This is a genomic window from Shewanella oncorhynchi (genome assembly GCF_012584455.1).
GTDB classification, from domain to species: domain Bacteria; phylum Pseudomonadota; class Gammaproteobacteria; order Enterobacterales; family Shewanellaceae; genus Shewanella; species Shewanella oncorhynchi.
On the sequence record NZ_JABAEB010000013.1, the window covers coordinates 1 to 57,671 of the forward strand.

The window sequence follows — 57,671 nt, forward strand, 5'->3', positions numbered from 1 at the left end:
CATGTTTTCACCTAAAGTCATCTACGAGGTAATAATATCACCTCTATTTAGGTGGCCAAAATTAGTGTGCCACTACAAAGCTCAATAGCGCAACTGCATGAGATTGAATTGTTTTATCTGAGGATATATCAGGGTCTGCCAACAAAGAGTGAAGATATAGATTAACCGGCACCACATTGATGCCATCGAGGTCTATTAAAATTGGAAGTTCATGAGCAAACGGTTTTGAGTTATCCCTAACGTCATGGATGATTTCGCCACTGTCAGGGTGTGGCTTACTGATAAATGAGGGATATTTATCACTATTAATCCATATAAGACAGTAGTCAAAACCGAAGTCATCTGGAAACGACTTATTCTGCTCAATCATATTAACACCTAAATCATCCGTTATTCACACTGATAAGCCTTGCCCCAAGGGGTACGCGTTCATCCATCTACTTTTTCAAGATATCCAGACAAACAGTAAAACTGTAACGACCTCTCTTCTCTTCGTCTAATTTATTTATCATGAAAAATTCCAACATGTGGCATCTAAAAAAATTCCCAACTGTAGTGCATAGTTGGAGGAGAATACCGCAACCTGATGCTGGCGGAGTTGGTTTGCTATTTGATATACAGGCACCGCCATCTTGATGCCAAGTTGTTTGGCTTCTACGGAGCGGGCGACGACGCAGCCATCATTGTTGGATAACACCACAATCGGCTTGCCAACCAAATCCGGCCTAAACATCCGCTCACAGGAGGCATAAAAATTATTGCAATCGACGAGGGTGAATAGTGAGGGCGTCATTTGAGCTTTTTCACCACGTTGGTCACTACCCCAAAGATGTTTAACTCAGACTCATCATTGATGGCGATCGGGGAGAATAAGGCATTACGTGGTAGCAATTGCACCACAGGGCGTAGCTGTAATTGCTTTACGGTAAACTCACCGTTCACCGCTGCGACAACGGTATCACCGTGGGCTGGCTGTAGTGAGCGATCTACCACCAAAATATCACCGGAGAAAATCCCCGCTTCGATCATCGAATCCCCTTGGACTTTGACAAAAAACGTGGCGGCAGGGTGTTTGATGCATAACTCATTGAGATCTAATGTTTGTTCTACATAGTCTTGGGCAGGTGACGGAAATCCTGCGGCAATCAAGGAGCTAAATAGCGAGAGCCGATATTGGGTATGTTTGGCGAAGCGGCCTAGGATCATCATAATAAATCACAATATACTGTACATATAAACAGTATAATCTAACTATGAAACTTATCGAAAGAATTTATGTGGGGAGAGTTGTGTTATCGACCCAAGCGCTGTCGAGTGCTGAGCAATTGATGATGGCTGCTTTAAAGCACCCTTGACGGCTTGAATATCGCCAAGGGTGAGCGTTTCGTCCATTTAATTCAGTTAACGCACTTTAGTTAACCCGCTTTAGTTAACGCAATTTAGTTAATCCAACCGAGCCATAGCCACCACAGATAATCCAGTGGAATAAGTGCAACTAGAGTTATTGCCGCTAGAGGTAAGGTGATGCGAAGTAGTTTAGTTAATGGCTCTTGGGATAATTGCATCGCCAAAATCAAAGGGGCCACCTGATAAGGAAAAATCACGGTTGAAAAACCGATCACCTGCGTCATTAATACCGCAGGGGTGGAGAAGCCAGTTGCATTGGCAAAGTCTGCTGCCATGGGGGATAACACAGTCGGCACGCCTGGAACCGTTGCCACTAATCCTGTTAGCGTCGCGATTAACGATAACGACATAAAATTCAGGAACGATGCCCCTTGCTGCAATGGTAACCATTCACTGAACAGTTGACCTAGCGCAGTGCCGAGCCCGGAATAATTGACCAATGCTCCCAGACCTAAGGCCGCCGCGACAAAAATGACGGTCGACAAATCCACTGAACTATTAAAACTCTTAGGCTCAAGCACTCCCCATTTTGGGAGCAATAACAAGATAGCCGTTGTTAATCCTACCCAAGCGGGGTTGATGCCGTGCAGCGAGTCAGTCACCCAAAAGAGCAAAGTAATCGCCAGTAACAGTGCAACTTTCTTTTGCATACCAATATGATAGGTTTCTTTTTCAATGACGTGTTTAGGCTGGTTGTTATCAATATGGGCAGGAAATAGAAAGATAACTAGCGCCACAATCAATATCGATTTGAGCAAACCAAGGATTGGAAAATGCAATAAGAGATACTCGGTATAACCAAAATGGATATTGAATAGATTCTCACTGGAACCCGCTAATATCATGTTGGGAATATTCGCGGGCAATACGGCAAAACTGGGCATGTTACACGCCAGTGCCAAGGCGGTCGCAATGCCTATCCGTCCATGGCTACCACGAGCAAAACCGACTTGCTCAGCTAACGCCATACCAATTGGCACCATGACCACAGCACGGCCAACGGATGAGGGCATCACAAAGCCAAGCAGCACGGCACTAAAGACTAAACCCGCAATCAAGCGTGGATAACTTGTGCTCAGTATGGGGGCAATCAAACTGGCCATTCTGCGACTTAAGCCAGACTGAGTGATGGCACTGCCGATCACAAACCCTGAAATGATTAACCACACCGCAGTTGAGCCGAATCCGGAGAAAAGTATACTCGGCTCAATGAGTTTAAAAATGGTGGCAAGGGCAAAAAAGATTAATCCCGCCATAAAGGGCGGGAAGAAACCTGTGCTCCAAAACATCAAGGTCACTAACACTACGCCTGCGCTGTAGGAAAACACCGCGGGATGCTGACTTAGCGGAAAAAGCGCAAGTAAAGTAGCGATCAACAGTGCACTGAAAAACGCTAGTTGTTTAACGCCAATAAAACGTTTCATGCTCACCGACCTATTGGGTTGAATACGTAAAAGATGCCTACTAAGATAGCTGACTTACTTTGGCGTTTTAAGAGGGTAATATGTCAAAATATGTTCCTAAAGCGACATTGTTAACACCCAGTGATGCGGCGTTTATCATAGATGGCAATCGGCCCGTGCTGACCCATACTCGCAATATGGCGGCGGAAGCGGGCATCGAACCTCACTCGCACCCGCGGGGTCAGCTACTTTGGGCCGCCAAAGGTTTGTTACGTGTTCGCAGTGAAAATGCCGTCTGGGTGGTACCCTCAACCCATGCCGTTTGGATCCCTTGCAATCTGCCCCATCAAGTGAACAGTGAAACCCACGCCCATACTCGCAATATTTATATTGACCCTAGTTATGGCGTTAGGCCACAGGATACGCAAGTGGTGATGGTGACTATGACAGCGCTGATGCGTGAATTAGTGCTTAAACTTTGTGAAAGTTCACATCTTATGGACAGTGGACAACTGCATCGGCTGGGTTTGGTTGCCATCGATGAGCTCCAAACTCTGGACAGTCTGGATGCCCATTTACCTGCTGGCTCAGATCCAAGACTCAGCCGCTTGATCCAAACGCTGATCCGACGTCCAAAAGTGAGTTACTCACTGACCGAGTTAGCCGAAATGGGCGGCGCGAGTGTGAGAACGATTGAGCGACTATTCAAAGCTGAAACTGGGCTTACTTATCGACAATGGCGACAAAGATTTCGTTTGTTAAATTCGCTTGAGAGCTTAAGCCAAGGGGAGAGCACGACTATGGTGGCCCATAGTTTAGGTTATTTGAGTGTCAGCAGTTTCAGTGCCGCCTTTAAAATGCAATTTGGTTGCACGCCGCAAGATTACCCGCAGCATAAGCCTATGAAAAGCGGGCGCTAAATCAGGCATCATAAAACCGTCTATAAAAAGCTAGAACAACATCTAGGATGCTGTTCTAGCCTGCAATTTATCAAAGTATCGTTAAGCTAATGCGCTATTTTAATTGGCTATTTCAACTTGTCATTTCAATGCCGCTGGGACGATAGGGTAATAATCCCAGACTTGGCCATCGGTCATTGAGCGCACCAGTTTGATGTATTCGGCATGGGTCCAGGCAAGCGGTGTGGCAGAGTTGGTGCCTTGTCCGAGTTGGTAATGATAACGGGTGGCGTCGCCGACACCGTCCCACGCTTGCTCGGGTAACATCATGCCCGCATTCGCAAACGTTTCCATGCCCTGCACATAGGTGTTGATCAACTGCAGCTTGGTTTGCTGGGCGTTATTGCCTGTTAGCTCGCCTTTCGCTTGGGCGAGTGCTAATTCAAAATGACCGCGCTCGCCGGTGAAGAAGGGCCAGACTCGGCCACGTTGATTGGCGCTGTTGCTGCCCGACTCCGCATAGTTATGGCCAGTCACCGTATCCTCACCGTAGCCGTCGTTGCCATAACGTCTAAAGCCTGGGATAGTGCTGCCATCTTTGGCGGTAAACTCGTATTTAAGGCGTAGGTTGTGCTCAAGCTCTGTATTATCAATCAGTTGAAGGCTTTGATTGATGAGCTTGTCAGTTGCACCGCGCACGCCATAACGCACTAGTTCTAAAAATCCGCCATCGAGGATCTGACGTTGATCTAAACCTTGCTTACCGTTATTTGCCGCCAGTGTATCGCTAGTATTTGGCTTTCCATTCGGGCTTAAACGTAAATAGTAAGGCGCGCTGACATCTGCGCTGTTTTTCAATAGCCCTTGGGTGGTGACTAAGTGTTTTTCTAAACTATGACTTAAGTCTTTGGCGGCGGTAAGATAACGGGCGCTTGAAGTAATATCTTTAGCTTCTTTGGCAATTTCACTCGCGGCAACAAGACCGGCGATCACGGCAGCCGTTGTCGAGGGTGAGTAACCCGCTTGTTCTTCCCAACGTTCTTGCTGGGTTTTGGGCGGGGTGATTTGGGTGTGATTCCAATCCAGATTGACGTCACCGCCGCTGATCAAAAAGTCCGCTGCACCTTTGAGCATCTCTTGATACCAGTGACTGATCTCATCAGGGGTGAGTACGCCCGCTTGCCAGAGTTTCCAGCCGAGCATGATAGGCATGGCAGTTTGATCGAGTTGCACGCCGACCCATTCAATTTGGCCATCCACATGGGTCTTTTGCAGGAACCAACCGGGCGTACCCGTAAAGCCTGGCGTCTTTTCGGTCACTTGCACTTTTTTCAGGTATTCGAAGGCCACTTTGGGCGTTTGTGTGTCACCCATGGCGAGGAATGCCATGGCGCATTGGTAAAAGTCGCGCGGCCATACTGCTTTATAGCCAGTGCTCGGCACGGCTGCCGAAACCGTATCGCCCCAAGGGTTAGAAAGCGAAGCTATCAGTGCGCCCGCATAGGTTTTATCTTCCTGCGCTTTCAAGACCATAGCGCTGGTATACAGCAGCTTGCCGTTATCTGTGGTGTTGTTAGCCATGTTAGCGATGGCGGGAAGTGAGTTTAAGTAATCGTGCCAGCTGGTGTTGTAATTGCTGAGCACAGCATCATAACCTGCGGCTAAGCTGGCATCGGCATTGGCTAAACTCTGTGTTTCATCTTTACCAAAACCGATGGCGAGATTAAAAGTGACGGGTTTGGCTTTGATAAGCGTAGGGTAACTCGCGGTAAAGGCGATATTGCCAACGGTCGATTTATCTTGCGCACTGGTCGTTTGATAGGGCGTATCGAGTTTGCCGTTATCGGCCAAATCGGCTAGGCCATCGGAAACACCGACAAACCCAGTGGTTGCTTGCACAAAATTGAGATCCGATTTTACCGTCATCACGCTGCTGTCTTTGGCGGCGGTATAGGCCACCAGCGCCTGATTATTAGCATGAGTGTTGGCATGATTGTCAGCATGATGGTCGATGCGACCGATATCATTGGCGCCTGCGTTATCGATATGCGGGTTGACATACAAATGCGGTGTAATGCCGTCTTCAAAGGCGGTAAAGGTCACGCGCATCATCAAAGTGTCGCGGTCTGGATCGGTAAAGATATGCTTTTCAATCTGATACTTACCTTCAACATCTTTATTGATAATTTTATAGGCAAGGGATTGCGGGCGACCATTAGCATCTGTATCTAAATATTCTATGCTGCTGATGGTGTTCTCTTTTTCGGTATCGACAAAGCCATTCCCCGTGATCACAAATTGCAGTTCTTTGAGCTGCGCATTGTGAATAAGACCATACATGGTTTCGGTTAAAATACCTTGGGCGAGGGAGAACCAAACGCGGCTAATGGGATTTTGCTTGGCATCTTGATATTGACCTTGGGTATAAGGCTCGTAAGACGTCCCAATACCAGTTTTACCCGAAAATGCCCAAGTCGGCGCTTTACCCGGTGCGCCGGGCGCAACCCGCTGCACACTTGGCGCGGCATTCACACTTGTGGCAGTTGTTGCTGAATTCGATGTGGGTGAACAGGCCGCTAACCCTATTATCCCCAATAGGCTTGCGGCGACGGCAAGCGCTAGGCGGCTGCGTCTTGTTAACGCTTGTGTGTGACGGTTTTTGCTTGTGTGCAGATCCTGCTGCGGCGTAGGACTCGATTCCATCTCGTTCTCCCCAAATAATGGTTTTATTTTTATAGTGATTGAATTGATAAAGATATTTTATGCTGCTGTGATTAGCCAAATGACCGAATTCACCGCGCTTAACATGCATTGCTGCATGTCGCCTAATGTGTATCGCTGTTATAAAGAGCTAACTTTTATTCGTTAATTTGCTTGTGGCTTTCGTGATTGAGTGGGTCTTGCGGTTCATCGCTGCACTTTGATTATTTGAGTTATTTTGTTCGACAATGTCTTGGTCGACAAATAATACGGCAATGCCTGCACACATCATCAAGACGCCACCAGTGATCAGTGCATAAATAGGTTGACCATCGAACAGACCATTGAGCACTAAACCCAGCACACTGGCGGCAAGAAGCTGCGGGATCACGATGAAGAAGTTAAAAATCCCCATGTAAACGCCCATTTTTTGCGGGGGTAACATGCCCGACAACATGGCGTAGGGCACAGATAAAATTGACGCCCACGCGATACCGACACCTATCATAGGCAGCCATAACAGGCTTGGGTCTGTAATAAAAAAGAAACTAATCAAACCTATACCACCACAGAACATATTGACTGTATGGGTCAGCTTGATGCCAATACGCTTAGCCAGCATAGGAATAAAAATCGCGGCAATGGCGGCAAAACCATTGTAAGAGGCGAATAGTACGCCGACCCAATCTGCGCCGTCGTTATAAGCTTGGGACAACACATCGCTGCTGCCAAAATGGTAAGACGTCACGGCGGCAGTGGTGTAAATCCACATGGCAAACAGTGCGAACCAAGAGAAAAACTGCACGATCGCCAGTTGATGCATGGCTTTGGGCATATGGAACAAGTCATCGACCACGCTAAATACCATGCCGAGCTTATTGCGTTCAGCGGGTTGTGAATTGCCCAAACGCAGCGCGCAATATAGTTGTAATGGGCCAAAGGCGAAAATCCCTAAGCTCAAAATATACAGCTGCTTGTCTAAATCCTGCGCCCAAATAGCGAAGGTTAGCAGGGCGCCGAGACCCATCCACACGAAGGAGGCAAATTGATAGTCCTTGCGGGTACGAGTGCGGGCTAAGGTTTCATCTTCAGCATCGACTTGTTTTGCGTTAAAGGCGGCTAATTCTTCAGGGGAATATTCTCTTGACGATACGACAGTCCAACTGACGGCGAGCAATAACACTGCGCCACCGAAATAGAAGGCATAACGCACTGAATCGGCAATTTCACCCGCTGGTGCAGTATTCGCAACATCAAAAAAGTGAGTCAAAATATAGGGTAAGGCCGAAGCGACCACAGCGCCAATGCCGATGAAAAAGCTTTGCATTGCATAGCCTTGGGTACGCTGGCTTTTCGGTAAATTGTCACCGACGAAGGCGCGAAACGGCTCCATGGCGATGTTGATCGAGGCATCCATGATCCATAACATGCCGGCGGCAATCCACAGGGTAGGCGAGTGCGGCATGATAAAAATGGCAAGGGTAGTAAAAATCGCGCCAATCAAAAAATAGGGGCGGCGACGGCCAAGGCGTCCCCAGGTGTTATCACTCAAATAACCAATAATAGGTTGAACCAATAAACCCGTTAGCGGCGCGGCAATCCACAGTATGGGGATTTCATCGATAGATGCCCCTAAGGTTTGGAAAATGCGGCTGACGTTGGCATTTTGCAGGGCAAAACCAAATTGAATGCCTAAAAAACCGAAGCACATATTAAAAATTTGCCAGAAACTCAGCTCAGGTTGTTGCTTGAATGCATGCGGCAACTGAGGCGCTGCGGCTTGATGGGGGTCTTGCTGGTAATTCGAAGACATTGAACTTCCTTTCTGTTGCCGGCAGTCGTTCTGCCTTGAGTGCTTATTGTTTTAATTGTTTTGCCTAGCAATGGATTGGCACTGTACTTTGCTTTTATGTGGTGAGCTATTTCATCACAGCCAAGAGCATACAATAAAAGCTAAGAGTCAGATTCATGGCTTATTCATGGTAGTTTCGCGCATGCCATGAATGAGTGTACTCTGTGAAAAAATGGCGAATATACTCCTCCCTCAGAAGCATATTCGCCGATAAATTCATTTCAAATTTGGGCTAACACCTTAATTCAAAGGGGTTAGCCCAAGTGAGTGGCCTAAAGCCAGTCAGCAGAAAGAACTTAAGTCTGATAGCAATCCTTGTATGTAACCCTATCAGAAACGACCTCACAGATTTCAAACCCCACAAGCAGAGGGTGAAACGAGCGGATTTATAGTAGCCTCGGCGTAGATTTTTGCACAACTGCTTACATACGTATTCATCATGGCTTAGTAACTGGATGGAAACATAGGTGTAACGCATCTAGACGGTTTATCAATAGTCATAGGCTTGCTGGAATGCTCAAATAACTCTCTCATATTGTTAGAATACTTGATGATCAGTCATTGCATTATTTTTCAGATAAAAGTGTATTGTTATTGCGGATGTTAACTGAGTGATAAAATCAACCGCAGCATAACTGACGGCGAATTCAATGCGCTTAATAAGAGTCAGCATGCAATAAATATCCAGTACGGATGCTGATAGCTTGACTCGAAAGTCGCGCACTCTGCACTATGATAATAGCCAGCCTAGATATGGTGGGATCAGATAGGTACTTAGCTTATGATGATCGCCAGATTAAGCGTTTTTCGTTCGATTATTTTAAATTTTTTCAGTTGATTAAAGGATCCCTATGTTTGTTGTCTCGCTTACTTATAAAAAGCCAATTGCAGAAGTGGAGTTACATTTTGCCGCCCATATTGCTTATCTTGATGAGTATTATGCCGCAGGGACTTTTGTCGCCTCGGGTCGTAAAGTGCCACGTACCGGTGGCGTCATCCTCGCCAAGGCTGAAAGTCGCGCGGCGCTAGAGGTTATTTTGCAGCAAGATCCTTTCTGCATTGCCGATGTCGCTGAGTTTGAGGTGATAGAGTTTGTGCCGACTAAAACGGCGCTAGGGTTAGAACAGTTGCTTGAAGTGATTTAACCTACATCTTTGTTTGAAAATTATTCCGTGCACTTGGTTATAACAGGCTTGGCGGGTTGGGGGATATAGAGTTCCCCCATTTGGGTGTTAGTCGGTGTTTATGCTGTTTTCGGGGCGAACTTTTCCGATATTCTGCGACCTAGTTTGGTATTATGCCGTTTTCCCTCTTGAAACCTTACGCAGGTTTCCGCTGCGCGAGTCCCGCTTTTTATGTCTATTCAAACGCTGTTATCGACGGCTCTGGCGAAACGCCATGATTTTTTACAACAAGCTGAACAGGATCAAACCGATTGTTTTCGGGTGTTCCATGGGACAGTCGAAGGCGTGAGTGGCTTGAATGTCGATCGCTACGGCGATGTTTGGCTAGTGCAGAGTTTTCATCAAACCTTAACCGACGAAGAATTGGTTGATGTCGGCACTGTTTTGTTGCAACAGGCCGATTTGCCGATTGTGTATAACGATCGTTCATTAGGCCATTCCCGTGTATTGAATGCCTTATCACCCGCACTGACAGAGATTGCGAGTTCTGAGCGAGTAATGCAGGAAAATGGCATCAAGTTCAGCACTAAACTGCGCCACGAAGGACAAGATCCGCTGTTATTCCTCGATATGCGTATTGGCCGCGAATATGTGCGGGCACACAGCCAAGATAAAACCGTGCTGAATTTGTTTTCCTACACCTGCGGCATTGGTACTGCGGCAGCCATCGGCGGCGCGACTCAGGTGATGAATGTTGATTTTTCTTCCTTTGCTTTAGCGACGGGTAAAGCGAATGCGGCATTAAATCAGGTGTCGAATGTATGTGAGTTTGTGCAGAGTGACGCGTTTCCGGCATTGCGCCAATTGGCAGGCTTGAGTGTGGGAGGGCGTCGCAATCAAAAATTACCGAGTTATCCCAAATTGGCGCAAACCCAGTTTGATCTGGTGTTCCTCGATCCGCCGCGTTATGCCAAGAGTGCTTTTGGTATTGTCGATTTGGTCAATGATTATCAAGGTTTGTTTAAGCCCGCATTAATGGCGACCAAAGTCGGTGGCACTATCGTTTGCTGCAACAATGTGGCGAAAGTCGAGCGCCAAGCATGGTTCGACAGTTTAGTGCGCTGCGTTGAAAAACAAGGCCGTACAGTCACTACGTACACTTGGCTCGATCCCCATGAGGATTTCCCTTCGTTCGATGACAATCATCCACTTAAAATAGTGGCGCTGACGTTAAACTAATCGTGTCACAGTAAACATAAAGGGCGCTTTTTAGTGCCCTTTCTTTATGGTGTGACTTTTGTTTATAGCGGCTTTGTTGCTCGCAACAAAGCCGTTAAAGCACTAAACCTAAAGCACTTTGAACCTGATTGCCGTGCCGCCACTGCTGGCGAGTGAGAGGTTTAGGCTATCTTTAGCACTCACCTCTTTTGTTTCAATCACATAATCATAGGGGTTGGTTTTCCAATCGGCTTTTGCGCCATCGCGGTAAATCTGCGCTTGATAACGTTTATTCGGGGAGAGGAAATCCAGTTTGACCGTGACCTTGCGTGCAGTTTCATCCGTGAGTGCGCCTAAGTACCAATCACCTTGATCCTTCGCTTGGCGGGCAAAGACAATATAGTCACCGACTTCACCGGCAAGCGCGACACTTTGATACCAATCTGTGGGCACATCGCGGATAAATTGGAAGGCATCTAAGTGCTTTTCATAATTGCGCGGCAGATCCGCTGCCATTTGGATTGGACTGTAGAGCACAACGTACAAGGCAAGCTGTTTGGTCAATGTGGTTTGCACACGGTTTTCAGCATCCAACCCCTTGGGCGCTAAGTCAAAAATCCCCGGGGTAAAATCCATTGGACCCGCAAGCATGCGGGTAAAGGGTAACATGGCCGTGTGTTCAGGGCTGTTTGGTGGGCTACCCCAAGCATTGTACTCTTGGCCGCGGGCACCTTCGCGGGAGATCCAGTTCGGATAGGTTCGGCGCAGGCCTGTGTCTTTAATCGGCTCGTGGGTATTGATACTGATGTGGTGTTTCGCAGCCTCGGTGACATTGTGTAAATACTCACCGACCATAAATTGGCCGTCGTGCCACTCGTGACGGGTAATGCCTTTGTCATCTATGCGCTTGATCTGGCCACCATCGGCGACATAGCCCGTTTTGACTTGAGTAACACCATGCTGCTCATACAGGGCGAAGGCATCAGCCATTTGCTCGCGATAATGCGTGACTGAACCTGCGGTTTCATGGTGGCCGATTAAACGTACATTTTGTTTTGCACCGTAGGCTGTGATGGCGGGCAGATCGAAATCAGCATAGGCCTTGGTAAAGCTAAATTGATCGCCGTTGTGGAACCAGTCGCCATCCCAACCTTCATTCCAACCTTCTACCAGTACGCCATCAAACTGATATTTAGCGGCGAAATCCATATAACGCTTTGTTTCACTAGTGGTTGCGCCATGGGTTGGGCCCGAGCCCCAGGTATTTTCGTTTAAGTGCATTCCCCACCAAATACCGACGTATTTCCCTGGTTTTACCCAAGTAACATCGCCGAGTTTATTGGGTTCATTGAGGTTTAGGATGAGGTGCGAATTGAGCAGCCCAGCTGCTTTGTCGGCAATTTGAATGGTGCGCCACGGCGTATAAAAACCCACTTGGGTTTTGACGCGAATACCATCTGACCAAGGCGTGAGATCGGCCTTAAGTTTGCCATCGCGCTGTTGATCTAAGGTCATGGCGGCAAAGTCCACCAAGGCGGCTTCGTGGATACTTAAGTGCGTACCATCCGCGAGTTTAAAGGTGAAGGGGGTATGGGCTCTATCGACGTCTTTAAGCGCTGTGGTGCGATATAAATATTCGTAGCGATTCCAGCCGCGGGCAGGGATCCACCATGCAGTGGCTTTATCGCTCTTGCCGACATTGAACTCGGTTAACTCGTCAGTGATTAATAGCGGCGAATTGGCGGGCAGGACAGCTTGTGGGGCTAAGTGATAGCGAAAGCCAATCCCATCGTCAAAGGCTTTAAATTCGATTTCGAGTTGCACCTTGCCATTACTTAATACTGCAGTCAGTTGATTGTGTTGATCGCGGATCCATTCCTGTTCGCCCCAAGGTTGTTGCCACTCTTCATCGGCACTTTTTTTATCGCTGTTTTTTATATGCAATCCTTGACCGAGTTCGCCAATGGATTGAAAAACTAAGCCTAAGCGGCTCGGTTCTATGACTGTTTTACCGCGAAAATCGATTTTATATTCGGGGCGACCAGTATCGTCACTCAAGCTGATTTGAATTTGTTGGTTGGGTGAGCTGACGGTAACGGTTTTAGCAAATACGTTGGCACTAAAAAGACTCGTGACAGCAAGGGCGATGGCTGTAGGGCTTAATAGCGCTTGCGATAGTTTTTGTCGCGATGAGCTCTGGCGAGTGTGGCTGTTTGTTAAGTGGCAGTCTGTTACGTGACGGGCAGTTAAGTCGCTGCGAGTGAACTGAATAGGGTTGGTCTTGATGAACATTCCTTGATCCTTGTTTTTATAATGAATGTGACTCACAGCATACTAGTGGCGATGGCTTTTTAATCGCAACGGCCTGCATACGTATTCACCACATTAAGGCGTGGCGTAACAGACGTGACGAGAAGCACTGTGAGGGCACGAACAAAAGATGTGGTTTGCTTTTGACTCGGGTAAACTGCGCGCTTTCTTTTTGCTTAAAAATGCAATCTAGCGTGGGATTTACAGTGGGATTTACAGTATTTGGAGCCGCAGTAGTAAGGTCAAACCGTGAAAATTAGCCAACGTTTACAACAGATAAACAGCATGATCACTGGTCATTACGATCATATTTGGGATTGCTGCTGCGATCATGGTTTGCTTGGTATGCTGTTGTTAAAAAGGAATGCTGCTCGCCAAGTGCATTTTGTCGATTGTGTGTCTTCGCTAATGCAGGCGCTTGAAGTGCGTTTACAGCGTTTCTTTCCCGCTGACATATCAGGCCTAAATCCTCACTTAAACCCAGGTATAGACCCAAACTTAAGTTGTCATACTCAGTGGCAAGTGCATTGCCTCGATGTCGCGGCTTTACCGCTCGAGCAAACCAGTGACAAAGATAAACAGTTGATTATCATCGCTGGCGTGGGTGGTGAATTACTGGTGGACTTAGTGCGGGCAATTCTAGCGCAACACCCACTGCGGCCCCTCGAATTTATTTTGTGTCCCGTGCATCATAATTACTATGTCAGGCAATCACTTTCGGCCTTAGGGCTAGGGCTCAAGTCGGAACTCTTATTGGAAGAGAATCAACGTTTCTACGAAATCCTCCATGTCAGTACAATCGTTGCTCCAAATGGTTTGCCTATCACTGCTACGGGGTCGTTAATGTGGCAGACGTTAGATGAAGTAAGTTTGCCGCGAGCACACCGCTACCTGTCGCAGGTAATTGGCCATTACCAACGCATGTCGGTGCACAAGCAAACTCCTGAAATTATTCACGCCTATCAGCAGCAATTGGCCCAGCTCTTGAGTGAGCATAGTGAGTTTGAATGCGCTTGAGCATTTTTCCGCTTGGGCATTACGCTGAGAACTAAGATGAGAACTAAGATGAGAACTAAGATGAGAACCAAAGATGAGAACCAAAGATGAGCAGCTAAGATGAGGATCAGGCGAAAGAGCTGATGCATCGCGATCTCGTTGTTAATATTATGGGTAAAATAATTTTGGCATAAACCGTTAACAATCAATCTTGTAATCGTTAAAATCTATTAATCACTCGGACTGGACTGAGTGCGATTATTGCCTCTGTGGCAGTTTTTGATCTGCATTTGGCGCATTTTCGTTTATGCTGCGACTCCTTTTCGGCAAATGGCTACGACGATGCGTTTATTGAGAACCACCCAAGATCCTGCGGTTAACCTACAGACGGCACGCGTTTTTTATCGCAGAGCTGCCCGCGCGATAGTGTTATCGGGTGAAGACATTTTGCTACTTTATACCCAAAAATACCGCGACTACAGCTTACCCGGAGGCGGAATTGACGATGGCGAGAGTCTCGAAGATGGACTGATCCGCGAGCTTCAGGAAGAAACCGGTGCCTTAGACATTCAAGTGTTAGCGCCCTTTGGTCGCTATGAAGAGTTTCGACCTTGGTACCGTGAAGGGGCGAATGTAGTGCACATGGAGTCATTCTGTTATGTGTGCAGCATTGACACCGCACTGGGCGAGCGTGGTTTAGGTGAGACTCGATTAGAAGCCCATGAGATTAAAAATGGCATGCGACCTCAATGGCTCAATATTCATCAAGCTATCGCCCATAATGAAGATATTCAGCGTAATCATCCCCATAAAGGCCAATCAATAGAGCGTGAAACTTTTCTGCTAAAACAGATAGTGTTGGAATGTTTGTAAGTTTTACCATTTTTAAATCATAACTTTAATCTATGATTTTATTTCACGTCAAACTTAGTTGGCTTGGTTTGTTGGCGATTGAACGCCGTTATTTTAACCTGATTTTTTAAGTGGATGTGCTTCGAACCTGTGCCTGACTTAGTGGATGTTTAAGACAATTTCTCACTCTTTTGCCGCAGCAAGGAAGACAATGCAGATTATTTTATTGACCCACGAACGCGAGTTAACTCGCAAAACGAATACTGGCCAACTTGCGTTAGCCGCATTCCCTGAAGAGGTGAAAAGCATCGTCTGGTCGAGAACGGCACCTGATAACGATTTAGTGGCTATGTTGGCATCGCAGCAGGCTAAACTGTTGTTTCCTGCAAGTGATACTGAGCACACTGGGCCCATTGATCATAATGCCTTAGATACGGTTTTAGCTGAGCCAGCGCTCTCGAACGCACAAGCCTTGTTAGTGCCTGCGCAATCTACAGTCATAGCAGCACAACGAATGCCGAACCAAGTGGTGATTTTAGATGCGACTTGGCAGGAGGCGCGTAAGATGCTGCGCCAGAGTCCCTATCTTAAAACAGCCGCACGAGTCAGTTTGCCGCCACTTATGCCTGAATCCGCCTTTATATTGCGGCGTAATCAGCAAGAAGGGGGCTTGTGTACCGCAGAATGTATTATTGCGCTTTGGCGGCACTGTGGCAGAGCAGAACAAGCGACGGTATTAGCGTCGCTGTTTACTGAATTGAATAGCCGTACTTGATTGCGATGTTCGAGAGAACGTTTGAGGAAGTGCATGAATAGATAATTAACGACTTTTAGCTTTGACCCATAGATAAATCACCGTCAGCTGAATCACCATCTGTTAAGTCATAGTCATTTAAATCAGAGTCAGTTAAATCACCATCAGCTAAATAATAGCCATTTAAATAACAGTCAGATAAATACACAGAAAGTGGCTCATGGCACCGCCGAGCACAAACAAATGCCAAATGGCATGGTTGAATGGAATGCGTTTACCGACGTAGAATACAACCCCTAATGTGTAAAATAAACCACCTAAGATCAATAGATTAAACCCTACCTCTGACATCGCCTTCGTTAAATCGCCCATCACAGTGACACATAGCCAACCCATAGCGAGATACAAGACTAAGCTTAACTTTTTGAATTTGTGAATAAATAACGTCTTAAATAGGATCCCACCAATTGCAAGCGACCAAATGGCCGTTAAAATCACTATCGACTGCGTGCCTTGTAAGCTTATCAGCATCAAAGGTGTGTAAGTTCCTGCAATTAAACAGTAAATAGCGCAGTGATCGGCGATCTTCAGTTTATGTTTCCAGCCTGAATGGCTAACGCTGTGATATAACGTCGAGCATAGGAAAAGCACTATGATGCTCGCACCATAAATGGTTACGCCCGTAAGTTGAATTGGCGTTAGGTGATCTTGACCTTTAAGCAGCATGAGGACCAATGCCACAATCCCCGCAATGACACCTAGGCCATGGGATACACTGTTAGCGATCTCTTCTTTGATACTATATGGTCCAGATTTTACCAGGTTTTTAACTGTATTTGGCTGTTCGGTAACACTTTGACTCGACATGGTAGATACACACTCGTAAACGATAATGACTGAGTCTATCAGTTAGAAAAATAAATCACCATATTTAAGCGTACACTTGTAAGCTTAAATATGGTTGGCTTCTATTTTTCATCTTTTAGATTTTTAACGCCGTCTTGCACTCCCATCAGTGCATCGCATTGATGATGCTACTCGCTTCAAGACGTGAGATTTAACATTCAATTTAGCGCGATTATGATCCCAATTCCCAGCCTTATTTGTCTTAACTGGCAAGTGACTTATCAAGCACTGGCGTAAAGTACTGTGCTTGTAGCAGGTTGCATTCGCATTGAACTTTGCTCTGTTTGCCTCCTCTAATCTGCGTTGAGCACTCGTAAGTAAATGCAATTATTGGGTAATTCGCTTTCAATATTCACCAACCCGATATTGGATTGATATTGAATTAGAGTGCAATCGTTCCACGTTAAGCATCATTGAAATCAATGGATACTATACAAAACCTAAGGATGGATTTTGCCTTTTCAACATCAACCCAAGGCCGCGCCTTTATTTACAGCATCTCCTACAGCGATTGGAGATGATGCTGATAGTGCTTTGCTGATTTCGGTCACATCGCCAGAAGGTGAGACTTTTATCGCATTTGATCATCAGCTCGGTAAACTGGATGCTGCTCAAACGCCTGTTTTTACCACTAATGCGGAGCCATTAGCGTTCAATAGCGGTGCAGGCTTTTTAGTCACTGAGCATGACACCCAAGCTATAGACCAAGAGCAAGCCCAAGATTTGGTACTGCAAGAAATCCGTGCTGAACATCAACATCAACATCAAGATAAATTGGTTCCTGAGTCTGAATCCAAATTTGAACTGTCTTGTACGGCACAAACCAGTGCTCAGGCATTAGGGACGGGATCAGTTTTGCGTGCTCGTCAGCCATATTTCAAAGGATTAAGTCTGTTATTTTTTGTGATCTTAGTGCATGTGTGTTTATTTTTACTTATCTGCATTTTGTGGCGTCCGCAGCTAAATCCCTTTGGATTGAAGGAAATAGAAAGCCGTGGCCCTAAAGTGGCAGCGATCAAGGCTTACTTTATTTATGCTCCCGCGGTAGAGAAAGCCAAAACCTCAGAGTCCGAAACTGAGATCAAGGCCGAGGATAAGACTGAAGCGACAAATTCTGTTACGCCTACAATTGTTCCCACACCTCAAACTCAAGTGAAGCCTCTGCCAATACTTGAAAAGGTCATGCCTGAAACAATAGCACCAGAAAAGGCCTTCTCTGAAAAAGTAGAGTCGGAAAAAGTGAACCCAGATACGGTTAAACCGGACATCACTCAATCGAGCCAATCTCAATCAAGTGCCCAAAGTGAAGTACAGCCCGCTGAAGTGACGACAAAAAAACCAACTAATACGCTTGATACCACAGAAATAAAGCCGCAGCTTGGCGCTAAGAGCTCGCCTGCAGCAGAAGGTGAGAGCACAATAGCGACAAGCTCAAGCATGAGTTTATTCACCCAGCAATATTTTGAACGTCAGCGCGAGCAAGCGCTCGATGCTCTCGTCATTGAACAGGCCGATAAGTTCACCCGGAAATCGAATATGAGTGAAATGAGCCCAGAGATGGAGGTGCTATTTGTCCCTAATGCTGATGATTTCGGTGGCACAACGAGTCTAGATTTACCCTTAGACCCAAATCGTATTGTGCGTAAAGGGGATACTTGTTATCGCGTGGTACAAGTCGGCACTCAAGTTAATCCTAACGCCGAAAATTTAGGTTTTCCCATTAACTGCAGTGGCAAAAAAATCAATCAAGCTATTGATGATGCCATTCAATCTCGATTAAACAAAATGATACTCAAACCCCATAAATAGTGACTTTCTTTTATGATTTATTTTCATGCTAATTATATCTTTTTTAGTTTAATTTTATTTAATCAATTAAAAACAATTAATTATGAATCTTTATTTTGGATTGGTGGTTAAGATTTTTAATTGCTTTTTTCCTTGTTTGTTGCTGCCGCTTCTGTCTATACTGCGCACTCATCTTGTCGGAGTGCCTCTTGGCTGAGACCGTTTATTCGGGATCCGTTGAACCTGATCAGGTTAAAACCTGCGAAGGAAACAAGCGTAATAACACACATTAAATCGCCAAAATAGACTGCTTGAACACCTGTTTACTCAGCTGTGTTTTAAGCCTTAATTTTTAGATTTAATCGTTATTGAGCAGGGTAACTCAATTTTTGAAGCCAGTGTTGGCCACAAAAGTTGATTGCCATGTCCAGCTATCAACAACTCAATTCTCCAGACAAGCAACTCCATTTTTTAACGTGAGATTGCTTATGTCCAGTTCAAACTCAAACCCTGCTGTAGCTGCCAATGCGATAGAAATCACAGCGCCAGAATCGACAATCCCTAATAAATCGGCTGAGTCTAGTCAATCAATCGTGCCTAAGGCGCCGAATCGCCGCGAAACTCGCGCGCAGGCTCAAGCCTTTATCGATACGTTAGCGCCACTGCAACATCCTAATTCACAAAAGATTTATCTTGAAGGTCCCAGTGCCGATATACGCGTTGGTATGCGGCAAATTCTGCAGACTGACACGCTTGTCGGTGGTACAGATGATGCGCCTATCATGGAAAAAAATCCGCCAATCCGCGTGTATGATTGCGCCGGACCTTATTCCGATCCTGAGGCCGACATCAATGTGCGTCTAGGCCTTGGTAAATTAAGACAAAACTGGATCCTAGCCCGCAACGACACAGAGCAATTATCCTGCGCGACCTCAGACTTTACCCAACAAAGACTCGCCGACGACGGTTTAGATCATCTGCGTTTTGAGGCAGGCTCGAGTGCCATTGTCCGCCCACGCAGAGCGCTGCAGGGCAAACGAGTCAGTCAATTACACTATGCCCGTCAAGGGATTATCACGCCCGAAATGGAATATGTGGCGATCCGCGAGAACATGGCACTTGCGCAAGTACAGGATGAAATCCTCAATCGTAAAGCCAAGGGCGAAGCCTTTGGTGCCTTAGTTGGTGAGCCGATTACCGCCGAATTTGTTCGCGCTGAAGTTGCCCGTGGCCGCGCGATTATTCCGCTGAATATTAACCATCCCGAAGCCGAACCTATGATCATAGGGCGTAACTTTCTGGTGAAAGTGAACGCCAATATCGGTAACTCGGCGGTGACGTCTTCCATTGAGGAAGAAGTGGAAAAGCTCGTCTGGTCAATCCGTTGGGGCGCAGATACTGTCATGGATTTATCCACGGGTCGTTATATCCACGAAACCCGAGAGTGGATTATTCGCAACTCGCCCGTGCCCATCGGTACTGTGCCGATTTATCAAGCGCTGGAGAAAGTGAACGGCGTGGCAGAGGATTTAACCTGGGAAGTGTTCCGCGATACCTTGATTGAACAAGCTGAACAAGGTGTTGATTACTTTACGATTCATGCTGGTGTACTGCTACGTTATGTGCCGATGACGGCTAAACGCGTTACTGGGATCGTTTCCCGCGGCGGTTCAATCATGGCCAAATGGTGCTTGAGCCATCATAAGGAAAACTTCCTCTACAGCCATTTTCGTGAGATCTGTGAGCTTTGCGTCGCCTACGATGTATCCCTGTCTTTAGGTGATGGTATGCGTCCAGGCTCGATTGCCGACGCTAATGATGCCGCCCAGTTTGCAGAGCTTGAAACCTTAGGTGAGCTAGTCAAAATCGCATGGGAATACGACGTACAAACCATTATCGAAGGGCCGGGACATATCCCGATGCAGCTCATTAAAGAGAACATGGACAAGCAGTTAGCTCACTGCGATGAAGCGCCGTTTTACACGCTTGGCCCGCAAATCACCGATATCGCACCTGGGTATGATCATTTCACCTCCGGCATAGGCGCGGCCATGATCGCTTGGTACGGCTGTGCCATGTTGTGTTACGTCACGCCAAAAGAACACTTAGGATTACCGAATAAACAAGATGTTAAGCAAGGTTTGATTGCTTATAAGATTGCTGCCCACGCCGCCGATGTGGCCAAAGGTCATTCGAGTGCGCAAATTCGTGACAATGCGCTGGCAAAGGCGCGGTTCGAATTCCGCTGGGAAGATCAATATAACTTAGGACTCGATCCTGAAACCGCGCGTGCTTATCACGATGAATCTTTACCGCAGGAATCCGCGAAAGTCGCGCATTTTTGCTCTATGTGCGGCCCTAAATTTTGTTCGATGAAAATCACCCAAGATGTTCGCGCCTATGCCGCTGGCTTAGATGCGGCACAAGCGAAGGCAGAGCAAGTTGAAGCGGCTGACCAAGCCATGCAAGTCACAATCAAGACGCCGCAGGATTTGGAAGCGGCAATGGCACTAAAATCGGCACAATTTGCCGCCTCGGGCGCCGAGATCTATCAGGTGATAGACAAGCAGGTAAAAGACAAGCTTGTCGCCGAAGCTGAGGAAGCCTAATTATGCTGGGTATTCATGGGGGTAATTCGCCCATGAATACCGCTCGCCCCGCATTTGTTTGGACCATAGCCGGTTCAGACAGCGGCGGCGGTGCCGGTATTCAGGCGGACTTGGCGACAATTCAAGATTTGGGCTGTCACGGTTGCTGCGTGATCACCACTGTGACGGCGCAAAGCTCAGTAGCAGTCACTTTAGTCGAGCCCGTATCAGCGGCGATGTTAATGGCTCAGCTGACGACTTTGCTTTCAGACTTGCCACCCAAAGCAATTAAAATCGGCTTACTGGCAGATCAAACTCAAGTGGCATTGCTGGCAGATTGGATCGCGAGTTTTAAAATCCACTATCCATCTGTGCCTGTGATTGTCGATCCTGTGATGGTCGCCAGTTGTGGCGATGCATTAGCAGCAGATAACTGTCAGGATATAAAAAGTTCTGCCAAATCAGCTTTAGATTTTAATCCTTTCAAAGGCTTAATCGAACTTATCACGCCCAATGTGCTTGAACTTGGGCGGTTAACTAACAGTGATGTTTCGACCAAATCGCAGTTCGTTGCTGCAGCACAGGCTTTATCCCAGAGTTTAGATTGCAGTGTGCTCGCTAAAGGGGGCGATGTGAGCTTTGGCAGCACTGATATTCTTGATGATACTCATGCTAAAACTCAGGCTAACGTTCATGTTAGCACTCTCGATAGCAACGGCTGGGATCATGGGCTTGCCGAGGATTATCTGGTTTGCCATCAAGTACGTGCGAGCTCTGAGCTGCATCGAAATGGGCGCTTCTGGTTAGCAAGCCCGCGGGTTAATACCCGTCATAACCATGGTAGCGGCTGCACTTTGTCATCGGCCATTGCCGCCGTGTTAGCGAAGGGTTTTGTATTGCAAGATGCGGTGGTTGTTGCAAAAGCCTATGTGAGTCAAGGCATAAGCTCGGCGATTGGTTTAGGGCAAGGTCCAGGGCCGTTGGCCCGTACGGGTTGGCCCAATGATTTGTCCCGCTATGCCAAGATAAATTTGTGTGATGGCAATTTTATCAGTCATCAACTCAACCAACACCTTGATGTTGGTAATGATTTAGTTGCAACAGTTTTATCTGCAACAGATCAGGCACCTGCTCAGGTAAGAATAGCCTCGACGCCACCTCAAAATATTTTATCCCACGGTTTTAAAGTGCTCGATGCCGATCTTGGGGTTTATCCCGTGGTGAGTGATTTAATCATGCTGGAAAGTTTGTTAGTTGCGGGTGTTAAAACCGTGCAGTTACGGATAAAAACCGATACCAGCGAGTTAACTAGTGCAGCGCCAGCCGAATCTGATTTAGGCAAATCTAAGTCAGGCGAACCTGAGTTAATTGGTTCCGAATTAGAAGCACAAATTCAAACGGCCATTGCCTTAGGTAAGCATTTTAATGCACAGCTTTTTATTAATGATCACTGGCAGTTAGCGATAAAATACCATGCCTTTGGGGTACATTTAGGCCAAGAAGATCTCGCCGTTACCGACTTAGCGGCCATTCAGTCGGCAGGGCTCGCATTAGGTATATCCAGCCACAGTTATTTTGAGTTGCTACTGGCGCATCAATACTCGCCATCCTACATAGCGCTTGGGCATATATTCCCAACCACGACGAAGCAAATGCCTTCGGCGCCCCAAGGGCTCGCAAAACTTAAACATTATGTGGCGTTACTCCAAGACCACTATCCCTTGGTCGCCATTGGCGGCATCGACTTAGTTAATCTGGCAAAGGTGAAAGCCACTGGGGTCGGCAATATTGCTGTGGTGCGCGCAATAACCGAGGCTCAGGATCCAGTCGCAGCATTTGCAGAGTTGAGCCAAGCTTGGGAGCAATGTAGCTTGTCTGAAGAACTGGCTGTAAAGCATGAGTTGGTTGCTAAGCATGAGTAAAAACCAACCGCTTTCTCACGCAGAGGTTCTTTGCGACGGTACACAAAGCGCTCATACACTCAGTGATTCAGATTTCATGCGTTATTCTCGGCAAGTCTTATTGCCAGAGGTCGGTGAGGCAGGGCAATTGCAATTGGTCGACGCCAGCGTTGTTATTGTAGGGCTTGGCGGCTTAGGGCAATTGGCGGCGCAGTATCTGGCTTGTGCTGGCATTGGCAACTTGACCTTAATCGACATGGATAAGGTTGAAGTATCAAATCTGCCAAGACAATTGTTATTCAACGATGCCGACATTGGACTCAATAAGGCCCTAGTTGCCAAGCAAAAGCTCAAAGGCTTAGCGCCACATTGCACTGTTACTGCCCATGAAACAGCATTTAGTGCTGAGACATCAGCTCATCACTTCGCTGAGGTTTTACAATTAAAACAACAGGGTAAAAGATTACTTGTGCTTGACTGCACAGATAACTTTGCGACTCGCCAATCTATTAATCGCTGCTGTATCGAAGCAGCTTTGCCCCTAGTCAGTGCATCAATCGCAGCATTTAGCGGTCAATTGTTTGCGGTCGATCAAGTGCAGCTCCCTTCTGGCGGTTGCTATCACTGTATTTTCCCCGCACAGACGAGAGTGTCGCAGAGCTGCAGTACACAAGGTGTACTCGGCCCCAGCGTAGGCGTGATGGCGTCAATGCAATCTTTGGTGGCAATGCAACTCTTGCTGAGTGTGAATAGCTGTGGTGATGAACCGAAAAATGCCTTGTTGGGGCGTTTTTGGCGCTTTGACGCTAAATCGCTTTCATGGACAGCAGCTGCATTAACGCGGGATCCCCATTGTGACGTGTGTTGTCCCAAAGGGGCTTATCTATCATCAAATAAAGATAGTCTTGAGGTTTGATATGATTTTAATTCACATAAACAATATCCCGCAGTCGTTATCTGAACCGACGTCACTCGCGGCTGTGATCCTCGCGCAAGATATAGCCCTCGATTCGGTTGCTATCGTGTTGAATGCTGAGGTGGTTCCGCGCAACCGCTGGCAATCTATTCTCTGCCAACATGAAGATAAATTAGAATTTTTTTCAGCAGTGGCGGGAGGCTAATATGTTAAAGATTGCTGATGTGGAGTTTGAGTCGCGGTTATTTACAGGAACGGGAAAGTTCAGTAATAGCCAAGTGATGATCGAGGCGATAATGGCTTCAAAATCGCAGTTAGTGACAGTTGCGATGAAAAGAATTGATTTTAAAATGGGGCTTGATGATTTACTCACGCCGTTACGTCAAGCGGGTGTCCGGCTATTGCCTAACACTTCGGGGGCGAGAAACGCCAAGGAAGCGGTGTTTGCGGCTGAGCTTGCCCGTGAAATGCTGGGAACTCATTGGATTAAGCTCGAAATCCATCCAGACCCTAAGTACCTAATGCCCGATGCGATTGAAACCTTAGAGGCGGCCAGAATCCTCTGTGAGAAAGGCTTTATCGTGTTGCCCTACGTGCATGCCGATCCTGTGTTCTGTCGCCGCTTGGAAGAGGTGGGCTGCGCTGCGGTTATGCCACTGGCGAGTCCGATTGGCAGTAATCAAGGTTTAGTCACTGAAAGCTTTTTAAAAATCATCATAGAGCAGGCGCGGGTGCCAGTGGTGATCGATGCCGGCATTGGCGCACCTTCACAGGCTGCGCGGGCAATGGAGCTGGGCGCCGATGCGGTGCTCGTCAACACCGCCATCGCCAGCAGCGCGTCGCCGATAGTGATGGCCGAGTGCTTTAAGGAGGCGGTGCAATGCGGCAGACGGGCCTTTGAAGCAGGGCTTGGCCGAGTACAAACGGGCGCGGTACAGACCAGTCCTCTGACAGGATTTTTAAACCAATGAGTTTTGTAGCGGAATTTGCCAACATCCCACGGGATAAACTGTTACTCGATTTGTATTCTTGCACAGCCCAAGATGTCGAGCGGGCGTTAGTGAGTCCAGTAGGGGATTTACGCAGCTTACTGGCCTTGTTATCACCTGCGGCTGAACCTTATATCGAAACCATGGCACAACATTCAGCGGCGCTTACGCGGCAGAGATTTGGCGCGAATCTGGGCATGTATTTACCGCTATACGTCTCGAATCTGTGCGCTAATGAGTGTGATTACTGTGGTTTTAGCATGAGTAACAAACTCAAACGCAAGACCTTGAATGAACAGGAGTTGATGGCTGAAATAGCTATTATCAAAGGCAGAGGTTTTGATTCTATTTTACTGGTGTCGGGTGAGCATGAAACTAAGGTCGGCATCGATTATTTCAAGCAAATGTTGCCGTTGGTAAAGCAGCAATTTAGCCATGTGGCGATGGAGGTCCAACCCATGAGTGAGGACCATTATCGCCAGTTAGTCGCGCTAGGTTTAGATGCTGTGATGATTTATCAGGAGACCTATCAGCCCGAGACTTATGCTCGTCACCATTCCCGAGGTAAAAAAATGGATTTTGCCTATCGCTTAGCAACACCGGATAGAGTTGCGGCGGCGGGGGGGGATAAAATTGGTCTTGGGGTATTACTGGGGCTGGATGATTGGCGTTTAGATGCGTTAATGATGGGATATCATCTTGACTATTTAGAGCGTCGCTATTGGCGCACTCGCTTTAGTATTTCGCTGCCAAGGTTAAGGCCTTGTACTGGCGGGATCACCCCAAAAGTTATGCTATCGGATTTAGGTTTAGTGCAAATGATTTGTGCATTTAGACTTTTTAATCATCAGCTTGATATCAGTATGTCGACAAGGGAAAGCCCTGAGCTGAGGGATAATCTTTTGCCACTTGGAATTACTCAAATCAGTGCGGGTAGTTCGACACAACCGGGCGGCTATCAAGCACCCGACAGTCAACTCGATCAATTTGAGATAAGCGATGATCGCAGCGTCGAGCAAGTCATCGAACAGATGCAACGGCAGGGTTTTAATCCCGTATTTAAGGATTGGGAAGCCAATTGGATCACAGGATAAATAAGACCGTAAATAAATGGTGAGAATGCGGATAAAACCTGTACTTTTGCAGGTGGTTGGTCAATAATTGACCCATTAATCACAGCGTGCAGGAATACCGTTATGCAAATCCAATCTGCTTATTCATCCGGTCTGCAAGGCTTGCAAAGTGCTCAATCTGGGCTCACTCAAGCAACAATAGATGTGGCTAAACCTACACCGACTCAAAGTGCGGCTCCGGCTGAATCTACAAGAGATGTTGCGCAGCCTGATAAAACCTCGGCATTACTTAACGCTAATGAGTCATTAAGACAAGGGGAAGCGTCAACAGAAGTGATTGAAACTGATTCTGAAACTATAGGTTCGATCATTAATATTAAGGTGTAAATATCATGTCGGTTGTGGCGCTATCACCTAAGGTTGGAGCGCCATCCTCTTCATTTTCGGCACATGATAAGATGCTCAGCTCGAATCTAAGCCAGAGTCACACTAATAGCACTTATCAAGGAGCCAGCGCTCACACTGCAGGCTCCGCAAAAATTGAAGCGAGTGGTGTCCATGAACTACAGGTTACTGGAACTTCATTTACTCCAGTTCAAGCCACGCCTATTACTTCATTAGCTGCTAACGTTTCCCAATCTCTCCACTCATCACCAAATGTGTCTTTTGCAGCTTCTAGTGCTGTTTCATCAACTGCTGCATCTGTACTTCCTGTACTGAATGGTGCAAGCCAAGCACTCGAGGTCGCTCCTTTTTCCGTACCAACGCCAAGGAGCAATCCTCAGGTAAATACGTTAAATGATCGAGCGAGCTTACATGCCGATGCGAGTTTTAGTTTGTTAACAGGACCAAGATCCATTTCTGGTGTACGCGGGGGACAGATTGCGGCACCTATTTCTACTCAGGTATTTTCGCCCGTGGCTACAATAAGTCCAAATCTCAGTGTAACGAGCAATATTCCCGTTGATATTTTTACGCCTCTGAGTCCATCAATTGGCACTAGGGGTACTGATATTCCTGCTTTCAATCCATCTAGCACGGGTGATGTTTCTCCAATAATGCCTGATTTAGCGGCAGTGTTTGGGCCACAAACTGTCTTTACTGGAGCTGCGTTAGTTGATCCCACTACGTCCGATTCTGCAATTAACAGTTCTGTAAATAAGAGTGTAGCAACGAGTGCAGGGCCTGTTGGTCAGTCAAACTCTGCGCAAGCCGTAGATCAATCCGCTAGCAATGATGTTGCTCAACCGACTGTGTTAGAACAATTTACTCAAGTTTTTGGTGAAGCTCAGGCTCAAGCTAGTCCTGTAGATGTTCCTGCGACAGTATCTAACCCAGATGATAGTCAACAAGTCTTAGCTGCTGTCTTTGCTCCAAATGATAATCAGCTTGAAAAGCAAGTACAGGAAGAAGAATCGCGGAAACAGCAAATAGCAGCAGCGGAAGAGGCAAAGCAGCAATCACGGGTTCAACAGGCTCAAGAACAAGAGATACAAGCCCAAGAAAAAGTGCAGGCTCAACAGCAACAGCAAGTCGATGAACTTAAAACTCGAGATTCAGAGGTTAAAGCCCATGAGCATGCCCACGCAACCGTCGGAGGACAATACGCTCAGAGCCCGAGTTTTAAGTATGAAAAGGGTGCTGATGGCCAACGTTACGCCACCGATGGCGAAGTGCAGATTGATGTCTCTCCAGTGGGAGGCGACCCGCTTGCAACGATAAACAAAATGAAGCAAGTTTATGCCGCAGCAATGGCTCCTGTTGACCCGTCATCAGCGGATATCCGTGTTGCCGCGGAAGCCTTGCAAAAAATGAATGAAGCTAAGGTGATGCTGGCAGAGGAGCGACAAAAACAAATTGTTGACTTGCAAACGACTCAAACATTAATAGACGCAGATGCAAAAATCAAAGAGTTGCCACCGTTAGAAAAACATACACCTGTAGTGACGGGAGATGTTGATGAGTCAGGTAATATTGCTCAGCCCCAAGAGGCTGTATCCACCCCCGCATCTACTGCGCTTGATAAGCTAAAACAAGCGATCGAGGCGCAAACGGCCAATACGAGAGTCATTGATACGGGTTCGAAAACCTCTTCTGATATCAGTGACTCAGTCACTACATCGACCACAGTGGAAACGATTGAGCCACCGACCGCAACTTTAGCATTTGGATATGCTTCAACTTCAGCGGATTTAGCGACGGGTTTTATCTCAAGATCCGATAGTGCTGCAAGCCGTTATTATACTGCAGTTGCACAAGCCAGTGCTGGGCCTTCAGCTCGTGTCGATATGACGCAGCAAGCGAATATTCCCCCTTCGTATCTGGCATCTTCAAATGAGCTGCCTAGCAATTTGCAATCTACGGATGTTTTGTCCACAAACGATGTAAATGAGCAGTCTTCAAATATCAGTGCTAGCGCGAATACGAATGTGTCTTTGCAGAGCGAGTTATATGTGGAGGATGACCTCTTGCAGGAGACGGGATTTATTCAGCCGCAATATTTGGGTGATCAACAAGCGCGCTATGTCGACTTTAGTGTGTAAGATTAGGCTTTAACTATTCCCATGATTCGCTGTTCATCATCTTTTTCGAAACAACCTCTCAGTACCACTAAGAACTAACCATTTAATCAGCAGTTGGCATTTATCGTTTTGCTCACTCGAATTGATAACTCGTTTGGTATCTTGCTGTTAATGACTATTCGTCGTTTCAATTCCGTGCTGTTTTAAAATCAAGGAAGCAAGCAGTTTTGATGCAGGCCCTTGTTGATCTCTTTTAGGGATAACTAAGCTCAACATGATGCGACGTTTTTGGCTGCCCTCAAGATGTAAACGTACTAGATTACCCGAAGCCAATTCTTCTTGGACTAAGAAAGAGGGGATCCAACAGAAACCAATGCCTTGATTTAAAATGACTTTAGCTTCATGGAAGTTAGAGACTGTCCAGCGCTGCTCAGCTTTGAGCCAGCCGATATCAATGTTGGATTGCACCCCAGTATCTTTAATCACTAACTGTAAATATTGTGCCAGTAGTTTATCGTCTTCAATTGTGCCTAAGTCAGCGAGTGGGTGATTTGGATGACAGACGAGGTAGAGTTCTTGTTCACATAAGGGTTCGGATAAATACCCTTTAGGCGGCACCCCTGCACAGATAGCAATATCGACTTTACTCTGCAGAATGAGCTCTTGAGTGCCGGTGATCACAGAGTCCAGCATGATGATTCGAGTGCCACGACTGTGGGGTAGAAACGCATTGAGGGCACACACTAAGCTTTCCATCGGATAGATAATTTCACGGGCAATCGTGAGTGTCGGCTCCCACCCTTGCTCGAGATTACTCGCAAGCTGTTCTAACTCGTTGACGGCTTGGGTGACATGCCGTGAGCGGCGCAGCAGCACTTCGCCCTGCGGGGTGAGATAGGCTTTACGGCCTTTGACTTCGAGTAGCTCGATACCTAACTGATGCTGTAATTTGGCAACGGCATGGTTAAGTGACGATTGACTCTTGTTGAGTTTTTCGGCCGCTTGGGCATAGCCGCCAAAATCGACCACCGCTTGCAAAATACGCCATTGTTCTAAGGTAGATTTAGCTCGAGTCATTATAATCTCAAAAAAACGATAGATTGAGGCTTATAGTGGCCACTTCTTACGACTTTTTCAATTAAATATCATAGAGTCAGTCATTCTCACGACATATAGATAGTTATGTCGCGCTAAGTTATGAAGGTGATAGAGAGGCTAATCATGACGATTTTCAGTGTTTGCGCCCGAGCGAGTCACAAACACATCCTAAGCATTCACACTTAAAACGCACAAGAACCTATTGCGTCGAAAGCTTGGGTGTTGGAGCTGTCAGCATGTTCTGAAGCGGCGCTATTTGAGATCCTTTGGATCAGCGCAGCACTATCAACGGGGGCGCCAATGACCGCTTTTAATTGGTCACTGAAGCTTAAAGCGTCTTCATTGATGACTAATACATTGAATAATTTGAGTTTTTCTTGGCAGTTGAATGTGGATTGAGCTATCAGCTGGGCTAGCGATGCTTGCCAGAGTGATTGGTAGTAGAGCGGTCCTTCGTTGGCGATAGCATTGAAGCTATAAGGATAATCCTGTGTTTGTGGCCAGTCTTGACCAAAGCTGGCATTAAACTCTGCACCGAGATCGGGGTAGACTTGTGCACTTGAGTTTTGGTAAAAGTTGACTGCAACCTTAGCGCGAAAGACTTTAAGCTGCTTCGAATAAGCTTTAGCCAGTGTTTCACGCTCCTGTAAATAGGTGTGCTCAAATTGCGGAAAGAGTTGATGGCGCAGCACTTCAGCTAACCAAAGACTCGCCACAAAATAGCTATCTTGACTCTGTCCCATGGCATTGTTGAGGTAGAAATGACTCGCTTTAGCAAGGGAAGCGACAGCCTCTGCGATGGACTCGGTTAATTGCTCAATGTCTTTGTAGTTAATCAACTGTGGCTTGAGATCTAAAGCTTGTTGTCCAAATTGCTGGCCGAGTACACTTTGGCGCAATGTCTGCTGTTGACTACTTTGCTGTGGATTTGGGTTATACGCCACATAGATTTCACCTAACAATCTTTGCTGGTGGTAGACCCTAACGATATGCGGCCGATTAGGAACGGTTGGTATTTTCTCGACCTTAGCGGTTTCTATGGTCTCAAAGTGTAAACCAAACACTTGCAGATAAGTAAAGCTGCGACTCAAGACGTCAGAAGTTTGCCAGATGGGACCTTTGGCAGATGCTTGTTGTGACAGGGTTCGCCCAATATCCCAGGGAGCCACTTGCAGATCTTGGGTTTGGCTATCAAGAAAAGCTTTGACTAATTCAGGGGACGATAACTGCTGCGAACTAAGCACTAAAGCGCTGTAATCGGTAAAGCCTGCAGCAGTGGAAGCTTGTTGGCGCTGCTCAGTAATTCGCTCTAATGCCGTTTGATTGGTTTCACTGGCTCTGGCTTGGTAGGCCTGCCATACATTTTTGCGACATACGGCGTTTTCTTGCGTCAGTAAGTAACTGGCGATAGTGCCAGAAAAGTCGCTCTGCTTTGAACTGTCGGGCTTCGGCTCGTCACTTTTATCCTCTTTTGTATGCAGATGATGTTGCTGAGTCACTTCAGGTTGGCATTGGCTGTCATTGAAGGCAAGACTAAATTGTTGACTGCCTAACCCTTGGCCTATACTGGCTTGCGCTGTATGTAATTTCGCTTTCTCCTCGGCGCTCCAATGTTGTTGTAGCAATTGTTTAAGCTGTTGGCTCAGCAGTATTTGTTCTGCATTGCCTTGGGCTAAGGCGTAGGCGAGTTGGCTAAATTCTGCTTGGCTGAGAAGTTGCGACAGGGTGTCGGCGAGGTGTAACTGGCATTGCAGTAAACCTTCGCGCTCTTCACTCGGTAAGTTAAACCCACGGTAATAGTTGAGTCTGTCGTTGATATTATTAAGCCCTAACATCTGTTGCTCAAAAATAAGCGCGCGCTGGGCCAAGGTTAATTCAGATGCCGTTAAACGCGCATTGGCGAACACAGTCGCGAGATTAATACTTGGCAAACGCAGGCATTGTTCAACTAAAAGGGGAACAGGGCTTGGCGCCGCATAGGCGGCATTCGTAACATAAAGGCTCAAGCCAAACAGGCTAACCAGTAAAGTGGGTTTTAACATGGGTTATGTGTTCTGCATCTGTGATGGAATGAGTTAACTTTGACTTAGTATCCAATTGAGTTAGCTTCAAGTCATTGTTATGCATGAAACCCTGTTCTGTTCTGGATGTCAACGATAAGGGTGGGAGTCGCAAATGTATTGCTATTCAAGGAAGGAGTTACACTGAGCTGCTGAACACTTACATATTCCAGATTAACTAGATGAATGGTGATCTTTCGGCTTTTGATATCAGCCATTACCAACTCAAACCCTGAGGACGCAATGACTGATATTCGCTTGCTTCAGACTGAAAAGGTTAGTTTAAATCCTGATTAGGTTGATTTTTCACTGCGATAATCGTGGCACGTTTTGGCGCAGGATAACCTTCAACCGTTTTGGTGATGTCGTTAGGATCTAAGTATTCAACCAGTGACTCGTTAGGCATCCAGTCGGTACGGCGTTGCTCAGCAAGGGCTGTGACATCGGTATCGACACAACGGATATCAGTGAAATCACACTTTTTTAACCATAGCATGAGCGCGGCAACGGACGGAATGAACCATACATTATTCATTTTGCCATATCTATCTTGAGGCACGAGTACGGCATTTTCGTCGCCATCTATCACCAAGGTTTCTAGCACGAGCTCACCACCGGTGCGCAATTGATCACGCAGCTGTAACAAGTGATCGATAGGCGAACGTCTGTGATACAAAACGCCCATGGAGAAAACCGTGTCAAATGCATCGAGCGGTGGCAGCTCTTCAATGCCAAGAGGCAACAAGTGCACAGGATGATGTATGCCCGCTAAACGTTTGATGGCTTCAAACTGACATAAAAACAACGGCGAAGGGTCGATACCGACGACACGTTTGGCACCTGAGCCCAACATGCGCCACATGTGATAACCACTGCCGCAACCGACATCGAGCACAGTGCGGTTTTTCAGCGGCGAAATATGTTGCTTAACGCGGTCCCATTTCCAGTCACTGCGCCATTCGGTATCGATGTGGATGCCATGAATGTGGAAGGGGCCTTTACGCCATGGCATAAACAAACGCAGCAGGTTTTCAAGCTTCTCTTTTTCGCCTGGGCTAAGTTGCTCGCCGCTACCGACGGTCACGCTATCAACAAAATCCACTTGGTCGGGTGCTTGATAGTGCAGCTTGTTGAGCACTTTTTCCCACTTTGGCAGGTTGCCGTGTTTATGATCTCGTTGCCACTTGCCTAAAATGCTCGGCAGGGTTTCGAGCCAGTGCTGTAGATTCGAATCGGCGATTTGTTGGTAAAACGAGCTAAAGCTGATCACTTGATGGCCACCATAGAAGCAAAGTTAAAGCATTGGAACCAGAGACTAAAGTGACTAAAGCCTTGGCTGGTGAGTCGTTGTTGATGCGTGGTTAAGGTGTCTGGCTTCATGACATTTTCCAGCGCACTGCGTTTTTGGCTGATCTCAAGTTCGCTGTAACCATTAGCGCGTTTAAAGTCCAAATGTTGCTCTTCCAATAAGGTTTGGATAGGAGCATCTTCGAAGCGAATTTTTTCTGACAGCACTAATATCCCGCCGGGATTCAGACCTTGATAAATCTTTGCTATCAGGGTTTCTCTGTCTTCTGGCGGTAAAAACTGCAATGTAAAATTGAGCACCACCAATGACGCATTTTGAATATCGATATCGCGGATATCACCGCAAACCAGATCGACATCCGTATCGCTGACATAGGCATTCAGGTTCTCTTGGCAGCGTGCGACCATAGATTCACTGTTATCTACAGCAATAATGCGACATTGGCGGCCTTGGATTTGGCGACGAATACTTAAGGTCGCGGCGCCGAGTGAGCAACCCAAATCGTAAATTTGAGTATTTGGCATGACGAAACGATCTGCAAAATCGCCTATGGTATTGATAATTTGCGTATATCCAGGCACGGAGCGGCGGATCATGTCACTGAATACGCCTGCTACACGGTTATCAAACTGGAAATCGCTAATATGCTCGCTCGCTTGAGCGTAGATAGTGTCTTGAGAAACGTTCATCTGAGATTTTTCATGGGAATTCAACTGTGCATTTTAACGAATCAGAGCGATTAGCAGCAAGTCTCATGCTAGTAATTTGCGATAAATTTTTGTCTAATACTTAATAGATAACAAAATCGTTACATGTACATCAAGTACTAAGGGCTCAACTTGAAGTTTGTGATCCACTTAATTGTGATCTTGTGCAGCTGTTTTTTGAGCATAACAGGGCAGGCAAGTCCGTTGTCCTCTGAGCCATTAATCATCGTTATGGGTGAGGATAGCTTTCCCTATCAATATGTCGACAACGATGGCGAGCCGACTGGATTACTGGTTGACTTATGGAAAGAGTGGGCTAAACAAAGCCATACCCAAGTCGTTTTTGTGGCGCGCCACTGGCATGAGTCCCTTGATCAACTGCGGCAAGGTAAGGCGCAAGTGCATATCGGCATGGGGAAAACCCCAGAGCGAGAGCAAGAATTTGATTTTGCAGTGCCCATTGCGGATGTGGGCACTTTTTTGTATTTGCATAAATCCTTGCAGGGCAAAAAATCCATCAAAGAACTGATCCCCTTTCAAATTGGTGTGGTAGCGGCTTCATCCCATGAAGCGGAATTACACCGTATCGAACCGCAGCTTGTGTTTAAACGTTACGAAAGTCGTGAGAAATTATTGGCAGGGGTCGCCGCGGGCGAGATCGTAGTGTTTGCGGGGTTAGAAGGCTATTTGAAAGATCCCGACTCATCCCAAGAGATTGCCGCAAACTTTCCCAATACTGCCCGCCTTCAAATTAAGGGGATGCAGTTTGTACCCGCAGTTCAAAAGGGCAATCTTGCATTAGTCGATAAAATCAATAAAGGTTTCACTGCGCTCGATGCGCACTTTATTCAGCAAACGGAGCGACGTTGGCTTGGCTATGAACGTCAACAAGCTGGACTCGTTATTTCGATGCAACTGGGCGTCGAGCCTTTTGTGGACCTAGGGGTCGATGGTTTACCCCATGGTTTGTATGTGGACATGTGGCAGCTTTGGTCTGAGAAAACGGGTATTGCCGTTGATTTTATTTCTGGTGATATGAACTCCAGCGTGGACGATGTTCGTCGTGGTCTCGCCGATGCCCATATAGGTTATCCTGAAAGTGATGATGTTAAAACGGGCCTTACTCAGGCTTGGCATTTATATACGGTGAAGAGTCGACTCTTTCTCTATCAGCAACAGTTAATCGATTTAGACAGCTTAAAAGGTAAACGTATTGGTGTGGTGCCGACAGCGCCTTATTTGGTGGATTTGCGTAAAGCATTACCCCAAGTGTCACTGCGTTATTACGACAGTATGGATGCCATGGTGGCGGGGGCGAGGTCTGGAGAAGTTGTCGGTTTTATCGCCGCGGGTGCATGGACATCCCATTATTTACTGCTCAATAAAGGCTGGTCTGACTTTAGCCAGTATCCTGATCTCGAATTTAGCACCAACATTTATGTGCTGACCCGTAGCGATGATGCAGGCCTTACACAGAGGATAGCCAATGGGTTTAACAGTATTAGCAATCAAGAATTTGCCGAGATTGAACACAAATGGATGCTCAATCCTAAAGATCATGTTTTTACTCAAGCTGAGCGTCATGTCAGCTTAAGCCCCGCTGAGCAGGCCTATGTGGAAAGTGTAGGCGAACTTAAAGTCGGTTATCTAAAACAATGGCCACCGATGGAGTTTATGGATGAACAGGGTGAGTTTGCGGGGATCAATAGCGATATCGTCAAATTACTCAAGGAACAACTCAAACTTAAGCTTACGCCAGTTGCCTTTGATGATTGGCATTCGTTAATCGAGGCGTTGCAAAAGGGCGAGGTGAGTTTAGCTGGCAGTGTCGCGCAAACGGCGGAGCGCCAGCAGCGTTTAGCGTTTAGTGAAGCCTATTGGCCATCGCCGTGGGCCTTAGTGTCGCAACTGGAACAAGTCTCGGTTTTTAATATTGCTCAGCTCGCAGATCAAAGGGTGGCCGTGGTTGAGGGATATCATTTAGTGGCGCAATTGATGAGTCTGGAGCCTTCGCTCAAGTTAGTCATAGTGCCAAATACGCAGGCCGGATTAGCGGCCGTGACGAATGGCAATGCGGATGTGTTTATCGATAAAGTGGTGACTTTAGCTTCTGAGCTTAAAACCAGCCACTATCCGACATTAAAAATGTCGCTGCTCAGTGATCTCGCCGATCAACACAGTCATATTGGTGTTTATCCTCAATTTGCGCCGCTGGTGCCGCTAATTAACAAAGCTTTGGCTTTGGTTGATGCTCAACATCAGCAAAAAATATATACGCGCTGGGTGTCATTTTCTGTGGCGACAGAGAGTGCTAAATATCTGCAATGGCTGCGTTATATCGTGTTTGGCGTGATAATCTTGTGTTTAGTGATGGTGGCTGTGCTGTTAGTGAATCGACGTTTAAATCGTGAGATCACCCAGCGATTGGTGGCAGAAAAACGTTTGCTGCATGTGGCTAATCATGATGCTTTAACTCAGTTGCCCAATCGTGCCTTACTTGATGACAGACTAACCCAAGCTTTGCTATCTCATCGCAGAGAACAGGCACATTTCGCTTTGTTATTCATCGATCTCGATGGTTTTAAACAAATCAATGACCAACACGGTCATCCCATTGGCGATGAATTATTGGTACTGGTCGCCCAAAAGTTAACCAAGGTTATCCGTGGCTCAGATACCGTTGCGCGATTTGGCGGCGATGAGTTTGTTATCCTGCTAAATCGTGTGCAAGATCTCGATGCCGTTACCCAAGTTGCTGATAATATTCTACAGGCACTGTCGAGCCCTTTGCTTATTCAAGGCGTCAGTGTCAGCATAGCCGTTAGTATCGGCGTGGTGATTTACCCCCGCGATGGTGACACCGCAATAGGTTTGTTGAAAAAAGCCGATCAGCTGATGTACCAAGCAAAAAGGAGCGGCGGGCGTTGTTATCGCTCAGCTTGATGTTTTTTTGAACGCTCATGCTCAGATAGTGCGTTCGCCTCTAGTCAAGGGCGTAAAACTGTTTGATACTTCACCGCCTAAGTGTGAAGTACTTTGGTAATCGGCATTATTTTACTATAATGCCGCTTTTATCTCGTTTTGATTATTTCCAAAGCACCGGTTTCCGGATAAAGGATAGAGTTAGATGCGCAGTCATTATTGTGGAGACGTCAATAAGTCTCACGTTGGACAAGAAGTTACCTTGGTAGGTTGGGTTAATCGTAGCCGTGATTTGGGTGGCGTTGTCTTTTTAGATTTAAGAGACAGAGAAGGTCTCATCCAAGTGGTCTATGATCCAGACTTACCTGAGGTGTTCAATGTCGCTAGCACGCTGCGCGCCGAATTTTGCGTTCAGGTCAAAGGCTTAGTTCGTGCCCGTCCTGATAGCCAAGTCAATGGTCAAATGAAGACGGGTGAGATTGAAGTCTTAGGTCAAGCCTTGACGATTATCAACGCTGCCGATCCACTGCCATTGAGCCTGGATAACTACCAGAACAACAGCGAAGAGCAACGTCTTAAGTATCGTTACTTAGATTTACGTCGTCCAGAAATGGCGCAGCGATTAATTTTCCGCGCTAAAGTGACCAGTTCTGTGCGTCGTTTCCTCGACTCAAACGGTTTCTTAGACATAGAAACCCCAATCCTGACCAAGGCAACCCCAGAAGGTGCCCGCGATTATTTAGTACCAAGCCGTACTTATAAAGGTCAGTTCTTTGCCTTGCCACAATCACCACAGTTGTTTAAACAGTTGCTGATGATGTCAGGCTTTGATCGTTACTATCAAATCGTAAAATGCTTCCGTGATGAAGACTTACGTGCCGACCGTCAGCCAGAATTCACCCAAATCGATATCGAAACGTCTTTCATGAGCTCTGAGCAAGTGATGGCGAAAACCGAAGAGATGATGCGTGGTCTATTCCTTGAAATGCTGAACGTCGATCTCGGCGAGTTCCCGCGCATGACCTACAACGAAGCGATGCGTCGTTTCGGTTCAGATAAGCCAGATTTACGTAACCCATTAGAGCTGGTGGACATTGCCGATTTACTCAAAGAAGTCGAATTTGCGGTATTCTCTGGTCCTGCGAACGATGAAGAAGGCCGTATTGCTGCACTGCGTATTCCGGGCGGCGCTGCACTGTCTCGTAAGCAAATCGATGATTACACTAAATTTGTTGGCATCTATGGCGCTAAAGGCTTAGCGTGGATGAAGATTAATGACCTAAGCCTTGGCTTAGAAGGCATTCAATCACCTGTGCTGAAATTCTTAAACGAAAGCATAGTCAATGAAATCGTGAGCCGCACAGGCGCGCAAACTGGTGACATTATTCTGTTTGGTGCTGACCAAGCGACTGTGGTTGCCGAATCCATGGGCGCACTGCGTCTTAAAGCGGGTGAAGATTTCAGCTTATTACAAGGCGAATGGCGTCCACTGTGGGTGGTTGACTTCCCAATGTTTGAGAAAATCAACGGCAACTTCCACGCTGTTCACCATCCGTTCACCGCACCGCGCGGCGTCACGGCGGCAGAACTTGAAGCTAACCCAGCAAATCGCGTTTCTGATGCTTACGATATGGTATTAAACGGCTGCGAATTAGGCGGTGGTTCAGTGCGTATCCACAATCAAGAAATGCAGTCTGCGGTATTCCGTATTCTGGGCATTACTGACGATGAAGCTAAAGAGAAATTCGGCTTCCTGTTAGAAGCGTTGCGTTACGGCACACCGCCACATGCAGGTTTAGCGTTTGGTTTAGACCGCATCATCATGCTGATGACGGGCGCAAGCTCAATCCGTGATGTGATGGCGTTCCCGAAAACCACCACTGCCGCTTGTCCGCTGACTAACGCGCCTGGTTTTGCCAATCCGCAGCAATTAGCTGAACTTGGTATTGCCGTGGTTGAGAAAGCTGTTAAAGCTGAAGACTGATCTTTTGTAAGAGGGCTTTGTAAGGCGACTTTTGTAAATCGACATTATGTAAGTCGATTTGGGTTAACCCTTGTCAGTTATTTTTAGTCGTACCGAAAACCGAGGCATGAGCCTCGGTTTGTTTTAGTGAACCGTCATTCCACCGCTTATCAATATCTGTTAGTTCAATCCTTTAAGTAAATAGCCGTTATTTAGTCTTATTCCACCTTCGGCTCTTGATAAGCTTTGCGATGGCACCTAGATGATACCTAAGTAGAGGAGACTTCCCATGGCAGGTCACAGTAAATGGGCCAACATTAAGCACCGTAAAGCGGCTCAAGATGCTAAACGCGGTAAACTCTTTACTAAATTCATTCGCGAGTTAACCGTTGCAGTCCGTGAAGGTGGCTCAGATCCCGACTCTAATCCACGATTACGTGTCGCCATCGATAAAGCCCTCGGTGGCAATATGACCCGAGACACGGTTGAGCGTGCGATTAAACGCGGCGCCGGTGAATTAGAAGGCCAGCAACTCGAAACCATTCTCTATGAAGGTTATGGCCCAGGCGGCACTGCTGTGATGGTTGAAACCATGACGGACAATCGTAATCGTACTGTGAGTGGTGTACGTAATGCGTTTAGTAAATCGGGCGGTAACTTAGGCACGGATGGGTCGGTTTCTTATCTGTTCACTAAGCGTGGGGTGTTATCCTATGCGCCGGGAACTGATGAAGATGCATTGATGGAAGCGGCGCTTGAAGCGGGCGCGGAAGATATTGTCAGCTATGATGATGGTGCTGTGGATGTGTTTACTGATCCCGTTGATTTCTATACGGTGAAAGAGCAGCTCGATAAAGCCCATTTTGTGGCGGATAATGCCGAAATCGCGATGATAGCCTCGACGAAAGCTGAGCTTGATCTAGAAACCGCCGAAAAATTTATGCGCCTTATCGACACCCTTGAAGATCACGATGATGTGCAAGAGGTGTATCATAATGCGGAAATCTCCGATGATGTGATGGCAAGCCTAGGCTAGATAGAGTGTGAGCTGAATTGGGGCTTCAATTGATGCCAATTTCAACTCGCAAATGCTAACGTAGGAACAGGGACGCAAATGTAGATCCCATATTAAGGTATTGAATGGCAATTATTTTAGGTGTTGACCCAGGTTCACGGATCACAGGCTACGGCGTGATCCAATGTCAGGGACGGCATCAGATTTACCTCGGCAGTGGTTGTATTCGCACTTCGTCTGAAGAGCTGCCTGGCAGGCTCAAGCAAATATTTGATGGGATCACTGAGATTATTCGTCAGTATCAACCGGACGAATTTGCGATTGAGCGCGTATTTATGGCAAAAAATGCCGATTCTGCGCTCAAGTTAGGCCAAGCACGCGGCGCGGCCATTGTTGCTGCCACAGTCGCCAATTTACCTGTGGCCGAATACAGTGCGACTCAAATTAAGAGCGCCGTCGTGGGTACGGGGCGAGCACAGAAAGCCCAAGTACAACACATGATCCAACAACTACTTAAATTACCCGCTGCCCCACAAGCTGACGCCGCAGATGCACTCGGTGTTGCTGTGTGTCATTATCACACCAGCCAGAGTTTAATTGCATTGAGTGGCCGGGCAACGGCAAGAACATACGGACGGTACAGATGATAGGTCGTTTACGGGGCGTGCTCGTTGAGAAACAAGCACCAGAAATTTTGATCGATGTTAATGGTGTTGGTTACGAGTTGCAGATGCCGCTTACTAGCTTTTATGAGCTGCCTGAAGTTAATCATGAAACTATGGTCTACACCCACTTTGTGGTGCGTGAAGATGCACAGCTTCTCTATGGTTTTATCACTAAGCAGGAAAGGGCGTTATTTCGCTTACTGATCAAGACCAATGGTGTCGGTCCCAAGCTCGCACTGACCATTTTATCAGGCATGACAGCCGCAGAATTTGTGGGCTGCGTTGAGCGCGATGACATAGTGACCTTAGTGAAATTACCGGGTGTCGGCAAGAAGACCGCCGAGCGGTTACTGGTAGAAATGCGCGATAAGCTCAAGAGCTTGATGGAAGCCTCCGCAGGCTCAGAGCGTGAGTTCGTGCTGCAATCCAATTACTCACCCGCACCGACAGTCAATAGCGCCGAAGAAGATGCTATTTCAGCTTTAATTTCACTGGGTTATAAACCACCGCAGGCGAGCAAATCGGTTTCTGCAGCCTACAAAGAGGGCATGGATTCAGAAACCCTGATCAAAGCCGCCCTTAAATCGATGCTTTAATTGAACAATGATGATAATTAAGATGAAAGCTGCGATAAGGAATAATAATGATTGAGGCAGACAGACTCATCCAGCCGCAGATCCAAGCTCAAGATGAATCCATCGACAGGGCGATGCGCCCTAAAATGCTCGATGAATACACGGGTCAAGATGACACTCGGGCACAGCTTAAGGTGTTTATTCAAGCGGCAAAGAATCGTAATGAAGCCTTAGATCATATGTTGATTTACGGTCCGCCGGGATTGGGTAAAACCACCTTAGCCATGATTGTGGCGAACGAGATGGGGGTGAACATTAAATCCACCTCGGGGCCTGTGCTGGAAAAAGCGGGCGATCTCGCCGCACTTTTGACCAATCTCGAATCCGGTGATGTGTTATTCATCGATGAAATCCACCGATTAAGCCCAGTGGTAGAAGAGATTTTGTATCCAGCGATGGAAGATTACCAGCTGGATATCATGATAGGTGAAGGGCCAGCGGCACGTTCTATCAAGCTTGATTTACCACCGTTTACTCTAGTGGGCGCGACAACACGGGCAGGGGCTTTGACTTCACCACTTCGGGCGCGTTTTGGGATCCCGCTACGGCTTGAATTCTATAACATCAAAGATTTAAGCACCATAGTCACGCGTTCGGCGCAGGTGATGGAACTGGATATTGATGCTGAAGGTGCATTTGAAATCGCACGCCGTTCACGTGGTACACCGCGGATAGCTAACCGACTGCTTCGCCGCGTGCGGGATTACGCGCAGGTGAAGCATGATGGCGCTGTCACTAAGTTTGTTGCCGATCATGCACTAGACTTGCTGGATGTCGATAATGAAGGTTTCGATTACATGGACCGCAAGTTACTACTCGCCATTATCGATAAGTTTATGGGTGGCCCAGTTGGACTCGATAACTTAGCAGCAGCCATAGGTGAAGAACGCGAAACCATTGAAGATGTGCTAGAGCCATTTTTGATCCAGCAAGGCTTTATCCAACGCACGCCCCGCGGCCGTATTGCAACCGCACGGGCATATCAACATTTTGAGTTGATCAAACCCGAGTAATCATCATTTTGATGATACAGACTATAAGAGGCGACCTAAGTGGTCGCTTTTTTTATAAAGAAAATTTGTCCTTGAATGTGGTCCGTATGAGATGTAAGTCATTTATTTAAGAATAAGAAATAGGGAGTGTTTAGAGGGATTGGAAGCTAATACTTATATTTAAAATTAATATGCAAGATCAGTAACAAATAGTCATTTCAAAGACGTGTAGAATTATTTGTACCTTAATTGTTAAACCATAATTTTAGACGTTGTTAAAATGCATAATTAGCACAATTGATACATAGTGTATCTCTGTTTTAATGCAATTTATCTATGTTTATCGGTATTTTAGCGCTTTGGCTATCTGTGGATATTGCTAGATATGCAGATTTAACAATAGTTAATCAATACACTGTTCTTCTAGATAGCTTTGATAAGGATTAAAATTTGTGATCCGCATCACATTTTTTAATGTGCGAAATGTTTCATTTATGTTTCTTATTAACAGGCTTAAAGCTTGCCTAATCCACATATTGTGGTGATTAACTCTGCGTAAGTGTGGTTAATAAGGGTATTAAAAAATAACCGTCAAATTAATTAACCAAATAAATCACAATAATTAACAATATGTTTTTATTGGTTAAAATTTTGAGCATTGACGGAGTTAAAGTGAATCCTCAGTATCAGGTGCAACACTAGTACAGCAATAACTGTACAAGCTGTAAGCATAAAAATAATAGTAAGATCTAGGGAGCATTCATACATGATCAAAAGAACTAAAGTAGCGTCAGCTATTAACTTAGCTATCGTTGCATCTATCACTACTGGTGCATTTGTTACGTCAAGCGCATTTGCTGCTGAAGAAAAAGCAAAAGTTGAACGTATTGAAGTGACAGGTTCACGCATTCAACGCCAAGATATGGAAACAGCATCTCCTGTGACCGTTATTGATGCTGCTGCGATTAAAGCGGAAGGTTTTACTTCTGTTGACCAAATGCTGCAAGTACAGACTTCGATGGCGGGTGCGGCAGTGGGTTCAACCACAAACAACGGTGCTGACGGTGTTGCCCAAGTTGACTTACGTGGTATGGGTTCACAACGTACGCTTGTGTTATTGAATGGTCGCCGCATGGTTAACTCAGGTTCAGGCGCCGATAGTGCAGTGGATCTTAACTCGATTCCAGTCGCTATGATTGCGCGTGTTGAAATTCTGAAAGACGGCGCATCAGCGGTTTACGGTTCTGATGCCATTGCTGGTGTAGTGAACATTATCACGAAGAAAGATTTTGAAGGTTTCCAGTTCGATTTTAACGGCAGTGGTACAGACAAAGGCGATGGCGAAAGTGGTGATGTCAGTGCACTATACGGTTTTAACACCGATGGTGGTAATTACACCTTTGGTGCCGCTTTTTCTGACCGACGTGGTGTGATCCAATCTGATCGTGATTGGACTAAACCTGGTGCGAGTGGAATTATACCAACGGGTTCACTAGATGGTATGGTTCAAGATGCTAATGGTAATTGGGTAGCACAAACAGAGACTTATGATTTCACCCAAGATAGCTACTATCAAACACCAAGTGAACGTCGCAGTTTATTTGCTAACATGACTCAAGAGCTGGGTAATGATGTTGTGTTAACTGCAGATGCTATTTATACCAACCGTCGTTCTCATCAGCAAATGGCAGCTCAACCTGCACAGCTATATCTTGATGTCTGTGGTCAACCAGATGCAGATCCATTAAAGTGTTTAACACTTGATAGTGATATGATTGCTGCAGGTATTAAGCCTGATGATCATGGGCAAGTTTTCTATGCTAGACGTATGAATGATGTAGGTCCTCGTATTTATACTCAGGATACTGATACTTGGCGTTTATCAGGTGGTCTAGCGGGTACTTTAGACGTTCATACAGGTATGAACTGGGATGTTACTTATACATTTGGTAAGAACAAAGCAGAAACCGCAGTAGAGAACTCTATCAATGCTAGCGATATGCGTAACGCTATTTATGCTAATCCTGATGCTTGGTTGAGTGGTGCACCACTTACACAAGCGATGAAAGATGCTGTTGGTTATACAGAGGCTGCAAATGGCGGTAATGAACAACAGACATTATCTGCGGGCTTGAATGGTGAGTTGTTTGATTTAAAAGCGGGTGCCGTTGGTTTTGCGATTGGTGCTGAATACCGCCGTGAGAGTGGTTTCTATAATCCCGATCCAATTGTTGTCGCAGGTGAAAGTACTGCAGCACAGCAAGACCCAACCGATGGTAACTACAACGTTATTTCGATTTTTCAAGAAGTAAGTGTGCCTTTCACCGAGAAATTAACGGGTGAATTCGCGCTGCGTTTAGACGATTACTCAACATTCGGTAAAGCGACCACTTGGAAAATTGGTTTAACATACACTGCAACAGATGACTTAATGGTTCGGGGTGTTGCGGCTACAGGCTTCCGTGCTCCAAGTGTTGCTGAATTATATGGTGGTAATTCGGGATCGTTTGATTACCTTACAAATCCTTGGTTGTCAGATGATGAACAGCCAGGACAAATTTTGGTAAACCGTACTTCTGATCCAGATTTGAAGCCTGAAGAGTCAGAGTCTTATACTGCTGGTTTAGTGTATTCGCCAAGCTATCTTGATGGTATGTCTCTGACATTAGACTACTGGCGCTTCAAAGTGGATAACGCGATCGCCCGTTTAGATACTCAGGCTGGCTTAGATGATTGTAAAGATGGCATTACGTCAGCTTGTGAAACGTTTAATATTACCCCAGAAGGTGACTTGCGTAATCTAACGAATGCGTTAACCAACGTAGGTTATCAAGATACTAGCGGTATTGATTTTAACTTAGCCTATAACTTTGAAGGCTTAGGTTTGGATTGGAAAATCAGCAATGACACGACATATTTATTGAACTTTGAGCAGGATAATAAAGATTACACTGATACTATCGACGGTAACTTCGGTGCTTATGCTAAGGTTCGTAATAACTTCAGTCTCTCAGCTGGTCAAGATGATTGGAGTGTTATGTACTTCAACCGTTATATTGGTGAGATGACAGACTTGGCGAAAGGCTATGATGTTGACTCAGTGCTATACCACAATATTTCTGGAACATATCACATCACTGATATGACAACTGTTAGTTTAGGTGTGAAAAACTTCACTGATGAAAAACCATCACGTGTTTCTAACGGTAGCGATGGTGGTACAGTTCCACAAGTATATGACACAATCGGCCGCGTGATTTACGGTGGTGTAACGGTTAAATTCTAAGCTAAGTTCAGACTCTTAGTTTCTAAAAAGCGCCTTAGGGCGCTTTTTTATTGGGAGTTTACGAGATGAATTTAGAGTCGCTAATCATCCGTTGATTGGTTGTTAATATCGTATTTTGTTCACAGTTTTCAACATCACACTTCTTAACTAATGTAATAGCGCTAGAGTCGTCTCGATTCGCATGGTAATATAAATGATATAGATTCTCGTTTGGGCTTTAAGGATGAGTAAAATACTCTTGGTCGATGATGATCCATTGTTTAGCGTGTGGTTAGCTGATGCCCTATGTACGCAAGGGCATGAGGTTAAGTGTGCGGTTAATGGCATTGAGGGTCTGGCATGCATTGAAAGTTTTGCTCCAGACATCATAGTGCTTGATTTAGTGATGCCACAGATGAATGGATTTGAGTTGCTAAAAGCGCGTGAATGTTCAACGCCAGTATTGATGATTTCAGCACGTGATAATGAAGATGATCGCATCACTGGTTATGAATTGGGAGCAGATGATTTTCTGAGTAAGCCGTTTAGCATAAAAGAGATTTTTGTCCGCTTACGAGCCTTAGAGCGGCGTCTCTGTGCTGGTCACTCTCACTCGCCGCAAATGGCGACTGTGGCGGCTAAAGTGATTAACTTCGATGAAATGAGTTATAGGATCACTATTGGCACCCGCTATGTCGATTTGACCCAAACCGAGTTTAAATTATTTAAATATCTTTTTGAAAGAAAAGGCCAAGTCATCACTAAGCAAGAGTTGCAGCGCTCAGTGCTACAGAAAGATTTGGGCCGATTTGACCGTAATCTGGATATGCACATTAGTAACACTCGCCGAAAGTTAGCTAACATCAGTTTGCCGCGTAACTTGATTAATACAGTACGAGGCCAAGGTTATAGTTTTATGGTCTAATATCTTCATTAACTTATAGTGAAAGGCTCATTTTTTGTGGATTTTAGGTGTGTTAACTGGTCAATTAAAGGCCGATTGCAAGTGTCTTGACTGAATTTAATGGCTTTCGTTTTCCCCTTGGGATGTTTTGGTTTATTCTATCGGCCATATAATAAAATGTGCCGTGTGCTATCTGTCGCACGCCATTAAATTGCCCTTAGTTTTAACAACCTATTAGGAATCATTATGCGGATCAGTGCCAACTTTGATGGCGGAAATATCCAAGTCGTCAATCTTGATAATAAAGACGATATTCAACTTGCTATCCGCCCTGATGCGGGTGGTGAGTTTTATCAATGGTTCAATTTTCGATTTGAAGGTGAGGTGGGTAACCATTACACCTTGAATATTATCAATGCGGGAACCGCTTCTTATACCAAGGGATGGGAAGATTATCAGGCGGTGGCCAGTTATGATCGCCAGCATTGGTTCCGTATTCCGACTCAATATCAAGACGGTAAACTGAGCATTAGCATAGAGTTAGATTGCGATGCCATTCAAATCGCTTACTTTGCACCCTACAGCTATGAGCGTCATTTAGATTTACTCAGCGGCGCCCAGTTACACCCAGATGTCAATTTAGAGCATTTAGGCCTGACCTTAGATGGCCGCGATATTACTCTGATGAAAGTAGGGAATGGCGATCCTTCTAAACGCAATATTTGGATCACCGCCAGACAACATCCGGGTGAAACGATGGCTGAATGGTTAGTTGAAGGCCTAGTGAATCGTTTACTCGATAATGACTGTCCCACGGCAAAGGCGCTGCTTGATAAGGCCAATTTCTATATAGTGCCCAACATGAATCCCGATGGCAGTGTCAGAGGCCATCTGCGCACTAACGCGATTGGGATTAATCTTAACCGCGAGTGGCAAACACCGAGTTTAGAAAAAAGCCCTGAGGTATATCACGTCGTCAACAAGATGCAGCAAACGGGTGTTGACCTGTTTTATGATGTGCATGGTGATGAAGGCTTACCTTATGTGTTTCTAGCGGGTTGTGAAGGCGTCCCCGCTTATAATGATAAACTCGCGCAGCTGCAAGCGGACTTTAGTCAAGCATTGACCTTAGCCAGTGCCGATTTTCAAACTCAGTATGGGTATGATAAAGATGAGCCCGGTCAAGCGAATCTGACCGTAGCGTCTAATTGGGTTGCCCAGACCTTCAAGTGTTTATCAAATACCCTTGAGATGCCGTTTAAAGACAATAACAATCTGGCCGATCCTTTTGTGGGTTGGTCACCAGAACGCAGTATTTATTTAGGTGAAGCATCGCTAATTGCCATGCTCGCCGTTGTTGATAAGTTACGTTAGGGCGAGGCTGATATGGCATTAATTGAATGTCCGGTGTGTCGTAAACGTATGTCGAGCAAAGCGCCTTCATGCCCCCATTGCCAAGCAAAAACCGATGGCGACAATGAGTCCTTATCGCGCATTAGCCATATTCAAAAGTCCAGCAGCTTAATGAATCAGAGTTTCGTTGCTATGACCTTGTTTATTGCTGGTGTGGTGATTTGGTTTTGGGGTGGGGAACCCGCCGAAGGTATGCGTGCGAATATCGCCGGAATATGCTTTGTGTTTGGTTTTGTAGGTTATCTCATTACACGAGTCAGAATCGTGTTACATAAGCGGAAAAGTGTATGACGGATATCAATCAAGTGATCGATCAAATGCCCATTGAAGTTTATGAAAGGCTTCGCAGTGCTGCTGAGCTGGGTAAGTGGGAGGATGGCACTGTGTTGAGTGAGACTCAGCGTGAATCGACTCTGCAGGTGGTGATGTTGTATCAAGCGCGTAAGCTTGAGCAAACAGAGCATTTCACTATTGCATCTGACGGTAAAATTAATGAGCTGTCTAAGGCCGAGCTGAAAAAGCAATTCCGCGGTGAGCCAATTGCTGGCTTTAAAGCACAGGATTTATAATTTCTGACTGGCCGCGCAGATCGGCTTGCAAGGTGTGCTTTATTAGGAATTAGGCGTAAGTCTGAGGTTGGCAAGGGGAGCTAGCATTTTATCTTTTGTTAGTGATATCAATGCTAATATTGATTTGATATCAAATAACTTCAATGCAAATCTTGGTCCGCAAAGTCTTAAAATAAACACTCATTTAGTGCTGTTAAGTCTGAGCTAAAATCTAGTCTGAGTTTAAATCAAAAAAGCCCATCAAATATGGGCTTTTTTGTTGCTAGCGTTTGAGGGCAACAAATAGATTAGAAGACACTATCTTTAATCTATGCTCAGTTCACCGACTAGATTTTGTAACATGGCCGCTTTTATCTCAGCTGGTTGCAAATTTTTAGATAGCAAATAATGCAGTTTTGCTAAGGCCGCTTCTATAGTCATATCGGCGCCACTGATCACGCCTGCTTTGGCTAATGCATTACCTGTGGCATAGCCGCCCATATTCACTTTCCCTTGGAAACACTGGGTTAGATTCACTAGCACTATGCCACGTTCATCTGCTTGCCTTAAGGTTTTGAGTAAGGCGGCATCCTGCGGCGCGTTACCCACACCAAATGTCAGCAGTATGAGGGCTTTAACTGGCTGTTGCAGAATGTTCTCAAAAATCTGTGTCGATATCCCAGGATACAAGGTCACCACACCGACAGGTTGTGGGCTGATATGAGCGACTTCTAATGGGGTATCGTAAGCAACGGTGATCTTGCCTGCGCGCAGATTGATTTTGATCCCCGCCTCAAGCAGTAGCGGGAAGTTGGGTGAGGCGAAAGCATCGAAGCCGTCGGCGTGGGCCTTAGTCGAGCGATTACCCCTAAAGAGTTTGTTATTGAAGAATAAACACACTTCAGCGACTGGATAATTCGCCGCAATGTAGAGTGAGTTCAATAAATTAGTTTGGCCGTCTGAGCGCAACTGGGCGAGAGGAATTTGCGAGCCCGTCACTATCACAGGTTTTGACAAGCCTTGCAGCATAAACGATAGTGCCGAAGCTGTGTATGCCATGGTATCTGTGCCGTGAAGGATCACAAAGCCATCGTACTTATCGTAATTAGCTTGTATGTCGTCGGCGATCATCTGCCAATCGGTTGGTGCCATATTGGAAGAGTCGATAAGCGGGCAGTATTCGTGGATGACGAATGTCGGCATTTCTTCATGGTAAAACTCAGGCATAGATTGCACGCACTGAGTCAGGAATCCCGCGACGGGGACAAAGCCGTTATCGGTCTTTTGCATACCGATGGTGCCGCCAGTATAGGCAACATAAATGGAGCGTTTAGTCATTCTTGTCGTTTTCTTAGCTTCAAGTGGCCGAATTATACGATTTTACTGACATAAACCCAATAAAAAAGCCCGGAGATCCGGGCTTTGTCTTTGTCATCATCTTGAAGTTGCGAGCTGCAACCTAGACGCTGGCAGATTTAGTTCATCATATTGCAACTATCACAGTAGATGTAGACGTTATTTGGATCATCAAAAGAGGTTAACGTTTTCAAACTGCTAGTCCACTGTTGTAGCATTTGCTCTAACATCGATGACTGACTTAGTGAGGCGGGCAGGTAGCTCGATACTGAGGCAAACATCTGCTGCATGAATTTTTGTTCGGGTGTCAGCTCTTGCTCGATGACGCGGGTGTCAAATAGCGTCATATCCGCGAGTTTAGCGGCTTTAGCTATGGCTTCATCTATATCACCCAGTTCATCGACTAAGCCAAGCTCAAGAGCTTTTTTACCGCTCCACACACGGCCCTGAGCAATCTTATCGACTTGTTCTATGGTCATCTTACGTTCTTTAGCGACCAGGGAGATAAAGTCCGAATAGCCGCGTTCAATATGACGTTGGATAATCGCTTCAATCTGGGGGGAAAGTGTGCGGGTAACAGATAATCCTGCCCATTCTGAGGTCGATACGCCATCGGTATGCACGCCTATACTGGCCAATGAATCTTCAAAGGTAGTGATCATACCAAAGATCCCAATCGAACCCGTGAGCGTCGTTGGCGTTGCGAAGATATAGTCGGCACTGGCTGAAATCCAGTAACCACCGGATGCAGCTAAACTGCCCATACTCACAACCACGGGTTTACCCGCTGCTTTAAGTGCCAGTAATTCTTGACGAATCTGCTCAGAGGCAAAGGCGCTACCGCCAGGGCTATCAACGCGTAATACTAAGGCTTTAATGTGTTTATCAAAACGTGCCTTACGTAGCAGTTCGGCGGTGCTTTCGCCGCCAATTTGGCCCGCAGGTTGAGTGCCGTTCAAAATTGTGCCACTTGCCACAATAATACCAACACTGTCTTGCTCTACAAAGCTGGGTAATGGTGTCACTAAGGTTAAGTAATCATAAAAACTGACTTGCTTGAAACTGTCACCACTGCTGGCTTTTCCTACGGTTTCTAGCATGGTTTTACGAAAATCTTCTGTGGTCGCTAGGTTATCAACCCATTTCATGTTAATTGCCATTGTGGCTGAATCGCCATTGGCTTTATCGAGCTCTGCCAAATAAGTGGTTGCGTCGGGCACCAGAGAATTCGGTTCGATATTGCGATTGCCAGCAACCGTTTGTGTGTAGCTTTGCCATACATCGGCTAACAGTGCACTACTGGCTTCCCGCGCAGCATCTGACATATCGTCACGTATGTAGGGTTCAACTGCAGATTTAAAGGTCCCCACGCGGAAAATATGCGCTTTGACTTTGAGTTTCTCTAAGGCCGATTTGAAATATTGGTTGTACATACTCAGGCCATCAAGCGAGACACCGCCTTGGGGATTGAGGTAAATGGTGTCGGCAAAACTGGCGAGGAAATATTGATTTTGCTCGTAGTAGTTGCCGATGGCGATGACTTTTTTACCACTCTCTTTAAAGCGATTGAGTGCATTACCGATAGATTGTAGTTTGCTGATCCCTGCACGTTTAAGATCGACCAGATCGAGCACTAGTACGCTAATACGTTGATCTTGTGCTGCATTGTCAATGACATAAAGCACATCAGCGAGTAGGATTTCACCATCGGCGTTGGCATTTTGGCCTTGTTTGAATGCGGCTTCTAAGGGATCGACTTGTTGTTTCTGATCGACAATAGAGCCGGCTAAATTAAGCACCAGTGCCGAATTATCTTCAACTTGGATATCTTCGCTACTGCCAATGGAGATAATGATCGCGGCTAAGAGTCCAAAAAAGATTAGATTGAGGATGAGTTTACGCGTCCCGTTCAGGGTGTGCCAAATAAACAAACATATTCTCTTGAAAAACGATGGGTTAGCGGACATCTGCCACTCCTTTATAAGTCCAATCTGCCAATGCTAACTGAAAATGGCGCTACAGGCTAAACACAATTGTAAAGGATTTTGACTGATGGCCTCGATCCAACGGTTGAGCTTAGATTTGACACAAGGTATGCTGATTTAAATCACTTGTTTTAAAAGGATGTTTGAATGTCGTTTCCCCATTTATTAGAACCCTTAGATCTGGGATTTACCCAGCTCAAAAACCGTGTACTTATGGGCTCAATGCACACAGGTTTGGAAGAAGAAAAGGGCGGATTTGAGAAACTGGCAGCGTTTTATAAAGAACGCGCTCTGGGCGGTGTAGGTTTGATTGTGACGGGCGGTATTTCCCCCAATCTTCGTGGTCGCCTTACGCCCCATGCCTGTCAGCTGAGTTTTCCTTGGCAAGTGGGTAAGCATCGCGTGGTAACGCGGGCGGTGCATGAGGCTGGCGGTAAGATCTGTATGCAAATTTTGCATGCGGGTCGCTACGGTTATCATCCTTTTTCCCAAGCACCAAGTAAGATTAAATCACCCATTACACCTTTTACGCCGTCTGCTATGTCTAGTCGCCAAGTGCGCTCGACCATTAAGGATTACGCCAGCTCCGCCGCCCTTGCCAAGAAAGCGGGTTACGATGGTGTTGAGGTGATGGGATCTGAAGGATATTTGATCAATCAGTTTGTCAGTGCGCGCACCAACACCCGCACCGATGAATGGGGCGGTGCGTTTGAAAAGCGGGCGCAATTCCCAATTGAGATTGTTAACGCGATACGGGCAAAAGTCGGTAAAGATTTCATCATTATCTTCCGTTTATCTATGCTCGATCTGGTGGATAACGGTTCGACTTGGGATGAAGTGGTGCAACTAGCCCAGTGGTTAGAGCAAGCTGGCGTGTCCATTCTAAATACGGGCATTGGTTGGCATGAAGCGCGTGTACCGACCATTGCGACAAGCGTGCCCCGCGGCGCCTTTGCATGGGTGACTGAAAAGCTCAAACAATCTGTTTCCGTTCCCTTAATTGCGACTAACCGCATTAACACCCCGGAGATTGGTGAGCAGATTATCGCCTCTGGTCAAGCTGACATGGTGTCGATGGCGCGGCCTTTCCTTGCTGATCCTGAGTTTGTGAATAAGGCTGCGGCGAACACGCCGGAGCTTATCAATACCTGCATTGGCTGTAACCAAGCTTGTCTTGATCATACTTTTTCCCTCAAGCGCGCAACTTGCTTAGTGAATCCTCGCGCCTGTTATGAGACTGAAATCAACTTCTTACCCACAGCCAATAAAAAGCGTATTGCGGTGATGGGTGCAGGTCCTGCGGGCATGGCGTTTTCTGTCTATGCCGCTATGCGAGGCCATCACGTTGTTTTGTTTGAAGCGAAATCTGAGGTGGGTGGTCAGTTTAATCTCGCCCGTAAAATCCCTGGGAAAGAAGAGTTTAACGAGACTATTCGTTATTTCATTAACCAAATTAAGCTGCATAAGGTGGAGCTGAGATTAAACACTCGCCTCGATGCCAGTGTGTTGGCGACGGAAAAGTTTGATGAAGTGGTAATCGCCTCAGGCGTTGTGCCGCGTGATTTAGTCTTACCTGGTTTTGACGACCCACGGGTGGTCGATTATCAAAAAGTGCTCTCGGGTGAAGTGACTGTCGGTAATACGGTGGCCTTGATTGGCGGCGGCGGTATAGGGTTCGATATGGCGCACTTTTTGTGTGAGCGCCAGTCGAGCACCTTGAACCCCGATAAATGGCTGCAACAGTGGGGCATAGATAAAACTTACCAGCATGCGGGCGGCCTAACTGAACCTCATTCCGACAATACTGATCATCGTAAGGTGTTTTTACTGCAACGTAAAACGTCGAAGATGGGCAAGGGCTTAGGTAAAACTACCGGCTGGATCCACCGTCTTGTGCTTAAGCAACATGATGTGAAGATGAAAACGGGCGTGAGTTACGATAAGTTTGATGATGCAGGACTGCATATTCGTGTGGGTGAAACCGCTGAAGTGCTGGCCGTCGATAACGTCGTCTTGTGTGCTGGGCAAGAATCGAATCGCACGTTAGTGGATGAGATGAAAGCGACGGGCCTGCCTGTGCATCTGATTGGTGGCGTAGATGTCGCGGCAGAGCTTGATGCTAAGCGTGCAATCCGCCAAGGCGCTGAACTGGCAATGCGTTTATAGAAAGTCGATAAGCCTTACGTTTTAAACCTTAAGTATTCAATGTTAGATCCTGAAAGCCTGAACCTGTGTTCAGGCTTTTTTGTTTTAGTTTTTTTGTGTGAATGCATTGAAAATAGAGAGAAGGGAAAATAGTGGGTTTTAAAACGTTTGGTATCTAATGGCGCGGATTGAATAAGGCTGTATTGAAAGGGGCTGTTTGTTTTAAAGCGATTTTTGCTTTTAACGCCACATCTTGTTTAAAGCAGCTTATTGAACAATCGAGTCTTACCGTTATGAGTCTTCAAACACTGCCTGTTTCTGCGTGCGTGTGTCACTTGCTACATTTTGTGTTTGCTTTGACTTAGCCAAACTGGCTTTATTCTGATGAGATTGACACGTATAGGTGACCACAGTTGCACCTTCAGGTGATAGATCCAGCTCTAAATCTTCTGTTGGTACACAGCAGCAGGGCAAACATTCATCATGTTTGAGTTCGGCTAAGGGTTCGTTTAAGTAGCTGACTTTTCCGCTGATGACGCGTGTTTTGCAGGCACCGCAGAAACCGTTGCGACATTCTGAGAAGATTTTGACTTTTTTGGCTTCGAGCGCTTGCAGCAAAGTGCCTTGTTGCTCGGTAAAGAGCAACACAGGTTGACCTTGAAGGCGCACGATTGGCGCCTTCGCAAACAGATTTTGTGGCCGTTTTTTTGATGTCACTGTTTTAATGCCATTTTGTAACGTCACTTTTAAGTGTCTTATAGATCGAAGTCGAGGAACTCATCACCATCAACCGCGGAGTCGATTTGGCCGACAAGGTATGAAGAGACTTCAACTTCCTGTGGTGCAACTTGCACTGCATCGCTTTCTAACCAGTTTTTCATCCAAGGTAATGGATTGGTTATTTCTGGGTATGGTTGCGGTAGATTCACCGACTTCATGCGTTGATTAGTAATAAACTCAACGTATTGGCACAGGATCTGTTCATTCAAACCTATCATAGAGCCGTCTTTGAACAGGTATTTGGCCCATTCTTTTTCTTGCTCTGCGGCTTTGAAGAATAAATCGAAAGCTTCCTGTTGGCATTCTGCAGCAATTTCACCCATTTCTGGATCGTCTTTACCGCCTTGCATTATGCTTAAAATATGCTGAGTGCTGTTTAAGTGTAAGGCTTCATCACGGGCGATTAAGCGAATGATTTTCGCGTTACCTTCCATGAGCTTACGTTCAGCAAAGGCAAATGAGCACGCAAAGCTAACATAGAAACGAATCGCTTCTAGGGCGTTGACTGACATCATGCACAGGTACAAGGCTTTTTTCAGGGTGCGGGTATTGACTATGACTTCTTTGCCATCGATAACATGGGTTCCTACACCGAGTAAATGGAATATCTGAGTCAGTTGGATCAAGTGATCGTAATAAGCGGCGATATCGGTCGCACGGCTTAAGATTTCTTTGTTCACAACGATATCGTCGAAGATCACTGAAGGATCGTTAACGATATTACGAATGATGTGGGTGTATGAGCGCGAGTGAATCGTCTCAGAGAAAGACCAAGTCTCAATCCAGGTTTCTAATTCAGGCAGTGACACCAGCGGCAAAAAGGCCACATTGGGCGAGCGACCTTGAATCGAGTCGAGTAGGGTTTGGTATTTCAGATTCGAAATAAAGATGTGTTTTTCATGATCAGGCAATGCACCGTAGTCAATCTTATCACGACTGACGTCTACTTCTTCCGGGCGCCAAAAGAAAGATAACTGCTTTTCTATCAGTTTTTCGAACACTTCATATTTTTGTTGATCGTAACGAGCCACGTTGACCGATTGACCTAAAAACATAGGTTCACGGGTGGCATCGTTGGGTGTTTGACAGAAGGTAGAGTAGGCCATGGTGCTATTTTTCCAATGGATAGGGATCCACTAAATAGGGATCCCTATAAAACCGTTAACGTTAAAGTTAAAGACTAGATTTTACATGCGCCACCGGCGCAACCGTCATCTTCTTTCTCTAAATTGGTGATGTCATCGTGTGAATCCGACGCACCATCGCGAGTGTTATGGTAGTAAAGCGTTTTAACACCTAACTTGTAAGCATTGAGCAAATCTTTCAGCAGGGTTTGCATGGGTACTTTACGGCCTTCAAAACGTGAAGGATCGTAGTTAGTGTTAGCCGAAATCGCTTGGTCAACGAATTTCTGCATAATACCCACTAGCTGTAAGTAACCGTCGTTGCTTGGCATTTTCCACAGCAATTCATAGCTATCTTTCAGTGTATCGAAATCGGGTACCACTTGTTTTAGCTGACCGTCTTTGCTCGATTTCACGCTGATAAGTCCACGTGGTGGCTCAATACCATTGGTCGCATTGGAGATTTGCGACGAGGTTTCTGATGGCATTAATGCCGACAGCGTCGAGTTACGCAGGCCATATTGCTTGATATCGCTACGCAGTGATTCCCAGTCTAAGTGCAATGGTTCAGCACAAATTTTATCTAGGTCACGTTTGTAGGTATCGATTGGCAAAATACCTTGAGAGTAAGTGGTCTCGTGGAATAACGGACACGCACCTTGCTCTTTGGCTAAGTTCATTGAGGCTTTCAGTAAATAGTACTGAATCGCTTCGAAGGTTCTGTGGGTTAAAGCGTTCGCACTACCATCAGAATACTTCATGCCATTTTTCGCTAAATAGTTAGCGAAGTTGATCACGCCTATGCCTAAAGTACGGCGATTCATCGAGGCGATTTGCGCGGCCTTGATAGGGTAATCTTGATAATCCAATAGATTATCCAGTGCGCGTACGGCGAGGTCGGCTAATGGCTCAATATCAGATAATTCTTTGATAGAACCTAAGTTAAGTGCTGACAGCGTACAAAGCGCGATTTCACCTTCTGGATCATCGATGTTGTTCAATGGTTTAGTCGGCAGAGCGATTTCAAGACACAGGTTAGACTGTCTGATCGGCGCGACTTTTGAATCGAACGGGCTGTGAGTGTTGCAGTGATCCACGTTCTGAATGTAGATTCGGCCCGTTGAGGCACGCTCTTGCATCATCAGTGAAAACAGCTCAACTGCTTTTATCGTTTTCTTACGAATGCTGCTGTCTTGCTCATATTGCAGATATAAACGTTCGAATTCGTTTTGATCTTCAAAGAAAGCATCGTACAAGCCAGGTACGTCAGATGGGCTAAATAAACTAATGTTTTCGCCTTTGATCAGACGTTGATACATCACTTTGTTCAGCTGCACACCGTAGTCTAGATGACGGATACGGTTGTCTTCGACGCCGCGGTTATTTTTTAATACCAGCAGAGATTCGACTTCTAAGTGCCAAATAGGGTAGAACAGGGTCGCAGCACCGCCACGCACGCCGCCTTGAGAACACGACTTCACTGCGGTTTGGAAATACTTATAGAAAGGTAAACAACCTGTGTGGAAGGCTTCACCACCACGGATTGGGCTACCTAAGGCGCGAATACGACCGGCGTTAATACCGATACCCGCACGTTGGCTGACGTATTTCACGATAGACGAAGCGGTCGCGTTGATGGAATCTAAGCTGTCACCACATTCGATCAGTACGCAAGAGCTAAACTGACGCGTTGGGGTGCGCACACCGGCCATAATTGGCGTTGGCAGCGACAGTTTAAAAGTTGATACCGCGTCATAGAAATCTTTAACGTATTTCAGGCGCGTCTCTTTTGGATAACGGGCAAACAAGCAAGCCGCGACCAAAATGTAAAGGAACTGCGCGCTCTCATAGATTTCGTGGGTCACACGGTTTTGAACTAAATATTTGCCTTCAAGCTGTTTTACCGCTGCGTAAGAGAAGTCCATATCGCGCCAATGGTCGATATAGGTATCCATCACATCCAGCTCTTCGCGAGTGTAATCTCTTAAAATGTGTTGATCGTATTTACCTAGCTCAACCAACTTAGTCACGTGAGCATACAATGCGGGCGGCTCAAACTGACCGAAGGCCTTCTTACGCAAATGAAACACCGCTAAACGGGCAGCGAGGAACTGATAGTCCGGTGATTCTGGAGAAATTAAATCCGCCGCAGCCTTGATAATGGTTTCATGGATAGCTTCGGTTGGGATGCCATCGAAAAACTGTAGGTGCGAGCGAAGTTCAACTTCCGAAACAGAAACGTTTTTTAATCCCTTGGCTGCCCAAGTAATTACGCGGTGTATTTTTTCGAGATCGATATTCTCACGATCGCCACAGCGTTTTGTGACTGTCATAGTGCTATTCATTTGGAGATAGGCCTTGGTTCTTATATGTATTTAGGTGAGCAAAATCACCGTACGTATCCTTGTAAAACAATCAACAATCGTCCCTTAAATACAGCTGACTGGTTACAAACGAGTCAATTAAGCGGCGAGCTTCTAGTGTGTCTGATTGTTACCTATACACAAGATATGGTGTTTTAAATTATATGGGATACAAGATAGTGAGGTTTGCCCCTATTTGCAAGTCTGAATTCAGGGGACATCTT

Annotated in this window: 43 protein-coding genes, 1 pseudogene and 1 riboswitch; of the genes and pseudogenes, 27 read left to right on the top strand and 17 right to left on the bottom strand. The window is 46.2% G+C overall.

The features are described from left to right. Window positions 1–61 precede the first annotated feature (61 nt). The 4 genes and pseudogenes from HGO26_RS18270 to HGO26_RS18285 all read right to left on the bottom strand — a co-directional run bounded on the left by HGO26_RS18270 (window position 62) and on the right by HGO26_RS18285 (window position 2,831). On the bottom strand, window positions 62–370 hold the full coding sequence (locus HGO26_RS18270; RefSeq protein WP_247651583.1) for a hypothetical protein: 309 nt from the start codon (window positions 368–370) through the stop codon (window positions 62–64). Window positions 371–541: 171 nt separating this feature from the next. Further along, window positions 542–793 (bottom strand): annotated as a pseudogene (locus tag HGO26_RS18275) (Y-family DNA polymerase); the annotation flags it as partial. Beyond that, complete coding sequence (umuD, locus tag HGO26_RS18280; RefSeq protein WP_006081811.1) at window positions 790–1,209, bottom strand: translesion error-prone DNA polymerase V autoproteolytic subunit; 420 nt, start codon at window positions 1,207–1,209, stop codon at window positions 790–792. The pseudogene HGO26_RS18275 and the gene umuD, both read right to left, overlap by 4 nt. 230 nt (window positions 1,210–1,439) lie before the next feature. Then, window positions 1,440–2,831, bottom strand: a complete 1,392-nt coding sequence (locus HGO26_RS18285; RefSeq protein WP_168827005.1) for an SLC13 family permease — start codon at window positions 2,829–2,831, stop codon at window positions 1,440–1,442. An 80-nt stretch (window positions 2,832–2,911) separates the two neighbouring features. On the opposite strand from HGO26_RS18285, the gene HGO26_RS18290 reads away from it, so the two are divergent. Continuing rightward, window positions 2,912–3,730: an AraC family transcriptional regulator gene (locus HGO26_RS18290; RefSeq protein WP_168827007.1), complete on the top strand. Its 819-nt coding sequence runs from the start codon at window positions 2,912–2,914 to the stop codon at window positions 3,728–3,730. A gap of 120 nt (window positions 3,731–3,850) precedes the next feature. Here HGO26_RS18290 and HGO26_RS18295 read toward each other — a convergent pair whose 3' ends face one another. Beyond that, window positions 3,851–6,412: a glycoside hydrolase family 15 protein gene (locus HGO26_RS18295; RefSeq protein ID WP_168827009.1), complete on the bottom strand. Its 2,562-nt coding sequence runs from the start codon at window positions 6,410–6,412 to the stop codon at window positions 3,851–3,853. A 148-nt stretch (window positions 6,413–6,560) separates the two neighbouring features. Further along, window positions 6,561–8,222 (bottom strand): MFS transporter, encoded by a 1,662-nt coding sequence (locus HGO26_RS18300; RefSeq protein ID WP_168827011.1) that lies wholly within the window; start codon window positions 8,220–8,222, stop codon window positions 6,561–6,563. 890 nt (window positions 8,223–9,112) lie between these two features. Here HGO26_RS18300 and HGO26_RS18305 point away from each other — a divergent pair. Both HGO26_RS18305 and HGO26_RS18310 read left to right on the top strand, forming a co-directional pair. Then, a complete protein-coding gene (locus HGO26_RS18305) occupies window positions 9,113–9,406 on the top strand; it encodes a YciI family protein (protein WP_168827013.1) in 294 nt (97 codons plus the stop codon). Window positions 9,407–9,616: 210 nt separating this feature from the next. Further along, entirely contained in the window at window positions 9,617–10,624 is a 1,008-nt protein-coding gene (locus HGO26_RS18310; protein WP_168827015.1) for a class I SAM-dependent rRNA methyltransferase, read from the top strand. Window positions 10,625–10,732: 108 nt separating this feature from the next. Here HGO26_RS18310 and HGO26_RS18315 read toward each other — a convergent pair whose 3' ends face one another. Next, the gene (locus HGO26_RS18315; protein WP_168827017.1) at window positions 10,733–12,895 is read right to left on the bottom strand and encodes a glycoside hydrolase family 97 protein; all 2,163 of its coding nucleotides are present in this window, start codon (window positions 12,893–12,895) and stop codon (window positions 10,733–10,735) included. Between the two features lie 267 nt (window positions 12,896–13,162). On the opposite strand from HGO26_RS18315, the gene HGO26_RS18320 reads away from it, so the two are divergent. The 3 genes from HGO26_RS18320 to HGO26_RS18330 all read left to right on the top strand — a co-directional run bounded on the left by HGO26_RS18320 (window position 13,163) and on the right by HGO26_RS18330 (window position 15,536). Then, window positions 13,163–13,930 carry a tRNA (adenine(22)-N(1))-methyltransferase TrmK gene (locus HGO26_RS18320; protein ID WP_168827019.1) on the top strand — a complete coding sequence of 256 codons (768 nt, stop codon included), beginning with the start codon at window positions 13,163–13,165 and terminating at the stop codon, window positions 13,928–13,930. A gap of 321 nt (window positions 13,931–14,251) precedes the next feature. Beyond that, window positions 14,252–14,782 carry an NUDIX hydrolase gene (locus tag HGO26_RS18325; RefSeq protein ID WP_113940366.1) on the top strand — a complete coding sequence of 177 codons (531 nt, stop codon included), beginning with the start codon at window positions 14,252–14,254 and terminating at the stop codon, window positions 14,780–14,782. Between the two features lie 190 nt (window positions 14,783–14,972). Then, the gene (locus tag HGO26_RS18330; protein ID WP_247651584.1) at window positions 14,973–15,536 is read left to right on the top strand and encodes a tRNA-uridine aminocarboxypropyltransferase; all 564 of its coding nucleotides are present in this window, start codon (window positions 14,973–14,975) and stop codon (window positions 15,534–15,536) included. Window positions 15,537–15,698: 162 nt separating this feature from the next. Here HGO26_RS18330 and trhA read toward each other — a convergent pair whose 3' ends face one another. Next, complete coding sequence (trhA, locus tag HGO26_RS18335; protein ID WP_168827024.1) at window positions 15,699–16,382, bottom strand: PAQR family membrane homeostasis protein TrhA; 684 nt, start codon at window positions 16,380–16,382, stop codon at window positions 15,699–15,701. 492 nt (window positions 16,383–16,874) lie between these two features. Between trhA and HGO26_RS18340 the strand changes: the two genes are divergently transcribed. The 9 genes from HGO26_RS18340 to HGO26_RS18380 all read left to right on the top strand — a co-directional run bounded on the left by HGO26_RS18340 (window position 16,875) and on the right by HGO26_RS18380 (window position 28,219). Continuing rightward, window positions 16,875–18,230 carry a hypothetical protein gene (locus HGO26_RS18340; protein ID WP_168827026.1) on the top strand — a complete coding sequence of 452 codons (1,356 nt, stop codon included), beginning with the start codon at window positions 16,875–16,877 and terminating at the stop codon, window positions 18,228–18,230. Between the two features lie 167 nt (window positions 18,231–18,397). Beyond that, a riboswitch (TPP riboswitch) is annotated at window positions 18,398–18,496 on the top strand. A 201-nt stretch (window positions 18,497–18,697) separates the two neighbouring features. After that, window positions 18,698–20,818, top strand: a complete 2,121-nt coding sequence (gene thiC / locus HGO26_RS18345; protein WP_168827028.1) for a phosphomethylpyrimidine synthase ThiC — start codon at window positions 18,698–18,700, stop codon at window positions 20,816–20,818. Window positions 20,819–20,820: 2 nt separating this feature from the next. Continuing rightward, window positions 20,821–22,719: a bifunctional hydroxymethylpyrimidine kinase/phosphomethylpyrimidine kinase gene (locus tag HGO26_RS18350; RefSeq protein ID WP_168827030.1), complete on the top strand. Its 1,899-nt coding sequence runs from the start codon at window positions 20,821–20,823 to the stop codon at window positions 22,717–22,719. After that, window positions 22,712–23,614, top strand: coding sequence for a HesA/MoeB/ThiF family protein (locus HGO26_RS18355; RefSeq protein WP_168827031.1), 903 nt, complete (start codon window positions 22,712–22,714; stop codon window positions 23,612–23,614). Before HGO26_RS18350 ends, HGO26_RS18355 begins: the two co-directional genes overlap by 8 nt. Window position 23,615: 1 nt before the next feature. Next, the gene (gene thiS, locus HGO26_RS18360; protein WP_168827033.1) at window positions 23,616–23,819 is read left to right on the top strand and encodes a sulfur carrier protein ThiS; all 204 of its coding nucleotides are present in this window, start codon (window positions 23,616–23,618) and stop codon (window positions 23,817–23,819) included. A 1-nt stretch (window position 23,820) separates the two neighbouring features. Continuing rightward, complete coding sequence (locus HGO26_RS18365) at window positions 23,821–24,585, top strand: thiazole synthase (RefSeq protein ID WP_168827035.1); 765 nt, start codon at window positions 23,821–23,823, stop codon at window positions 24,583–24,585. Next, on the top strand, window positions 24,582–25,697 hold the full coding sequence (thiH, locus tag HGO26_RS18370) for a 2-iminoacetate synthase ThiH (RefSeq protein ID WP_168827037.1): 1,116 nt from the start codon (window positions 24,582–24,584) through the stop codon (window positions 25,695–25,697). Before HGO26_RS18365 ends, thiH begins: the two co-directional genes overlap by 4 nt. A 102-nt stretch (window positions 25,698–25,799) precedes the next feature. Further along, window positions 25,800–26,063 (top strand): chemotaxis protein, encoded by a 264-nt coding sequence (locus tag HGO26_RS18375; RefSeq protein WP_131524079.1) that lies wholly within the window; start codon window positions 25,800–25,802, stop codon window positions 26,061–26,063. Window positions 26,064–26,068: 5 nt separating this feature from the next. Further along, window positions 26,069–28,219, top strand: a complete 2,151-nt coding sequence (locus tag HGO26_RS18380) for a putative metalloprotease CJM1_0395 family protein (protein WP_168827039.1) — start codon at window positions 26,069–26,071, stop codon at window positions 28,217–28,219. A gap of 147 nt (window positions 28,220–28,366) precedes the next feature. Here the strand turns inward: HGO26_RS18380 and HGO26_RS18385 are convergent, their stop codons facing one another. The 4 genes from HGO26_RS18385 to cmoA form a co-directional block, all read right to left on the bottom strand. Then, the gene (locus HGO26_RS18385; RefSeq protein ID WP_105252571.1) at window positions 28,367–29,275 is read right to left on the bottom strand and encodes a LysR family transcriptional regulator; all 909 of its coding nucleotides are present in this window, start codon (window positions 29,273–29,275) and stop codon (window positions 28,367–28,369) included. A 203-nt stretch (window positions 29,276–29,478) separates the two neighbouring features. Further along, on the bottom strand, window positions 29,479–31,338 hold the full coding sequence (locus HGO26_RS18390; protein ID WP_168827041.1) for a M3 family metallopeptidase: 1,860 nt from the start codon (window positions 31,336–31,338) through the stop codon (window positions 29,479–29,481). Between the two features lie 295 nt (window positions 31,339–31,633). After that, complete coding sequence (gene cmoB, locus HGO26_RS18395) at window positions 31,634–32,626, bottom strand: tRNA 5-methoxyuridine(34)/uridine 5-oxyacetic acid(34) synthase CmoB (protein WP_168827043.1); 993 nt, start codon at window positions 32,624–32,626, stop codon at window positions 31,634–31,636. Continuing rightward, window positions 32,623–33,354, bottom strand: a complete 732-nt coding sequence (cmoA, locus tag HGO26_RS18400) for a carboxy-S-adenosyl-L-methionine synthase CmoA (RefSeq protein ID WP_006081747.1) — start codon at window positions 33,352–33,354, stop codon at window positions 32,623–32,625. The genes cmoB and cmoA overlap by 4 nt, the downstream gene beginning before the upstream one ends. A 150-nt stretch (window positions 33,355–33,504) precedes the next feature. Between cmoA and HGO26_RS18405 the strand changes: the two genes are divergently transcribed. From HGO26_RS18405 to HGO26_RS18455, 11 genes are all read left to right on the top strand, one after another. Further along, entirely contained in the window at window positions 33,505–36,315 is a 2,811-nt protein-coding gene (locus HGO26_RS18405) for a transporter substrate-binding domain-containing protein (RefSeq protein ID WP_168827045.1), read from the top strand. Window positions 36,316–36,499: 184 nt separating this feature from the next. Further along, window positions 36,500–38,278 (top strand): aspartate--tRNA ligase, encoded by a 1,779-nt coding sequence (aspS, locus tag HGO26_RS18410; RefSeq protein ID WP_168827047.1) that lies wholly within the window; start codon window positions 36,500–36,502, stop codon window positions 38,276–38,278. A 268-nt stretch (window positions 38,279–38,546) separates the two neighbouring features. Next, a complete protein-coding gene (locus tag HGO26_RS18415) occupies window positions 38,547–39,293 on the top strand; it encodes a YebC/PmpR family DNA-binding transcriptional regulator (protein WP_168827049.1) in 747 nt (248 codons plus the stop codon). Between the two features lie 104 nt (window positions 39,294–39,397). Next, window positions 39,398–39,919: a crossover junction endodeoxyribonuclease RuvC gene (ruvC, locus tag HGO26_RS18420; RefSeq protein ID WP_006081743.1), complete on the top strand. Its 522-nt coding sequence runs from the start codon at window positions 39,398–39,400 to the stop codon at window positions 39,917–39,919. Continuing rightward, complete coding sequence (gene ruvA, locus HGO26_RS18425) at window positions 39,916–40,533, top strand: Holliday junction branch migration protein RuvA (RefSeq protein WP_028759853.1); 618 nt, start codon at window positions 39,916–39,918, stop codon at window positions 40,531–40,533. Before ruvC ends, ruvA begins: the two co-directional genes overlap by 4 nt. Window positions 40,534–40,580: 47 nt before the next feature. Further along, window positions 40,581–41,585 (top strand): Holliday junction branch migration DNA helicase RuvB, encoded by a 1,005-nt coding sequence (ruvB, locus tag HGO26_RS18430; protein ID WP_028759854.1) that lies wholly within the window; start codon window positions 40,581–40,583, stop codon window positions 41,583–41,585. Window positions 41,586–42,330: 745 nt separating this feature from the next. Next, the gene (locus tag HGO26_RS18435; protein ID WP_131524072.1) at window positions 42,331–44,850 is read left to right on the top strand and encodes a TonB-dependent receptor plug domain-containing protein; all 2,520 of its coding nucleotides are present in this window, start codon (window positions 42,331–42,333) and stop codon (window positions 44,848–44,850) included. A gap of 223 nt (window positions 44,851–45,073) precedes the next feature. Continuing rightward, window positions 45,074–45,754, top strand: coding sequence for a response regulator transcription factor SsoR (gene ssoR, locus HGO26_RS18440; protein ID WP_028759856.1), 681 nt, complete (start codon window positions 45,074–45,076; stop codon window positions 45,752–45,754). Window positions 45,755–45,979: 225 nt separating this feature from the next. Next, window positions 45,980–47,107 carry a M14 family metallopeptidase gene (locus HGO26_RS18445; RefSeq protein ID WP_105252564.1) on the top strand — a complete coding sequence of 376 codons (1,128 nt, stop codon included), beginning with the start codon at window positions 45,980–45,982 and terminating at the stop codon, window positions 47,105–47,107. Window positions 47,108–47,119: 12 nt separating this feature from the next. Further along, a complete protein-coding gene (locus tag HGO26_RS18450) occupies window positions 47,120–47,437 on the top strand; it encodes a hypothetical protein (RefSeq protein ID WP_028759858.1) in 318 nt (105 codons plus the stop codon). Beyond that, entirely contained in the window at window positions 47,434–47,715 is a 282-nt protein-coding gene (locus HGO26_RS18455) for a YeaC family protein (protein ID WP_028759859.1), read from the top strand. The genes HGO26_RS18450 and HGO26_RS18455 overlap by 4 nt, the downstream gene beginning before the upstream one ends. Window positions 47,716–48,018: 303 nt before the next feature. Here the strand turns inward: HGO26_RS18455 and ansA are convergent, their stop codons facing one another. Then, window positions 48,019–49,032, bottom strand: a complete 1,014-nt coding sequence (gene ansA / locus HGO26_RS18460; protein WP_168827051.1) for an asparaginase — start codon at window positions 49,030–49,032, stop codon at window positions 48,019–48,021. 137 nt (window positions 49,033–49,169) lie between these two features. Then, window positions 49,170–51,017 (bottom strand): signal peptide peptidase SppA, encoded by a 1,848-nt coding sequence (gene sppA / locus HGO26_RS18465; RefSeq protein WP_168827053.1) that lies wholly within the window; start codon window positions 51,015–51,017, stop codon window positions 49,170–49,172. A 165-nt stretch (window positions 51,018–51,182) separates the two neighbouring features. On the opposite strand from sppA, the gene HGO26_RS18470 reads away from it, so the two are divergent. Further along, window positions 51,183–53,201 carry an NADPH-dependent 2,4-dienoyl-CoA reductase gene (locus tag HGO26_RS18470; protein WP_168827055.1) on the top strand — a complete coding sequence of 673 codons (2,019 nt, stop codon included), beginning with the start codon at window positions 51,183–51,185 and terminating at the stop codon, window positions 53,199–53,201. A 270-nt stretch (window positions 53,202–53,471) separates the two neighbouring features. Here the strand turns inward: HGO26_RS18470 and yfaE are convergent, their stop codons facing one another. The 3 genes from yfaE to nrdA all read right to left on the bottom strand — a co-directional run bounded on the left by yfaE (window position 53,472) and on the right by nrdA (window position 57,429). Further along, window positions 53,472–53,897 (bottom strand): class I ribonucleotide reductase maintenance protein YfaE, encoded by a 426-nt coding sequence (yfaE, locus tag HGO26_RS18475; protein ID WP_168827147.1) that lies wholly within the window; start codon window positions 53,895–53,897, stop codon window positions 53,472–53,474. Window positions 53,898–53,935: 38 nt separating this feature from the next. Then, entirely contained in the window at window positions 53,936–55,066 is a 1,131-nt protein-coding gene (nrdB, locus tag HGO26_RS18480; RefSeq protein ID WP_168827057.1) for a class Ia ribonucleoside-diphosphate reductase subunit beta, read from the bottom strand. Between the two features lie 74 nt (window positions 55,067–55,140). Continuing rightward, window positions 55,141–57,429 (bottom strand): class 1a ribonucleoside-diphosphate reductase subunit alpha, encoded by a 2,289-nt coding sequence (nrdA, locus tag HGO26_RS18485; RefSeq protein WP_105252559.1) that lies wholly within the window; start codon window positions 57,427–57,429, stop codon window positions 55,141–55,143. Window positions 57,430–57,671 lie beyond the last annotated feature (242 nt).

What these genes read in the sequence shown, in the direction of transcription:
- HGO26_RS18270 (WP_247651583.1), bottom strand. Translation starts at nt 370, where the DNA reads ATGATTGAGCAGAATAAGTCGTTTCCAGATGACTTCGGTTTTGACTAC.
- umuD (WP_006081811.1), bottom strand. Translation starts at nt 1,209, where the DNA reads ATGATGATCCTAGGCCGCTTCGCCAAACATACCCAATATCGGCTCTCG.
- HGO26_RS18285 (WP_168827005.1), bottom strand. Translation starts at nt 2,831, where the DNA reads ATGAAACGTTTTATTGGCGTTAAACAACTAGCGTTTTTCAGTGCACTG.
- HGO26_RS18290 (WP_168827007.1), top strand. Translation starts at nt 2,912, where the DNA reads ATGTCAAAATATGTTCCTAAAGCGACATTGTTAACACCCAGTGATGCG.
- HGO26_RS18295 (WP_168827009.1), bottom strand. Translation starts at nt 6,412, where the DNA reads ATGGAATCGAGTCCTACGCCGCAGCAGGATCTGCACACAAGCAAAAAC.
- HGO26_RS18300 (WP_168827011.1), bottom strand. Translation starts at nt 8,222, where the DNA reads ATGTCTTCGAATTACCAGCAAGACCCCCATCAAGCCGCAGCGCCTCAG.
- HGO26_RS18305 (WP_168827013.1), top strand. Translation starts at nt 9,113, where the DNA reads ATGTTTGTTGTCTCGCTTACTTATAAAAAGCCAATTGCAGAAGTGGAG.
- HGO26_RS18310 (WP_168827015.1), top strand. Translation starts at nt 9,617, where the DNA reads ATGTCTATTCAAACGCTGTTATCGACGGCTCTGGCGAAACGCCATGAT.
- HGO26_RS18315 (WP_168827017.1), bottom strand. Translation starts at nt 12,895, where the DNA reads ATGTTCATCAAGACCAACCCTATTCAGTTCACTCGCAGCGACTTAACT.
- HGO26_RS18325 (WP_113940366.1), top strand. Translation starts at nt 14,252, where the DNA reads ATGCGTTTATTGAGAACCACCCAAGATCCTGCGGTTAACCTACAGACG.
- HGO26_RS18330 (WP_247651584.1), top strand. Translation starts at nt 14,973, where the DNA reads ATGCAGATTATTTTATTGACCCACGAACGCGAGTTAACTCGCAAAACG.
- trhA (WP_168827024.1), bottom strand. Translation starts at nt 16,382, where the DNA reads ATGTCGAGTCAAAGTGTTACCGAACAGCCAAATACAGTTAAAAACCTG.
- thiC (WP_168827028.1), top strand. Translation starts at nt 18,698, where the DNA reads ATGTCCAGTTCAAACTCAAACCCTGCTGTAGCTGCCAATGCGATAGAA.
- HGO26_RS18350 (WP_168827030.1), top strand. Translation starts at nt 20,821, where the DNA reads ATGCTGGGTATTCATGGGGGTAATTCGCCCATGAATACCGCTCGCCCC.
- HGO26_RS18355 (WP_168827031.1), top strand. Translation starts at nt 22,712, where the DNA reads ATGAGTAAAAACCAACCGCTTTCTCACGCAGAGGTTCTTTGCGACGGT.
- thiS (WP_168827033.1), top strand. Translation starts at nt 23,616, where the DNA reads ATGATTTTAATTCACATAAACAATATCCCGCAGTCGTTATCTGAACCG.
- HGO26_RS18365 (WP_168827035.1), top strand. Translation starts at nt 23,821, where the DNA reads ATGTTAAAGATTGCTGATGTGGAGTTTGAGTCGCGGTTATTTACAGGA.
- thiH (WP_168827037.1), top strand. Translation starts at nt 24,582, where the DNA reads ATGAGTTTTGTAGCGGAATTTGCCAACATCCCACGGGATAAACTGTTA.
- HGO26_RS18375 (WP_131524079.1), top strand. Translation starts at nt 25,800, where the DNA reads ATGCAAATCCAATCTGCTTATTCATCCGGTCTGCAAGGCTTGCAAAGT.
- HGO26_RS18380 (WP_168827039.1), top strand. Translation starts at nt 26,069, where the DNA reads ATGTCGGTTGTGGCGCTATCACCTAAGGTTGGAGCGCCATCCTCTTCA.
- HGO26_RS18385 (WP_105252571.1), bottom strand. Translation starts at nt 29,275, where the DNA reads ATGACTCGAGCTAAATCTACCTTAGAACAATGGCGTATTTTGCAAGCG.
- HGO26_RS18390 (WP_168827041.1), bottom strand. Translation starts at nt 31,338, where the DNA reads ATGTTAAAACCCACTTTACTGGTTAGCCTGTTTGGCTTGAGCCTTTAT.
- cmoA (WP_006081747.1), bottom strand. Translation starts at nt 33,354, where the DNA reads ATGAACGTTTCTCAAGACACTATCTACGCTCAAGCGAGCGAGCATATT.
- aspS (WP_168827047.1), top strand. Translation starts at nt 36,500, where the DNA reads ATGCGCAGTCATTATTGTGGAGACGTCAATAAGTCTCACGTTGGACAA.
- HGO26_RS18415 (WP_168827049.1), top strand. Translation starts at nt 38,547, where the DNA reads ATGGCAGGTCACAGTAAATGGGCCAACATTAAGCACCGTAAAGCGGCT.
- ruvC (WP_006081743.1), top strand. Translation starts at nt 39,398, where the DNA reads ATGGCAATTATTTTAGGTGTTGACCCAGGTTCACGGATCACAGGCTAC.
- ruvA (WP_028759853.1), top strand. Translation starts at nt 39,916, where the DNA reads ATGATAGGTCGTTTACGGGGCGTGCTCGTTGAGAAACAAGCACCAGAA.
- ruvB (WP_028759854.1), top strand. Translation starts at nt 40,581, where the DNA reads ATGATTGAGGCAGACAGACTCATCCAGCCGCAGATCCAAGCTCAAGAT.
- HGO26_RS18435 (WP_131524072.1), top strand. Translation starts at nt 42,331, where the DNA reads ATGATCAAAAGAACTAAAGTAGCGTCAGCTATTAACTTAGCTATCGTT.
- ssoR (WP_028759856.1), top strand. Translation starts at nt 45,074, where the DNA reads ATGAGTAAAATACTCTTGGTCGATGATGATCCATTGTTTAGCGTGTGG.
- HGO26_RS18445 (WP_105252564.1), top strand. Translation starts at nt 45,980, where the DNA reads ATGCGGATCAGTGCCAACTTTGATGGCGGAAATATCCAAGTCGTCAAT.
- HGO26_RS18450 (WP_028759858.1), top strand. Translation starts at nt 47,120, where the DNA reads ATGGCATTAATTGAATGTCCGGTGTGTCGTAAACGTATGTCGAGCAAA.
- HGO26_RS18455 (WP_028759859.1), top strand. Translation starts at nt 47,434, where the DNA reads ATGACGGATATCAATCAAGTGATCGATCAAATGCCCATTGAAGTTTAT.
- ansA (WP_168827051.1), bottom strand. Translation starts at nt 49,032, where the DNA reads ATGACTAAACGCTCCATTTATGTTGCCTATACTGGCGGCACCATCGGT.
- sppA (WP_168827053.1), bottom strand. Translation starts at nt 51,017, where the DNA reads ATGTCCGCTAACCCATCGTTTTTCAAGAGAATATGTTTGTTTATTTGG.
- HGO26_RS18470 (WP_168827055.1), top strand. Translation starts at nt 51,183, where the DNA reads ATGTCGTTTCCCCATTTATTAGAACCCTTAGATCTGGGATTTACCCAG.
- nrdB (WP_168827057.1), bottom strand. Translation starts at nt 55,066, where the DNA reads ATGGCCTACTCTACCTTCTGTCAAACACCCAACGATGCCACCCGTGAA.
- nrdA (WP_105252559.1), bottom strand. Translation starts at nt 57,429, where the DNA reads ATGAATAGCACTATGACAGTCACAAAACGCTGTGGCGATCGTGAGAAT.